Below are 57,671 nucleotides of genomic sequence, written 5' to 3'. Positions count from 1 at the left end.
CAACGCAGGCCGCCCCGACCGCGCCGGCATGCCCCGTCACGTGATCAAGCGGCACCGGAACGAACTGCGCCGCTCGCTGCGCGGCCTTGAACGCGAGGGCTTCCGCAAGGTCCACCACCTGCGCGGCGAGCAGGAGGTGGCGGACGCCGAGGTGGTCCTCGAACGCCGCTACAACGACCTCAGGCACCTCACAGGACCCTTCGACATCATCGGTGACATACACGGCTGCCGCTCCGAGCTGGACACCCTGCTCGGCACCCTCGGTTACGTGGAAGGACACCACCCCGAGGGGCGTACGGCCGTCTTCGTCGGCGACCTCGTCGACCGCGGCCCCGACAGCCCCGGCGTGCTGCGCCGGGTGATGGGCATGGTCGCGTCCGGCGACGCGCTCTGCGTGCCCGGCAACCACGAGAACAAACTCGGCCGCTGGCTCAAGGGACGCAACGTCCAGCACACCCACGGACTCGCCGAGACGATCGAGCAGCTGGAGCGGGAGGACGACACGTTCCGCGCCGAGGTGCGGCAGTTCATCGACGGCCTGGTCAGCCACTACGTCCTGGACGGCGGCAAGCTGGTCGTCTGCCACGCGGGACTGCCCGAGAAGTACCACGGCCGCACCTCGGGCCGGGTGCGCTCGCACGCGCTGTACGGCGACACCACCGGCGAGACCGACGAGTTCGGCCTGCCCGTGCGCTACCCCTGGGCCGAGGACTACCGGGGCCGCGCGGCCGTCGTCTACGGCCACACCCCCGTGCCGAACACCTCGTGGATCAACAACACCATCTGCCTGGACACCGGCGCGGTCTTCGGCGGGAAGATGACCGCGCTGCGCTGGCCCGAGCGCGAACTGGTCGACGTACCGGCCGAGCGGGTCTGGTACGAACCGGCCAGGCCGCTGGTCACCGAGGCGCCGGGCGGCCGGGAGGGCCGGCCGCTCGACCTCGCCGACGTGCGGGGCAAGCGGATCGTGGAGACCCGCCTCAGCGGGCGGCTCGCGGTAAGGGAGGAGAACGCGGCGGCGGCCCTGGAGGTCATGAGCCGCTTCGCCGTCGACCCCCGCCTGCTCGGCTACCTCCCGCCCACGATGTCGCCCACCGCGACGTCGAACGAGGAGAGGTATCTGGAACACCCGGCCGAGGCCTTCGCGCAGTACCGCTCCGACGGTGTCACCCGCGTCGTGTGCGAGGAGAAGCACATGGGCTCCCGCGCGGTCGCCCTGGTCTGCCGTGACGCGGCCGCCGCCGAGGAGCGCTTCGGCGTGCGCGGACCGACCGGCGCGCTCCACACCCGTACCGGACGGCCCTTCTTCGACGACCCCGCGGTCACCGAGGAGGTCCTGGAGGGGCTGCGTACCGCCGTCACCGCCGCCGGGCTCTGGCAGGAACTCGACACGGACTGGCTGCTGCTGGACGCCGAGCTGATGCCGTGGTCGCTCAAGGCCACGGGGCTGCTCCGTACCCAGTACGCGGCGGTCGGCGCCGCGGCGGGCGCCGCCTTCCCCGCCGTCACCCAGGCGCTGGAGGCGGCCGTGGCCCGGGGCGTCGACGCGGCGGGACTGCTGGCGGCCCAGCGCGAACGGGCCGTCGACGCGGCCGCGTTCACGGAGGCGTACCGCCGCTACTGCTGGACCACGGACGGCCTGGACGGCGCCAGGATCGCCCCGTTCCAGCTGCTCGCGGTCCAGGGGCGCAGCCTCGCGGCCGTCCCGCACGACCAGCAGCTCGCCTGGCTGGACCGGCTGGTGGAGCACGACCCGACGGGCCTGCTCCAGGTCACCCGGCGGCTGGTCGTCGACACGGGCGACGAGGAATCGGTCCGCTCGGGCACCGACTGGTGGCTGGAGATGACCGAACGCGGCGGCGAGGGCATGGTCGTGAAGCCGCTCCAGGCGCTCGCCAGGGACGACAAGGGACGGCTCGTCCAGCCGGGCATCAAGGTGCGCGGCCGGGAGTACCTGCGGATCATCTACGGCCCCGAGTACACCCGGCCGGAGAACCTGGCCCGGCTGCGGAACCGGTTCCTCGGCCACAAGCGGTCGCTGGCGCTGCGGGAGTACGCCCTCGGCCTGGAGGCCCTGGACCGGCTCGCCGAGGGGGAGCCGCTGTGGCGCGTCCACGAGGCGGTCTTCGCGGTGCTGGCGCTGGAGTCGGAACCGGTGGACCCGCGGCTGTGACACGGCCGGGGTGACACGACCGACGCTGTGACATGGCCGGGGTGACACGACCGAGGCTGTGACATGGCCGGGGTGACACGACCGACGCTGTGACATGGCCCGCGATTCGGCGGACGGTGGTGCGTTCTTCGCGTGAACGGCGCGTCGTGCGGTGAGGATGGGGACATGGGATTCCACGTCGACTCCGAAACCGGGCGGCTGCGCCGCGTCATACTGCACCGCCCCGATCTGGAGCTGAAGCGCCTGACCCCGGGCAACAAGGACGCGCTGCTCTTCGACGACGTCCTGTGGGTCCGCAGGGCCCAGGAGGAGCACGACGGTTTCGCGGCGGTGCTGCGCGAGCGCGGGGTGGAGGTGCACCTCTTCGGGGACCTGCTGCGGGAGTCACTGGAGCTGCCGCCCGCCCGGCGGCTCGTCCTGGACCGGGTCTTCGACGAGAAGGAGTACGGTCCGCTCGCCACCGACCACCTCAGGGCGGTCTTCGACGGCCTGCCGACGACGGAGCTGGTGGAGGCGCTGGTCGGCGGGATGACCAAGCGGGAGTTCCTGGAGCGGCACGCGGAGCCGACGTCGGTCCGGTTCCATGTGATGGAGCCGGACGACTTCCTCCTCGACCCGCTGCCCAACCACCTGTTCACCCGGGACACCTCGGCCTGGATCTACGACGGCGTCTCCATCAACGCCATGCGCTGGCCCGCCCGGCAGCGCGAGACCGTGCACTTTGAGGCGATCTACAAACACCATCCGCTCTTCACGGACCCCGCGGCCGGCGCCTTCCACCACTGGTCGGAGGGGCAGGACGACTACCCGTCCACCATCGAGGGCGGTGACGTCCTGGTCCTCGGGCACGGGGCCGTCCTGATCGGGATGAGCGAGCGCACCACCCCGCAGGCCGTGGAGATGCTGGCCCGCGGCCTGTTCGCGGCCGGGTCCGCCACCACGATCGTGGCGCTCGACATGCCCAAGCACCGGGCCTTCATGCACCTCGACACGGTGATGACGATGGTCGACGCCGACACCTTCACCCAGTACGCGGGCCTCGGCATGCTGCGCTCGTACACCATCGAACCGGGCAGCGGCGGCAACGAACTCAAGGTCACCGACCACCCGCCGGAGCACATGCACCGGGCGATCGCGGCGGCGCTGGGGCTGGACCGGATCCGGGTGCTGACCGCGGTCCAGGACGTGCACGCGGCGGCGCGCGAGCAGTGGGACGACGGGTGCAACGTGCTCGCCGTCGAGCCGGGCGTGGTGGTGGCCTACGAGCGCAACGTCACCACCAACAGCCATCTGCGCCGGGAGGGCATCGAGGTGATCGAGATCCGCGGCAGCGAGCTGGGGCGGGGGCGGGGCGGGCCCCGCTGCATGAGCTGCCCGATCCAGCGCGACGCCGTTCACTGACGCCGTTCACCGACGCCGTTCACCGAGGCCGCCCGGTGGGTCCGGGACCGTCGTCAAGCACGCTGCTGAATAGCAATACGTCCCCTCGTATATAGTTCCAGCCTCTTCTCGTTTCTCGTTCAGGAGCAGTCCCATGGCGATACACCTCGCAGGCCGCCACTTCATCAAGGAGCTGGACTTCACGGCGGACGAGTTCCGCGGCCTGGTCGCCCTCGCCGCCGAGCTGAAGGCGGCGAAGAAGGCAGGCGCCGAGGTCCAGCGCCTGCGCGGGAAGAACGTCGCGCTGATCTTCGAGAAGTCCTCGACGCGCACCCGGTGCGCCTTCGAGGTGGCGGCGGCCGACCAGGGCGCCTCCACGACGTACATCGACCCGGCCAGCTCACACATCGGGCAGAAGGAGTCGGCGAAGGACACCGCGCGGGTCCTCGGCCGGATGTACGACGCCATCGAGTTCCGCGGGGACGCCCAGGCGACGGTCGAGGAGCTGGCCGCGTACGCGGGCGTCCCCGTCCTGAACGGCCTGACCGACGACTGGCACCCCACCCAGATGCTGGCGGACGTGCTCACGATGACGGAGCACAGCGACAAGCCGCTGAACGAGATCGCCTTCGCCTACCTCGGCGACGCCCGCTTCAACATGGGCAACTCGTACCTCGTCACCGGCGCGCTGCTGGGGATGGACGTACGAATCGTGGCGCCGCGCGAGTACTGGCCGGCCGACGAGATCCTCACCGTCGCGCGGCAGGCCGCGGAGGTCAGCGGGGCCCGGCTCACCCTCACCGAGGACGTCACGGAAGGGCTGCCCGGCGCGGACTTCGTGGCGACGGACGTCTGGGTGTCGATGGGGGAGCCGAAGGAGGTGTGGGACGTACGGATCACGGCCCTGCGGCCGTACGCGGTCACCATGGACGTGCTGCGCGCGACCGGCAACCCCGACGTGAAGTTCCTGCACTGCCTGCCGGCCTTCCACGACCTGGGCACGGACATCGCGCAGGAGATCTACGAGCGGCACGGGCTCACCGAGCTGGAGGTGACGGACGAGGTCTTCGAGTCGGCGCACTCGGTCGTCTTCGACGAGGCGGAGAACCGGCTGCACACGATCAAGGCGGTCCTGGTCGCCACCCTGGCGGACGCGCCCTGAGGGGGCAGCTCGTCCGACCGTCTGACCCGGCGCGGCTCACCGGCCGGAGCAGGACGTTTCCTCGCACGCCTCCAGGCACTCGGCTGTCCGGTGCGGCCCGCACACCTCCTGGACCTGGGCCTCGACCTCGTCCACGGGCAGGGTGAACCAGACCGCCTTGCCCCGCTCGGTGACGCGGTGCCCGCAGTCCGAGCTGAGCGTGCTGATCAGCAGCAGGCCGCGGCCGTTCTCCGCCCACGGGTCGGGCCACGGATCGGGCCCGACGGGGGGCCAGGGGAGCGAGGCGTCGCACGGCGGCGCCGGATCGCGGTCGTGCACCTCCACCTGGCAGCCGGTCGGGAGCAGCTCCACCACCAGTTCGATCCCGTCACCCTCCGTGTGTTTCACCGCGTTGGCGACCAGTTCCGCGGTGAGCAGTTCCGCGACGTCGCTGTCGGCCGGGGCGCGCAGATCCAGAAGTGCCGTACGGATCAGGGCACGGGCCATGGGCACGGCCGCCGCACTGTGCGGCAGCGCGATGCGCCACGAGGTGGAGCCGGTGGGTTCGAACACGACGGTAGGTCCGATCGAGGGACATGTAACACTTCTGGTTTCAGCCTTACGGAGCGTGAGGACGTTCACAAGGGGCCCCGGGCCGCAGCGGGCGGGACCTGCGCCTCTGGTCCGACGGGACCTTTGGCGGACGTCCCGCCGCCGTGCGGGCGGACCGGGCGCCCATACCCGGGCCTACCCGCGCCTTTCGGGGGTACCCGGAGTGCACGATCCATACCGGTGCCGAGGGGAGTTCGCGGACGTGTACGGAACACAGCGGTGGCTGGAACGCAGAAACGCCGAACGCAACCTGGTGCGCGGCAGGATCCCCGGGGACCCGCGCGAACGCGCGGCCCTGCGCCGGCTGGTGACCCACCGGCGGCACAGGCTGGAGAGCCACCCCTGGCTGTTCGCCGCCCTGGTCCCCGCGCTCGCCGTGCCCCCGGCGCTGTGGGCCCTCCAGGGACTGTGGTCCACGGCGCTGCTCATGCTCGTGTTCGGGATCGTCTTCGGCAGCTGGGCGACCTGCGAGCGCCGGCGCAACCGCAGCCGGCTGCGGTTCCTGGACCGGGCGCTGACCGCCGCCGACGCGGCGGCCCCGGCGGGTCTTCACACCCGTCACACCGTTCCCCTCCTGGTCCTCACTCGCCGGACGGGCTGACCCTGGTCCTCACTCGCCGGACGGGCTGACCCTGGCCCTCACTCGCCGGACGGGCTGACGGCCAGTCCCGGTGCGCCCCAGACCGGGAACCAGCGGCTCAGGTCGGACTCCATCCGCAGGTCGTCGCCGATCACGGCCTTGACCTGGAGTTCCCGCTGGCTGTCCCGCTTCTCGGAGCCGCCGGGCAGCGGCGCGAACGGGTAGAACGTGCCGCGCTTGTACAGATAGACCAGCGCCAGAGGCCGCTGCTCGGCGTCCCGGAAGCCGACCAGCGAGCAGAGCAGCTGCGGGCCGAAGCCGCCGTCCTGGAGCAGCGTGTTGACCGTATGGAGGTCGTTCACCAGGGCGGCGAGGTCGTCGGCCGGCTGCCGGGCGAGCAGCCAGGTGTAGCCGTACGCGTCCTGGCTGAACTCCACCGGGTGGCCGCCCTGCCCGGTGTCCCGCGCGGTGTCCGCGTCCAGCAGCTCCCGTACGTCCTCCCTGATCCGGGCGAAGCCCCCGCCCTCGACCCCCGCGAAACACACGGAGCCGAGGCCCGTGGGGGTGAACCCGGCGCCCGCCTGGAGGGTGATCGCGGCGGACGGCAGGGCGAAGAGCTGGTCGAGATCGGGGCGGACCGGCTTGCTGCGGCCGAGGATGGTGTCGAGCAGACCCACGGGACCAACTCCTCCGGACAAAGGACATAAAGAGCAAAGGGCGTGCGGGTGGCGGGCGTACGGCAGTACGGGCCCCGCGCTACCGGGCCAGTTCGGTGGAGATCCGGGCCAGCTGCTCCAGGCGCTGTTCCAGCGTCGGGTGCGACGAGAACAGCCGCCCCAGGCTGGCCTTCGAGGAGAACGCGGGAGCGAAGAAGAAGGCGTTGTACGGCTCCGCCTTCCGCAGGTCCTCCGTCGGGATCCGCGCCATGGTCCCGCTCACCTTCGTGAGGGCGGAGGCGAGGGCCGAGGGACGGCCGGTGAGCAGCGCGGCCGTACGGTCCGCGGACAGCTCGCGGTAGCGGGACAGCATCCGGGTCAGCAGGAAGCCGAGCACGTACACCACCGCGCTGGCCAGCGGGATCAGCATGATCGCCAGCCCGGCGGGGCCCGCGTCACGGCTGCTGCGGCTCACCCCGCTCCACAGCGCGATCCGGGTGATGACACCGGCGAGCACCCCCAGGAACGAGGCGATGGTCATGACGGCCACGTCGCGGTGCGCCACGTGCGACATCTCGTGCGCCAGCACCCCCTCCAGTTCCTCGGGCTCCAGCCTGCGCAGCAGCCCGGTGGTGGCGCACACCAGCGCGGTGCGCTCGCTGCGGCCGGTGGCGAAGGCGTTCGGGATGTCGCTGCGCGAGATGGCCACCCGGGGCTTCGGCATGTCCGCCAGCGCGCAGATCCGGTCGATGGCGCCGTGCAGCTCCGGGGCTTCCTCCGGGGTGACCTCGTGCGCCCCCATGCCGAAGGCGGCTATGCGGTCGCTGAACCAGAACTGTGCGATGAACAGGGCGCCCGCGACGATCAAAATGATGGGCCACGCGCCCTTGAGCAGCGCGATCAGCACACCCACGAGGACCACATAGAGCAGACCGATCAGGAACATGGTCGTCACCATGCGCGTGGTCAGCCCGCGGTCCGGCGAATAGCGGGAGCGGGTACGGGTCATCGTGCGCCTCCAAGGGGCTGTCCTCCCCTCATTCTGCTCCTTCCGCGCCGAAACCGAATAAGGGGCGCATAAGTGGGTGCAAGGGTCGAGCGGGACCGGTGGGCCCGGCGTACGGTGGTTTTCATGAAGCTGGCGTCCTGCGTGCTGTACGTGTTCGACCTCGACGAGTCCGCGAGCTTCTACCGCGACCTGCTGGGTCTTGAGGTCTCCCTGCGGACCACCACGGCGGCCCTGATGGTCGACGGGTCGTCGGGCTGTCAGCTCTATCTGCGGGCCCTCGGATCGAACGCTCCTCACACGCTCGGCGGTATCGGGCTCCAGTGCATGATCTGGACGGCCTCGGACGCCGAGGAGCTGCGGCACTGCGAGGAAGTCCTCAGGAAGCGGGAGGCCCACGTCACCACGGGGCACGCCGAGGGGTTCGACTGGGTGGAAGGGCGTGATCCCAGCGACGTACCGGTGATGGTCAGTTACCCGGGCCCCGACGAGGTGCCCCGGCAGGAGATCATCACCCGCATCTATGCCTGGTGACATGACTGGTGACCGCTTCGTGTGAAGGGCAGGACCATGACCGGAGAAGAATCCCCCGACCTCGGGATCCCCGCGCACATCCAGGCGTGCCTCTTCGACCTCGACGGCGTCCTGACGCCCACCGCGGCCCTGCACGCGACGGCCTGGAAGACCACGTTCGACGGCTTCCTGGAGCGGCGGGACGGGCCCGGCTACCGTCCCTTCGACAAGGTCACCGACTACGACGAGTACGTGGACGGGCTCCCGAGGGCCGACGGGGTCCGCTCCTTCCTCGCCTCGCGCGGGATCGAACTGCCCGAGGGGAGCGCGGACGACCCGCCGGACCGCGACACCGTCCGCAGCCTCGGTGAGCGGAAGAACGACCTCCTCCTCCAGGACATCAGGACCAAGGGCGTCGAGGCGTACCCGGGCTCGGTCCGGTTCGTCCGCGCCGTCAAGGACGCCGGACTCCACCGCGCCGTCGTCTCCTCCAGCGCCAACTGCCGTGACGTGCTCATCGGCGCCGGCATCGAGGACCTGTTCGAGGTACGGATCGACGCGGGGGTCGCCCACGAGCAGCACCTCGCGGGCAAGCCCAAGCCCGACACCTTCCTCGCCGCCGCCCGCGCCCTCGGCGTCGACCCGGAACACGCGGCCGTCTTCGAGGACGCACTGGCCGGCATGGACGCCGGCCGCACCGGCGGCTTCGGCTTTGTCATCGGGGTGAACCGCACCGGCCAGGCGGAAGCACTCGAACGCCACGGCGCGAGCGTGGTCGTGGACGACCTCGCCGACCTGTTGGGAGAGCGGGCGTGATCAGTCATCCGCTGTACGCCGTCGAGCCGTGGTGCCTGCGCGAGACGGCCCTCGACCTGGACGCCCTGCCGCAGAGCGAGTCGCTCTTCGCCCTCTCCAACGGGCACGTCGGCTGGCGCGGGAATCTGGACGAGGGCGAACCGCACGGCCTGCCGGGGACCTACCTGAACGGCGTGTACGAGCTGCGCCCGCTGCCGTACGCGGAAGCCGGCTACGGCTACCCGGAGTCCAGCCAGACCGTCATCAACACCATCAACGGCAAGATCATCCGGCTGCTGGTGGACGACGAGCCCTTCGACCTGCGCTACGGCCGCCTGGGACACCACGAACGGGTCCTCGACCTCCGGTCGGGGCTGCTGCACCGCACGGTCGAGTGGACGTCCCCGGCGGGCCGTACCGTACGGGTACGGTCCACCCGGCTGGTCTCGTTCACCCAGCGGGCCATCGCCGCGATCGCCTTCGAGGTCGAGGCGGTCGACGCCGAGGTCAGCATCGTCCTCCAGTCGGAACTGGTCGCCAACGAACAGCTCCCGGCGGCCGGCGGGGACCCCCGGGCGGCCGCCGCGCTGGAATCCCCGCTCGTACCCGAGGAGCACTACTCGCAGGGACGGCGGCTGCGGCTGGTGCACCGCACCGAGCGGAGCGAGCTGCGGGTGGCCGCGTCCGCCGACCATGTCGTGGAGGGCCCCGGCAAGACCGGCGTCTTCTGCGAGAGCGGCGACAATCTGAGCCGTGTCACCTTCACCGCCGACCTGGGCCCCGGCGAACGGCTGCGGCTGGAGAAGTTCGTGGCGTACGGCTGGTCCGGCAACCGCTCGCTGCCCGCCGTGCACGACCAGGTGGACGGCGCCCTCGCCGCCGCCATGGGGACCGGCTGGGCGGGTCTGGTCGACGAGCAGCACGCCTACCTGGACGACTTCTGGACGCAGGCGGACGTCGAGGTCGAGGGGGACACCGAGATCCAGCAGGCCGTACGGTTCGGGATGTTCCACACGCTCCAGGCCGGGGCCCGCGCGGAGAGCCGGGCCATCCCCGCCAAGGGCCTGACCGGCCCCGGCTACGACGGCCACAGCTTCTGGGACACCGAGAGCTTTGTCCTCCCGTCGCTGACCTACACCGCCCCCAAGGCCGTCGACCAGGCCCTCAGGTGGCGGTTCTCCACCCTCCCGGCCGCCCGGGAACGGGCAGCCCAACTGGGTCTGAAAGGCGCGGCGTTCCCCTGGCGGACCATCAACGGCGGTGAGTGCTCGGGCTACTGGCCGGCCGGGACCGCGGCCTTCCACATCAACGCCGACATCGCCGACGCCGTCGCCCGCTACTCCGCCGCCTCCCACGACGAGATGTTCGACCGGGAGGTCGGGGTGGAACTGCTGGTCGAGACCGCCCGGTTGTGGCGCTCGCTCGGCCACCACGACCACACCGGCGTGTTCCACATCGACGGTGTCACGGGACCCGACGAGTACAGCGCCGTCGCGGACGACAACACGTACACGAACCTGATGGCGCAGGAGAACCTGCGCGCCGCCGCGGACGCCTGCGACCGGTATCCGGAGGACGCCGTACGGCTCTCCGTGGACACCGAGGAGAGCGCCTCCTGGCGCGACGCGGCTTCCCGCATGGCCCTCCCGTACAACCGTGAACTGGGCGTCCACGAACAGTCGGCGGGCTTCACCGCCCACCAGATGTGGGACTTCGCCTCGACGGGGGAGGACGACTATCCCCTCCTGCTGCGCTTCCCGTACTTCGACCTCTACCGCAAGCAGGTGGTGAAGCAGGCGGACCTCGTGCTCGCCATGCATGTGCGCGGCGCCGCCTTCACCGCCGAGGAGAAGGCCCGCAACTTCGCCTACTACGAGGCGATCACCGTCCGGGACTCGTCGCTCTCCGCCTGCACGCAGGCCGTCATGGCCGCCGAGACGGGCCATGTCCAGCTGGCCTACGACTACTTGGGGGAGGCCGCGCTGATGGACCTCTCCGACCTGGAACACAACACCCGGGACGGTCTGCACATCGCGTCCCTGGCCGGCACCTGGATCGCGCTCGTCTCCGGCTTCGGCGGGATGCGCCACCACGGCGACACCCTCGCGTTCGCCCCCCGGCTGCCCGAACAGCTCAGCCGCCTCGCCTTCAACGTACAGATCCAGCAACGCCATCTGCGGGTGGAGATCAGCGGGTCGAAGGCGGTGTACTCGATGCCGGAGTCGGACGGCGAGGCCCTGGAGATCAGCCACTACGGCACATCCCTGACGGTCTCGCCCACGTCACCCCAGACGAGGGACGTACCGGAACCGGTGGACCGTCCCCGGCCGCAGCAGCCGGCCGGCCGGCGGCCCGCCCCGCGCGGCGGGCGGCCCGAGCCCAAGCCGGTCACCGACTGACACCGGGCGGCCGTCCGACCCGTACGCCCCCCGACCCGTACGCCCCCCGACGGGCTCAGCGGACGATCGACTTCCAGAGCGGCTCCTGCGCCGGGTCCAGATTCCTCAACTGGGCCAGGACGGCGGGGTCCTGGGCGTCCATCCAGTCCGCCAGCTCACGGAAGGACACACACCGCACCCCCTCCCGCGGGCACACGTCACGCATGACGTTCTCCACGGCGTCCATGTAGATGCCGCCGTTCCATTCCTCGAAGTGGTTGCCGATGAACAGCGGGGCCCTGCTGCCGTTGTAGACCCGCTCGAAGCCGTTCATATAGGCGTCCTGGGCCTGCTGGCGCCAGGCGGCCCACTGCGCCGGATCGCCGTCGGTGCTGCCGTCCGACTGGTTGTAGAGCAGGTTGAAGTCCATGGACAGCACCTGGAAATCCCCCTCGGGGAACGGGAGGAGCTGGAGCGGGAAGTCCCAGACCCCGTTCTTCTTGGCGGGCCAGATCTGGAAGTCCCCGGCCGAACTGGCGTCGTAGCGCCAGCCGGCGGCCGTCTCCGCGGGCAGCAGGGTCTTCTGCCCCTCCAGGCACGGCGCGCGCCCGCCCGTGATCTCCCGGTCCGGGTCGAAGGGCAGGGGCGGCAGATCGGTGAAGCCGGTGTTCGTCTTCCAGTTCTTGACGAAGGAATACGCCTGGCCGATCTCGCTCTTCCACTCCGTGCTGGACCAGTCACCGCCGCCCTTCTCGCCACAGAAGTGCCCGTTGAAGTGCGAGCCGATCTCGTTGCCCTCGGTCCACGCCTTCCCGAGCTGGTCCAGGGTGTCGCGGATGTGCTGGGGGGTCGGGTACGAGATGGCGGACGCGCCCGTCGCGTGCTGCGGCGGCCTGTAGAGCTGCCGCTTGGACTCCGGCAGCAGATAGATACCGGTGAGGAAGAGCGTCATGTGGGCGTCGCTCTCCTTCGCCACCTCGCGGAAGCGGGAGAACAGCTTGTCGTCGCCCTGGAGCGCGCCGTCCCAGGAGAACACCACGAACTGGGGAGGCTTCTCACCGGGTTTGAGGCGCTCGGGCTTCAACTGGCCCGGCTGGGGGCCGGTGTAGGAGGTGGAACCGTCCCCGAGGACCTCGGTCTTCCCGTCCCACTCGTCGGCGTCCCCGGCCTTCTCCCCACTGCCGCCGTCCGGCGCGGGACCGGCGGAGGCACCGGCCCGCGAGGCGTCGTCGCCGCGCCCGGCGGGGGAGTCGGCGGAGCCGCCGCTGACGAGCGGGGCAGCGGCGGCGGCTGCGGCGCAGGCCAGGACCACCCCCAGGACCACCTTGGCGCGGAAGGCGGTGCGGGGGCGCGCCGCGCGCCGGGCGGCGCGGTCACGGCTCCCGGGTCTCCCGGATTTCTCGCGGCTCTCGGGTTTCTCCTCGTTCCCGGGGCTGTCGCTACGGTCGCTACGGTCGGTGCGGCTCACGGCGGCATTCACTTCCTGGGGGATTCGGCACGGCTGCGCGGTGGACGACGTCCCGTCATCCACCGTGTCCGGCAACGGACTTCAGGTAGTCGGACCAGATCAGGCCCGGGTACGTCAGATCGGCGTCCTCGGCCCCGCCGAGGCCCGTGACCGGCAGCGGGGTGACGTTTCTCAGGTCCATCCGGTAGACGACGACGGCCGTCGCCTCCCGGGCGGTGTAGCCGGTGAACCAGCCCGCCGTGTGGTCCTCGGTGGTGCCGACCTTGCCGGCGGTGTCCGGGACCGGCTCCTCGCCGGACGCGGCCGCCCTCCGCTGGTAGGCGGCCCGCAGGGCGTCCGTGACCTGCCCGCTCACCTGGGCGCTGAACGCGCGGTCCGTCTGGTGGGAGGCCAGCTTCACCGGCTCGCCGTTGCGGGACACCCGTACGACCGAGTACGGCTCCGTGTGCACGCCGCCCGCGGCGAAGGTGCCGTACGCGCTCGCCATCCGGATCGCGCTCGGTGTGGAGTTGCCGAGGGAGAAGGCCGGGACGCGCGGCCCCAGGCCGGCGCCGAGCAGCCCCGCGTCCTGGGCGGCCCGCGCCACCCGGTCGAGCCCGACGTCCATCCCCAGCTGGAGGAACGGGGTGTTGGCGGACCGGGCCATCGCGTCGTGCAGACTCAGCCGCCCCCACGACAGGCCGCCGTCGTTCTTCCCCTTCACCACCTTGCCGTTGCGGTCCCAGTAGGGGCCCTCCGGGGTGAGGACGGGCAGATCGTTGTCGGCGTCGTACACGGAATCGGGGGACACGGGCGTACGGGGCGCGTCGCGCTCCCGCCGTATCCCGTCACGCAGCGCGGCGGCGTACACGAACGGCGTGAACGCCGAACCGGCCTGGACCGTCACGGCGTTGGCCTCGTTGAACCCCTGGGTGAGGAAGTCGGGACCGCCGTACACCGCGAGGATCCGCCCGTCGGGCGCGACGGACGCGGCGCCGGTGCGGGCGTACTTGTCCTTCGGCTTCTTCGGGTCGAAGCCCTCGCGAACCTCGCCCACCGCGCTCGCGAGGGCCGTCGTGCGCTGCCGGTCGAACGTCGTGTAGATCTGGTAGCCGCCCAGGTCGAAGGCGGCGTCGGAGATCTTCCCGGCCTTCTGGAGGTACGTCTTCGCCAGCCCGACCAGATAGCCCGGCTGCCCGCTCTCCGTGGACGTGCGGGGCGGGGCCTTGGGCTCGGGGAAGTGCGTGTACGCGGCCCGCTGCTTCGCCGAGAGCACCCCCGTCGTCACCATCCGGTCGAGGATCCAGCCCCACCGGTCCACCGCCCGCGCCCGGCTCTTCGGGCCGAGGGCCGGGTCGTACAGGGAAGCGCCCTTGAGGAGGGAGGCCAGGAACGCCGCCTCGCTCGGGTCGAGTTCGCTCACCTCCTTGCCGTAATAGGCCTGGGCGGCGCGCTGGATGCCGTACGTCCCCCGCCCGAACCAGCTGGTATTGAGGTAGCCCTCCAGGATCTGGTCCTTGCTCAGCCGGTTGTCGACCTTGACCGCGAGCAGCAGCTCGTCGAACTTCCTCGACGCGGTCTGATCCTGCGTCAGATAGGCGTTCTTCACGTACTGCTGGGTGATGGTCGAACCGCCCTGGGTCTCCCCGCCCGTGATCATCCGGCCCACGGCGCGGGCCATCCCCGAGAGGGACACCCCGGGATCCGAGTAGAAGTTCGCGTTCTCGGCGGCCAGTACCGCTCCCCGGACGTGGTCGGGAACCTTCGACAGCGGCATCTCCTGCCGCTGGACCCAGCCGCTGCGCGCCAACTCCGTCCCGTCCGCCCAGTAGTAGACGTTGTCCTGCTGGGTGGCGAAGGAGTTGAGCTTCTCCGGAATCCGCGTCTCGGCGTACGCGTAGGCGACAAAACCGCTGAGACCGGCGAGGGCGAACACGAACAGGGAGAGGGACTGACGCCAGGACGGCAGCCACCGGCGGACCCCGGAACGCCCCGTCCGCGGATAGTCGGGGCGTCGCAGCCGCGCCGCCCGTTCACCGATCCGCCACAGAAGATGCCACGCGCCGGCGGTCGCCGCCCGCCCCGCCGCGGGTCTTCGGCGCGCGCCCCCGCGCCGGCCCTTCCCGTGCTCCGAGATCACGCGGAGGCTCCTTCGCGTCCGCCGGAGCGACCGCGAGATCTGAGTGCCACCTCCCCGCCGGGGAGCGGGGTGCGACAGGCGTGGCGGAGTATGTGCTGCATACCTGCGGGATTCCTCACGGGAGTACGTGGCCGGGCAACCGGCGTACCGGGCCGCCGGGTTGACGCGTGCGGTCGGGCGCGGCCGGGACGACAGGCCCCGGTCGTGATCATAAACAGCCTTCCTGTGCGCCGGCCCTCACCTCACTGACGCGCCGGGCCCGGCCCGATGTTTCACCAGGGCCCCGCGCCGAGAAGGAAGACGCGTGCGCGTGTCCGCGCGTTCCGCGAAGAACCTGTGAATTTCCAGCGGCCGCGCCGCCCGTCCGGTCCGTCTAAAGTGGTCGCCGTGACCGACGCCGACGATGTCCGCCGTATCGCCCTCTCCCTCCCGGAAACGGTGGAGAAGGAGGCGTGGCGCATGCCCACGTTCCGGGTGGCGGGGAAGATGTTCGTCACGGTCCCCGACGACCAGTCGTCGTTCGCGGTGCGCTGCCCGCGGCACGAGCGCACGGAACTGATCGCGGCGGAACCGGAGAAGTTCTGGGTGCCGCCGCACGAGGCGAGTTCGGCGTGGGTACGGGTACGGCTCGGCGCGCTGGACGACGTGGACGAGCTGCGCGACATCCTGGTCGACTCCTGGAAGCAGGCCGCCCCCGACCGCCTGGCGGAATCCTTCCGCCCCTGATCACACGCCGCGCACGCGACCAGGGGCAGAACATCCTATTGTCTTCACGCTTCGTGCTTGTTGATATAAGCGTTAAAAGGGCACTTCAAGCCGATTTCTTATTTTAACTGGTGACAGCGGATCAGTGGCGATGACACGCTCGTCGGGCAGCGCCCCCACCGGCGGGCGCGGAAAAGCCAGTTACGTGAGAAGGAGCCCATGTGACCACCCGCACCAGGCACCTCCGACGGCGGGGGAGCGGACTCGTGGCCGGCGCCGTCCTCGCGTCGGCGGCCGTGTTCGCCACCGGCGTGCCCGCCTCCGCCGCCCCGGCGAAGGCCTCCCACACCGCCGGTACCGTCACCGTCGACCGGCCCGACCACCTGAGCAACCTCTGGTACTACCCGGTGGAGGCCCAGGTTCTGGCGAGCAGCACCACGCCGGGCGCCCTGCGCTACGCGGCGTCCGGCCTGCCCACCGGGCTCGCGATCGAAGCCGCCACCGGGCTGATCACCGGCGAGCCCCGCGTCCTGGGTGACTGGGAGCCCAGGATCACCGTGACGGACGCGGCCGGCGGCACGGGCTCCACGAGCTTCTTCTGGTCGATCGACAACGACTACAACCTGGTCCACGTCGCCGACACCGACCGCGTGATCCCCGACGGCGGCGAGGTCCTGGCGCCGCTGGACTCGGACTTCCGGACCGGAACCGTCCACATCGACGTGGACGTGGTCACCGACCACACCGACCGGGGACAGCTGGCCATCGACCTCATCGACCCCACGGGCTTCGTCTACACCGTGAAGAAGGCCAACCCGAACGACCACGGGGTGGGCCTGCGGAAGAAGTACGAGCTGTGGAGCACCTGGGGCCCCGCCGGTACGTGGAAGCTGCGTATCCGTGACACCAAGGCAGGTTCGGGCACGGGCACGCTCGACCAATGGCGCCTGACCTACCACCAGCTGGTCTGAGAGGAAACGTCCCATGACCACCGACTTCCGCCACGCCCGGCGCGGCGGGACCCTGGCCCTCTGCGCCCTGCTCGCCTCGGGCGCCCTGCTGGCAACCGGCGCCCGGACGGGCACCGCCGTCGCCGGACCAGCCGGACCCGCCGGAACCGCAGCCGCGTCCAGCGCCGCCTGGGTGTACGTCAACGAGACCCGTGAGCAGGTCTGGATCGTCCGGGCGCCGATCGAGCTGCGGATCACCGCGTCGGGCAGCAGCCCCGGCACCCTCCGCTTCAGCGGCTCCGGCCTGCCCGCCGGCGTCACCATCGACGCCGTGACGGGCGTGGTCTCCGGGACGCCCGCCACGAAGACCACGGGCACGGCGACCGTCACGGTCACCGACGCCGCGGGCACCTCCGACTCGGCCGAGTTCGCCTGGTCCGTGGCCGCCGCGACCGGGCCGGACCAGCGCAACGAGGACGACGTGCCGATCCCCGACGGCGGCTGGACCCGGTCCCTCATCCGGTCCACCTACACCGGCCGCGCCGAGCACGGCTTCCGGGTCTGGGTCGACATCAAGCACCCCGTGCGGGGGCAGGTCGTGCTCGCGCTCGTCGACCCGAACGGCGGCTACCACCCCCTCAAGGATTCCGACGAGACCGACGACGGGGAGAACGTGGCCCAGTACTTCACCTTCGCCGCCGGCGACGTGACGGCTCCGGCACGCGGCCTGTGGACCCTGGAGGTCGGGGACGCGCGCGCCGGCGTCTACCGAGGCCACCTCGACCGCTGGAAGGTCGTCTTCAACCCGGCGCCGTGATCACGCCAACAGGAGCCGTCCCCGCAGGCGCGGGAAGCGGGGGCGGGTGGGGCGAGAACGTGGCGGCGGCACCCCTGTTGTTCAGATGTCCCGGAAGATCTCGATCTGCGCGCCCACCGAGTTGAGGCGCTCCGCCAGGTCCTCGTAACCCCGGTTGATGACATAGACGTTGCGCAGGACCGACGTCCCCTCCGCCGCCATCATCGCCAGCAGCACCACCACCGCGGGCCGCAGTGCCGGCGGGCACATCATCTCGGCGGCGCGCCAGCGGGTCGGGCCCTCGACCAGGACCCGGTGCGGGTCGAGGAGTTGGAGCCGGCCGCCCAGGCGGTTGAGGTCCGTGAGGTAGATCGCGCGGTTGTCGTAGACCCAGTCGTGGATCAGCGTCTTGCCCTGGGCCACCGCCGCGATGGCCGCGAAGAACGGCACGTTGTCGATGTTCAGGCCGGGGAACGGCATCGGGTGGATCTTGTCGATCGGCGCCTCCAGCTTGGAGGGCCGTACGGTCAGGTCGACCAGGCGGGTACGGCCGTTGTCGGCCGCGTACTCCGCCGTACGGTCGTGGTCGAGCCCCATCTCCTCCAGCACCGCCAGCTCGATCTCCAGGAACTCGATCGGCACCCGGCGGATCGTCAGCCGCGACTCGGTGACCACCGCCGCCGCGATCAGGCTCATCGCCTCGACCGGGTCCTCGGAGGGGGAGTAGTCGACGTCCACGTCGATGTTCGGTGTGCCGTGCACGGTGAGGGTGGTCGTACCGATGCCGTCGACCCGTACCCCGAGCGCCTCCAGGAAGAAGCACAGGTCCTGGACCATGTAGTTGGAGGAGGCGTTGCGGATGACGGTCGTCCCGTCGTGCCGGGCGGCGGCCAGCAGCGCGTTCTCGGTGACCGTGTCACCGCGCTCGGTCAGGACGATCGGGCGGTCCGGCGCCACCGTACGGTCCACCTGCGCGTGGTAGAGGCCCTCGGTCGCGGCGATGTCGAGACCGAAGCGGCGCAGCGCGATCATGTGCGGCTCGATCGTGCGCGTGCCGAGGTCGCAGCCGCCGGCGTACGGCAGCCGGAAGGTGTCCAGGCGGTGCAGCAGCGGGCCGAGGAACATGATGATGGAGCGGGTACGGCGGGCCGCCTCGGCGTCGATCGCCTCCATGTCCAGCTCGGCGGCCGGCACGATCTCCAGGTCCACGCCGTCGTTGATCCAGCGGGTGCGCACCCCGATGGAGTTCAGCACCTCCAGCAGCCGGAAGACCTCCTCGATCCTGGCCACCCGGCGCAGGACCGTACGGCCCTTGTTGAGCAGTGAACCGCAGAGCAGCGCCACACAGGCGTTCTTGCTCGTCTTGACGTCGATGGCGCCGGACAGGCGGCGCCCGCCGACCACCCGCAGATGCATCGGTCCGGCGTACCCGAGCGACACGATCTCGCTGTCGAGCGCCTCACCGATGCGCGCGATCATCTCAAGGCTGATGTTCTGGTTGCCACGCTCGATGCGGTTCACGGCGCTCTGGCTGGTGGCCAGTGCCTCGGCGAGCTGGGTCTGGGTCCAGCCCCTGTGTTGCCGGGCGACGCGGATGAGCTTGCCGATGCGTGCGAGGTAGTCGTCTGCCATAGAGGCAGGCTATATCAGCTGTGAGATAAGAGAGGGGCCGGGGTGGGCCGTTGGAGTGATGCACCAGGTGCATGTCCGATGGTCGCCGCCCCGGCCCCACCCCGCCACCGGGGTCGGCCGTACGGGTGTCTCCAGGGTCCGCGCTCGCGTCAGTGCCCGCTCTTCTTGGTCTTCGTGGTCTTGCGCCAGCCGAAGGGACCCGGCAGGTCCATCGAGGTGGTCCTGCGCCCGGTGCTGCTCGACGTGTGGCGCGGCCCGTGCTTGCCGCCGCCGGTGGTGACGGACCAGGAGCGGCGGTTGATGTTGAGCCGCACCCCCGGCAGGATCCGGAAACTCTTGCGGAATGTGATCGGCATCGTGCGCCTCCTCTGTCTCTGTCTGGCATGCGGGTGTCCCGTCCGCGCCGATCCATGCCACCCAATGCGTTCCGGCCGCAAGGAGGGTGACATCGCGTCACCCGCCGTCCATCATTTTAACGCTCTTTCATGTGGTAATCACACTGCATATCCCGTGAGGTGGCGCGCCACGCCTGACATGCGTGTCCGTATGGGGCGTTTTAATCCCTTATGTAAGGGTGAGTTGACACCCCGTCGGCACCCTTGACACCCCTGGGGGCGGCTCATAGTCTCCACGCCACGGAATTCACGTTAGATTCACGTTGGATTTCACATCCCACGTGGTCGTGTGCGCCGTTGCGGCGCCAAGGAAGGACGTGCTCGTGTCCGGATCCCCGGCAGCGGACGCACGGACCCCGAGACCCTCCGCCCCACCGTCAGGGCTGCGGCCCTACGCGCTGCGGTGCGACCACCGCACCACCCCCCTCGGTACGGACGAGCCCGCCCCCCTGCTCTCGTGGCGGCTGGCGTCGGACCGGCGCGGCGACGACCCCGTCGCCTACCGGGTCAGGGTCGCCGAGGACCCCCGGGACCTGGCAGGCGGGGGGCGGCCGCTGTGGGACACGGGGCGCGTCGCGGACCCGGACGCCGTCGGAGTGGTCTACGGCGGGCCCGCCCTGGCGCCCCGTACCCGCTACCACTGGCGTGTCACCGTCTGGCCCGGAGGGCCCTCGCCCCTGCGGCCCGCCGAGGCCACCTCGTGGTTCGAGACCGCCATGACCGACCACGGGATGACCGGCCCCCACGCGTGGAGCGCCTCCTGGATCGCCCACGACCCCCGGCCCGTGGACGTCGTGGACGCCCCCACCGAAGGCGTCGTGGCCCTCGACCACCACGGCCTCGCCCCCTGCCCCACCCTGCGCCGGGCCTTCTCCGCGCCGCGCCCGGCCCGCGCCCGCCTCTACGTCAGCGCCCGGGGCCTGTACGAGGTCAGGATCAACGGCGCCCGCGTCGGCGACGCCGAACTCGCCCCCGGCTGGACCGACTACCGCCACCGCGTCCAGTACCAGACGTACGACGTCACCGACCTCGTCCAGGCCGGCGAGAACGTCCTCGCCGCGACCCTCGCCGACGGCTGGTGGAGCGGGTTCGTCGGCTTCGAGCCGCGCAGGGCCGGCGCCCACTACGGCACGTTCCCGCAGCTGATCGCCGAACTGCACCTCACCGGCGCCGACGGCCGTACGACCAAGGTCGTCACCGACCCCGCCTGGCGTACGGCCACCGGCGCGACCCGCCACGCCGACCTGCTCATGGGTGAGTGCCACGACCTGCGGCACGCGGCCGACGGCTGGGACCGGCCCGGCTTCGACGACTCCGGCTGGACGCCCGCCGTCGTCACGGACACCGGCCACCGGCTGCTGGTGGCCTCGCCCGACGAGCCGGTCCGGGCCACCACCACCCTGCTGCCCCGCACGATCACCCGCGTCGCGCCCGGGACGCACCTGGTCGACTTCGGCCAGAACCTCGCGGGGCGCGTACGGCTCCACGTCCCGGCCCTCGCGGCGGGCGCCCGGGTGGTCGTCCGGCACGCCGAAGTGCTCGACGGGACCGACCAGTTGTACACCGCCAACCTCAGGACGGCCGCCGCGACCGACGTCCTCGTCGGCGACGGGCGCGAGAACGTCATGTTCGAGCCGCGCTTCACCTACCACGGCTTCCGCTACGCCGAGATCAGCGGACTCCCCGACCTGGACCCCTCGGACGTCGTCGCCGTCGTCCTGCACAGCGACACCCCGTGGGCCGGCGCGTTCGACTGCTCGGACCCCGGCATCCGGCGGCTGCACGACTGCGTCTCCTGGGGGCAGCGCTCCAACTTCGTCAGCGTCCCGACGGACTGCCCGCAGCGCGACGAACGCCTCGGCTGGCTCGCCGACGCCCAGGTGTTCCTCCCGACCGCCGCCCTCAACGCCGACGTCGCCGCGTTTTTCACCAAGTGGCTGCGGGACGTGGACGACGCGCGCACCCCCGACGGCGGATTCACCAACGTCGCCCCCCGCCTCGCGGGTGTGGACGACGAGGGGGCGCCCGGCTGGGGAGACGCCGGCGTGATCATCCCGTGGCACCTCTACCGTACGTACGACGACCCGCGCTTCCTCGCCCGCGCCCTGGACGGCATGCGCGCCTGGGTCGACCTGATCCACCGTCACAACCCGGACCTGGTATGGCGGAAGAGGGTCGGACCGCACTTCTCCGACTGGCTCGCCCCCGGCACCCCCACCCCGCGCGACGTCGTCGCCACCGCCCACTTCGCCCACAGCGCCCGGCTCACCTCCCTGGCCGCGGAGGTCCTGGGCGAGCGGGAGACCGCACGGCGGTACGGGGAACTGGCCGACGCCATCAGCGCCGTGTTCGCCGAACAGTTCGTCACCGCCGAGGTCACCGCCAGCGGGACCGCCGACGGGACCGTCGTACGGATCGCGGGGGACACCCAGACCGGCTACCTCGTCGCGCTCGCCTTCGAACTGCTGCCCGGCAGCCTCGCGGACGCCGCCGCCCACCGCCTCGCCGAGCTGGTCGAACAGGCCGGACCCGCCCTCACCACCGGCTTCCTCGGCGTCGCGCTCGCCGCGCCCGTCCTGGACGCACACGGCAGGGCGGACCTCGCGCACGCGCTCCTGCGCCGTACGGAACACCCCTCCTGGCTGTTCCCGCTGCGCCACGGCGCCACGACCATCTGGGAGCGCTGGGACGGCTGGACCCCCGAGGGCGGCTTCCAGGCGGCGTCCATGAACTCCTTCAACCACTACGCGCTGGGCTCCGTGGGCGAATGGCTCTACCGCGGGATCGCCGGACTGGGCCAGCGCCCGGACTCCACCGGCTACCGGCACCTGAGCGTCCGGCCCCACCCCGGCGGGCTCACCCACGCGGGCGCCCGGCACGAATCGGTGCGCGGCGCGGTCGAGGTCCGCTGGTCCCGGGACGGCGACCGCTTCGAGCTGCGGGTCGAGGTGCCGCCGGGCGCCACCGCCGACGTCCGCGTCCCCACCACCGACCCCGCGTCGGTCCGCGAGTCGGACGCGCCGGTCGAGGACGGCCCGCACGTCACACCACTCACCACCGGCCGCGACCACGTCCTGTGCCGCGTCGCCTCCGGTACGTACCGCTTCACCAGCGTGTACGCCGACACGTCCCCGACGGCCCGGCTCCCGCACGCGCTCCGCCAGGACCGGCGCCGCCCGAGCCCGGCGGCGGCCTCGTTCGCCGGCACCCACGAGGAGGACACACCATGAGCACCGGCTCCCGCGCCCGCTCCGCCCGGCGTACGGTCAGCCGCCGGGGATTCCTCCGCATCGGCGGCGGGGCCGCCGCCGCCACCGCCCTCCCCGGCCTCGCGGCCTGTTCGGGCTCCGACTCCGGACGCGTACGGATCGTCGGGGTCACCGACCAGCAGAAGCCCCTCGACGAACTCCTCCCCGTCTACCTCAAGAACCACCCGGACACGGAGTTCTCCACCTCCTACGCCCCCACCGACCAGGTGCAGACCGTCGTACGCACCCAACTCGCCGGCGGCAACGCCCCGGACGTCCATGTCCTGTTCCCCGGCAGCGGCAGCGCGATGTCCATGGTCGAGCTGGCGAAGGGCGGACTGCTCACCGACCTCTCCGACCAGGCGTGGACCAAGGGCATTCCGGCGAGCTTCGACGCGGCGTACCGCAACGACGGGAAGACCTACCTGTACTCGGCGGGCAGCAGCGTCATCGGCGCCGTCTACAACAAGAAGGCGTTCGCGAAGGCCGGGGTGTCCCCGCCCCGTACCTGGAGCGAACTGCTCACCGTCTGCGCCAGGTTGAAGTCCAAGGGCATCGTCCCCCTGGCACTCGGCGCCCAGACCCCCTGGGTCACCCAGCTGATCACCTACGCGCTGGTGCCCCACGCCGTCTACGCGGACAACCCCCGCTTCGACGACGACATGGCGGCCGGGCGGACGACCTTCGCGGACTCGGGCTGGGCCGACGCGATGGGCAAGTACCAGGAACTCCAGCGCCGGGGCTTCTTCAACGACAACCCCAACGGCACCACCTTCGAGCAGCAGACCGCGATGGTCGCCGCCGGGAAGGCCGCCATGGCCGTCCAGGTCTCCGCCGTGCTGGCCATGTACCGCGAGGCCACCCGGACGCCCGGGGACCTCGGCATGTTCCCCTTCCCCGGCGGCGAGGAGCCGGCGAAGGCCTGGATCCCCGCCGGGATCGTCGTCGGCCTCGGCGTCGCCGCCCGGGCCGACAACCAGGAGAAGGCGAAGGCGTTGATCGCTTTCCTCGGCCGGCAGCAGAACATCAACCGGTGGGCCGCCGCCGTCTCGGCGATCCCCCTCACCCGGGACGCCACCACCAGGATCGACCCCATACTGGCCGACTTCCTGCCCATCGTCGACGCCGACCGCGCCGTCCCCTTCATGGACCAGCGCTGGCCCAACGCCGAGGTGCAGCCCGCCCACTTCGCCGCCGTACAGGACCTGCTCGCGGGGGAGACCGACGTCAAAGGAGCGCTCGGCCAGATGGACAAGGCCTACGGGATGGACTCGTGAACTCCCTTCCCGGGACGACCACATCGGACGGGAGCAGGCCGCCGGACCCGGCCGCCACCGGCACGGCCGGCCGTCCCGGCACCCCGGACCCGGCCCGCCGGAAACGGGTCCGCCGCGACCAGACCGTACCGCCGTGGGCCTTTGTCGTCCCCGCCCTCGTCGTGTACGCCGTCGTCGTCCTCTACCCCAGCCTCGCCGGGGTCGTGTACGCCTTCACCGACTGGTCCGGCATCGGCGGCTTCTCCTTCATCGGCCTCGACAACTTCCGCACCCTGCTGGACGACGACCGCGCGCTGGAGTCCGTCGGCAACACACTGATGCTCACCGTCGCGGTGGTGGTCGTCCAGAACGCCATCGGCCTGCTCCTCGCCCTCGGTGTGAACACGAACATCCACTCCCGGTCGCTGCTGCGGGTCATCTTCTTCGCCCCCGCCGTCGTCAGCCCGGTGATGGTCGCGTTCCTCTGGAAGTACGTCTACAACCCGGACAACGGCGCGGGACTCAACGGTGTCCTCGGCGCGATCGGCCTCGGCGGCCTGCGCCAGGACTGGCTCGGCAACCCGTCCCTCGCGCTGTGGTCCGTCGCCGCGATGGTGATCTGGCAGTACGCGGGCTACTCGATGGTCGTCTTCCTCGCCGGACTCCAGGGCGTGCCCGTGGAACTCCACGAAGCGGCACGGATCGACGGCGCGGGGACCTGGCAGCGCTTCCGGTACGTCACCTGGCCGCTGCTCGCCCCGGCGCTGACCATCAACCTGATGCTGTCGACCATCGGTGGACTCAAACTCTTCGACCAGGTGTACGCGGCCACCAACGGCGGACCCGGCACGTCGAGCGAGACGCTGTCGACCGTCCTGTACAAGGAGGCCTTTGTGTACGGGAAGTTCGGCTACAGCACCGCCGTCGCACTCGTCCTCGCGCTGTTCGTCGCCGCCGTCTCCCTGGTCCAACTCCGTTACCTACGCGCCCGGGAGGTGACCGCGTGAGCGCCACCACGCTCGCGGGAAAGCCGGAACGACGGACGGAGGAGGGGCGCAAACGCCGTCCCCGGTACGGGAGTTACGCCCTCGAACTGGGCATGGCCGCCGCCGCGGTCGTCTTCCTCTTCCCGGTGTACGCGCTGCTGACCCTGGCCCTCAAGGACCCCCAGCAGATCGCCGATTCGCCGCTGTCGCTGCCCGCCCCGCCCACCCTGGGCAACTTCGGTGACGCCTGGACGTCCGCGTCCCTCGCCTCCGCCCTGGTGAACAGCGCGATCATCACCGGCTTCAGCCTGCTGCTGCTCATCGTCCTCGGCTCCACGGGCGCCTACTACCTGGCCCGCACGGCGAAGGGGCTCGGCTACGGGCTGTACGTCCTCTTCCTGCTGGGGATCGTCCTGCCCTTCCAGCTCGGGATGATCCCGCTCTACAAGCTGGTCGACAGCCTGGGCTGGCTCGGGACGTACCACGGCATGGTCCTCTTCTACACCGGCATCCAGCTGCCGTTCACGATCTTCCTCTACACCGGGTTCATCCGCGCGCTGCCACCCGACTACGCGCAGGCGGCGCTCATCGACGGCTGCGACCACCGGCAGGCGTTCACCCGGATCGTCTTCCCGCTGCTGCGCCCCATCACCGGGACCGTGATCATCCTGAACGCGGTCTTCGTCTGGAACGACTTCTTCACCCCACTGCTCTACCTGGGCGGCTCGGGGAAGGAGACCGTGCCGGTCGGTGTCTTCTCGTTCGTGGGGCAGTACGTGTCCGACTACGGGCTCGTCTTCGCCGGCCTCGTCCTGGCGGCGCTGCCGATCCTGTTGGTCTTCCTCGTCCTCCAGCGTTATGTGATCAAGGGGTTCGCGGGTGGCCTCAAGGGCTGAGGGCGCGGACGCGGCGCTGCCGGGTGCGGCGCTCGTGTCGGAGCGTCCGCCGGGATCCGCACCGGAAGCTGTCGGCCTTCCGGTGCGGGTCGCGGAGATCCTGGCCGATCCACCGCGCGCCTTCTCGCCCACCGCCATCTGGTGGTGGAGCGGCGAACCGCTCGACCGGGCGCGCCTGCGGGCGCAGCTCGAACGCTTCGCGGAAGGCGGGGTGTTCCAGCTCGTCCTCCTCAACCTGGCCCCGTCCGGGCCGCTGTTCGGCTCCGACGCCGACGACCCGCCGTTCCTCTCCGACGCCTGGTGGACCCTGCTCGAAGGTGTCTGCGACGACGCCCGCGCCCTCGGGGTCAGCCTCTGGTTCTACGACCAACTGGGCTTCTCCGGGGCCGATCTCCAGGCCCGGCTCGTGGACGAACGGCCCGCGTTCGCCGGCCGCCGCCTCGCCCGCGCGAGGGCCGTGGTCGACGGCGGGGGAGAGCTGCGCCTTCCGCCACAAGGAGAGCCGCTCGCGGCCTCCGCGCGACCCGTCGACGAGGAGGGCCGGGCCGTGGGCCCGCCGATCCCCCTGCCCGTCGTCGGCTCCGGCCCAGAATCCGGCGACGGGGTGGTCGTACGGGCCCCCGACGGCCCCGGCCGCTGGCTCCTGACGGTCCATCACCACATCCCGCGGGGATTCGACTACCTCGGCGCGGACGCGTGCGCCGCGCTCCTGGACGCGGTGCACGGCGCCTTCGAACGACGCCTGGGGGAGCGGCTGGGCACGGTCGTGGTCGGCTCGTTCCAGGACGAACTCCCCTCGCTGCCCACCTGGTCCGCCGACTTCGCGGACACGTTCCTGCGGCGGCGCGGCCACGACCTGACCGTCCTCCTGGACGCGCTGTACGACGACGACGGCGGCGGCGGCACCTCGGACCCCGGCGTCCTGAGCACCCGCCGCGACTACCACCTCACCCGCGCCGAACTCGCCGAAGAGGCCTTCTTCCGGCCCCTCGCCGCCTGGCACGAGCGCCACGGCCTGCTCGTCGGCTGCGACCAGCAGGACCCCGCCCGCGCCGGACACCCGCTCGCCGGGGTTGAGTTGTACGCCGACTACGCCCGTACCCACCGCTGGTTCTCCGCCCCCGGCTCCGACCACCACGGCGACGCCCGTATCCACTCCTCCCTCGCCCACCTCTACGGCAGGGCACGCACCTGGATCGAGGCGTTCCACTCCACCGGCTGGGGCGGCACGCTGGAGGAGACGTACGACTGGCTCCTGCCCTGGCTCCGCGCGGGCGCGACCCTCTACAACCCGCACGCCGTCTACTACACGACCAAGGGCGGCTGGTGGGAGTGGGCACCGCCCGGCACCGACTGGCGTCAGCCCTACTGGCACCACCACCGCGTCTTCGCCGACGCCGTGACCCGGCTGTGCGCGGTCCTGAGCCTCGGCAGCCACCTCTGCGACGTGGCGATCCTGCTGCCGACGACCACCGCCCAGGCCGGTTCCGCGCTGGACGGGGTCTCGGCGGAGGCGGTACGCGCCCAGTCGACGTACCTCGAACTGGTCGGCGACATGTCCTGGTTCAGGACCCGTCCCGGCCTCACGGACCGGCTCGGCCTGGACGCGGACGTCGTCGACGACGCCTCGCTGGCCGGCGCCCAGGTCCGGCGTACGCCCCCCGCCCCCGCCGTCGCCCGCCTCCACATGGCGGACGAGGCGTACGCGGCGGTGGTCCTGCCCGCGTGCACGGTGCTGGAGGAGGAGACGGCACGCCGGCTGATCGAATTCGCCACGGCGGGAGGGCGGTTGATCGCGCTCGGCGCCGTTCCTGAGCTGATCCTCGGCCCGGACGGAGCGGCGGCGCTGGAGGAGATGAGGGCGTGCTTCAAGGACGGCCGGGCCACGTTCCTCCCCGCGACGGACGACCTGCGCACCGAACTCTCGGGCCTGCTGCCGGAGTTGCCCCCGACGTTCACCGAACAGCGGGAAGAGGGGGAAGAGCGGGAACAGCCGGAACAGCCGGAACAGCCCGTACCGGTCGGCCCCGAGGCCTTCGTACCCGCCGTACGGGCCACCGTCCCCGTGCTCGGGCGGCGCGTGGACGGGGCCACCGTCGTGTTCCTGACCGCCGGGGCGCCCCGTGCGACACAGGCGGCCGTCGCCGCTCCCGACGAGCGCGGGGCCGCTCTGGGCTGGCTCGACGCCCGGTACGACTTCGACCCGGCCCGCTACGCCCGTACGGCCCGAGTGCGGGTACGGGACGTGGCGGGGCCGGCCGTCCTGCTCGACCCGTTCGGCGGTGCGCCCCGCACCCTGCCGGTCCGGGTGGCCGAGGACGACATCCGGTCCGTGGAGGTCGAGGTGCCCTTTGACACGGGACCGGCGGCGCTGCTCGTCTTCCCGGCGGGTTCGGCGACCACCGGCGGGACGGCCGCCCCGCCCCGGGGGTTGGCCGGGGAGGCCGCCGAGCCCGCCGTGTCCGTGGAGATCCCGCCGGACGCGACGTGGCACATGACACTCGTCCCGACCCTCGACAACACCTGGGGCGACTTCGCCCGCCCGGCCGCCGGACCCTGCCCCGGCCCCACGCCCACGCCCACCCCCACCGCCCCGTCACTGCCTCACGTCACGACGTACCGCACCTTCCGCCACCGCGTGGAAGGTGCGGGCGAGGACGGCGTACGCGACGGATGGGCCAGGTCACGGCGTGAGGACGGGGACAGCAGGGCGGAGGCGACCGTGCACGCCACCTTCGGCCCGCGTGCCGTCCTGGTCGGCGCGGACGGCGACCGTACACCGCTCGTCTGGTCCGACACCCTCGGCATCCACAAGGACCCGATCCACCGTGCCGTGCTCGGCCCCAAGGGCCACGTCCCGGAGGAGTTCCTGCACCTCGGACCGACGGCGGCGGGCACCACGGTCCGCGTCGAGGCCGAACTCCACCTGGACAGCGCCTTCGACGGCCACCTGGCGGTAGGAGCCGCCGCGGCCAAGTCCGTCCGCCTCGACGGCCGGACGGTCGCCCTGGACGACAGCGGCCACCTGGCGCTGGGACGGGTCCGCGCCCGGGCGGGCCCGCACCTCCTCGCACTCACCCTGACGCCTGATCGAGAAACCGACCTGCGGGCGCACGTCGCGCTGGTCCGCGACGCGGACCGCTACCGCCGCCCCGAGTGGATCGCCGCGGACACCGGCCGGGGTGGGGTGGGAACAACCCTCACCCTCACCGCCGTTCCCACCCGGGCGACGATCCAGATCGCCTCCCACGGCTCCTGCGTCCTGCGCGTCAACGGCCAAGTGGTCGGCCGGCAGGGCGGATTCGACCCGTACACCGCCCACACCGTCCCGAGGGTGCGGCGGCACGACATCGCCCCGGCCCTGCGCGTCGGCGACAACACCGTCGTCGTGGAATCGACCGCCGCCGCTTCCCCCGTCCTGGTGGACGCGATCCTCGACCACGGTGACGGCCGGACCACCGGCCTGCACAGTGACGGGAGTTGGTGGTCCGAGCGCGCCGGTTCACGTGTCCCCGTGGTGGTGCGTCGCGAGCAGTCCGGCGACCCGGCCGCGCTGTGCCTGCGCCGCCGCCCGCACCCCCTGCCCGGGGCCGCCTGGCTGGACCCGGACGCCGACGACGGCACGGTCGTACCCCTCCGGTTCGGGGTCCCGGGCGAGCGGGCGGCGGTGGAGTGGCTGTGGTGCGAACTACCGTCCGGGGCAGCGGAGTTGAGCGTCGACGTACACACCCCCGGGACGAGGGTTTTCGCCGATGGCTGTGAGCACCCGGTGGAAGAAGCGGCCCCCGACGCCGACGGCGTACGCACCCTGACGGTAGACCTGACCCAGCAACCTCCCCCCGCCCCGCCATCCGGCCCCAGGACCCTCGCCCTGCGGCTGGAGACCCGGCCCGGCCACCGGGGCGGCGCCGCGCTGGCCGGACCCGTACGCTGCGCGGTCGGCCCAGGCCTGATCCGCACCGGCGACTGGGAGACCCAGGGTCTCGCCGAGTACAGCGGCGGAGTGCGCTACACCCGCGAGGTGACCCTCCTCGCCGGCGGCGCGAGGAAGGGACGGACGGTCCTCGACCTCGGACGGGTCCGGGGCACGGCCGAGGTACGGGTCGACGGTGTGCCCGCGGGCGTACGGATCTGCTCCCCGTACGAGTTCGACGTGACGGACCTGACCGCCCCCGGCCCCCACACCATCGAGATCACGGTCTACGGCACCCTCGCCCCCCACCTGGACGCGACCAGCCCGACCCACTTCGTCTTCCCCGGCCAGCGTGTCACCGGCCTGCTGGGCCCCGTCCGACTCCTCGACAGGCGGCGTTCCGGTCCTTGATCCATCGGGTCAGGCCGCTGAGATAACCGGGTGCGAAGTGAGTCCCGCCATGGGACTGGATGCGATGGTCGGCGCCGGGGAACACCTCAACGGTCAGCGTCGCGCGACGGTGGCGGTCGGTGTGGCAAGCCGTGGCGCCGAACAAGCGGACGCTGTCGGCGACGGGCACCAGTGGATCCGCGCCGCCGAAGATCGCCAGGTGCGGACAGCGCAGGCGCACCGCGTCCCGCACCGGGTCGTGGTCCTGCTTGTGTTTGACGAACTCCCAGAGTCGTTCGTCCATCTCGGCCCAGTAGTAACCCCACCCGGACGGCCTCCCGGCGGAGTCGACAAGTTGTGTCGCCTCTACGAAGCCGGCGTCGCGGCGACCCGCTTCCGCGAGACGGTCGTAGAGCACCAGGGTGCTGTCGATGTCCTGTTGCGTGATTGCGTCGGCCCGCAGGGAGTTGGCCAGCGCGTAACGCTCCTGAACCGCCGGAGTCGTACCCGGACAGCTGTTGGTGACCACCCACGGCACGTCGTCCCGTGCGGTACCGGCGCGCAGGGCGACCCAGCCGCCCTCACTGTGGCCGAACAGTCCCACGGCGCCGGCCCGCACCTCGGGCTGAGCACGGAGGAAGTCCAGCGCGGCGGACGCGTCAGCCGCCAGATCGTCCATGGTCGCCGCGCGCCAGTCCCCGGACGATTCACCGACGCCCCGCTTGTCGTAGGACAGCACAGCGAGGCCGGTGCTCAGAAGGTGTCGGCGGATCGGCGGGAAGTACGTGTCGTTGTGCCGGTCGGACGATCCTGACCCACCGACCAGAACCACGCCCGGAGATGCCCCACCACTCTCCTCAGGGACTCCCAGCGAACCGGCCAGCGTGCCGGCGCCGCCGGGGAACCTGACATCCCGCAGAACCCGATCGGCCGACATGGGGCCAGTATTCACCAGCCGGCCGTCAGCGGCCCGGGCGAGGACGAACTGGTGGGAAACACGTCCAACCCCCTGGACCTCACACGCGGCGGCCGTCGGCCGGCCCCCGCCAGCGTTCCCGCGCGTTCGCGACCCGGAACAGGTAGTCCACGTACGCGCTGTCGTAGAACTCGACAGCCGCCGGGTCCGGGTCCACCACCACCTCCGGTGCCGTCCACGCCGCCACGTCGAGGTCCTGCCCCAGCTCCCCTCCCCGCGCCGCGACCCCGGCCAGGACGGCGCCCCGCGCGCCCGGCTCCGGTGCCCGGGCCACCCGCAGCGGGCGGCCCAGGACGTCGGCGAACAGTCGCAGCCACGCCAGGCTGCGGGTGCCGCCGCCGGCGATGGCGAGCTCGCCGGTGAGCCCCGCCGCGTCCATACAGTGCCGCGCCGCCAGGGCGATCGCCTCGCACATGCCCCGTACCAGATCCGCGCGGGACGCCCGCAGGTCGAGACCGGTGAACTCCGCGCGTGCGGTGGGGTCCACGAACGGGGCGCGCTCACCGGACGGCGAGAGGTACGGCAGCGCGGCCACGCCGTTCGCGCCGCGCGGCGACTCGTCCAGCATCCCCGACACCTGGTCGTGCGTGGCGCCCACCAGCCCCAGCACCCAGTCGAGCGCGACCGTGCCGGTCATCGCGGGCAGCGCCCTCATGTGGCGGTCGGGCCTGGCCGTGGCGAGATGGAACCCCACCGGCTCCGCGTCGAACGCGACGCTCTCCACCACCACCTGGCACGCCAGCGTCGTACCGACGATCAACAGCCCGTCACCCGGTTCGGTCACCCCCGCGCCGATCGCGGTCGCGGGCAGGTCGTACGGCCCTGACGTGACCGGCGTCCCCGCGGGCAGGCCCGGCGTACGGCCGTCGGCCTTCCCGTACGGCAGGGTGGCCGCGATCGGCGGCAGCAGGTCCGCGCGGCTCGTCACCCCCAGGGCCGCGAGCGCCTCGGGGGAGTAGGCGCGGGTGCGCGGGTCGAGGAAGGGGACCGACGCGTCCGAGAGATCGGTCCCGCGCTCGCCCGTCAGCCGCAGATGGAGGACGTCCTTGCAGCACGCGGCGGTCGTGGCGGCGTCCAGGGATTCCGGTTCGTTACGATCCAGCCAGGCCAGGAGCGGTCCCGGGGAGCCCGGGAACAGGACGTTCCCCGTCCGCCGGTACACACGCTCCGCCGTACCGTCCTCCATCCACCCCGCCACCAGGTCACCGGCCCGGCCGTCCATCCACGACATCGCGGGGCGTACGGCCCGTCCCCCGGCGTCCACCAGCCACAGTCCGTCGCCCTGGCCGGTCATGGCGACCAGCTCCGGCGCCCCGCCGTCGGTCACCGCCGCGAGGACGTGGGCGGCGGCCCGCACCACCTCTTCGAGATCCTGCTCGACCCGCTCGCCCCGGCCGCCGAGCGAGATCGGTGTCGACTCCACCCGCAGCGCGGTGCCGTCCTCCGCGAAGGCCGCCGCCTTGGCGACCGAGGTTCCCATGTCCAGTCCGACGAACACCGTGCCTCCTCTGTCGTGACCCGCGGAACTCAAGGCCCGTCCGGAGACGACTCCCTGGCCCCTGGCCCCTGACGACCAGTCAAGCCTCAGACGACGCGGTGGGCGAGAGGCTCGCCGCGCAGGAACCGGCCCACTTCGGCGGCGGCCGTCCTGGCCGCGTTGTGCGCGACCGCCGTGTTGGCGCCCGCCAGGTGAGGGGTCATCACCAGCCGGGGCGCCGACCGCAGCCGCGAGCCGGGCGGTGGCGGCTCCACCGCGAACACGTCGAGCCCGGCCGCCGCCAGCCGCCCCGACTCCAGCGCGTCGCACAGCGCGTCCTCGTCCAGCAGCGCGCCCCGCGCGCAGTTCACCACCACCGCGCCCTCGGGCAGCAGCGCCAGCTCACGGGCGCCGAGCAGCCCCCGGGTCTCCGGGGTGAGCCGGGCGTGCAGGGACACCACGTCGGAGGTACGCAGCAGCTCGTCCAGGTCGGCGACGGGCGTGCCCACCTCGCGAAGCGACTCCGGGTCCGCGTACGGGTCGTACACCCGCACGTGCGCGCCGAACGCGCCCAGCGCCCGCGCCACCCGGCTGCCCACCGCGCCGCAGCCGATGAGCCCGACCCGCGCGCCGTCCAGACCGGGCCCGCAGTTGTCGTACGTGTAGAACTCACCCGCCCACCGCCCGGCGGCGAGCGCCGCGGACGTCTCCGGGATACGGCGCATCGTGGCGAGCAGCAGGCCGACCGTGTACTCGGCGGTGGCGGCCGCGTTGCGTCCTGGGGTGTTGCAGACCTGGACACCGCGTTCCTTCGCCGCGTCGAGGTTGACGTTCACGGGCCCGCCCCGGCCGACGACCACCAGCCGCAGTTCGGGGGCGCCTTCGAGGACCTTCCTGGTCACCGGGGCCATCTGGGTGACGCAGATCCGTACGCCGTCGAGCGCGGCGAGGAGCGTGGCCTCGTCGCCGGACGCCTCGACGACCTCGGAGACCGGGCCGAACGGGGTCAGGGGCCAGGGCAGGAGCAGTTCGCCGATCGTATGACTGTCACCGATCTCGGCGGTCAGTTCCCGGGCGAACAGGTCGGGGGCGACAAAATGGTCGCCGGCGGCGAGGATCTTCATCGTGGACTCTCCCTGGTCGTGGCGGTCCCGTCGGGATGGGTCGGTCCCGTCAGGACGGGGGCGGGTCGGGGCTCAAGTGACGGCTCAGGTGACGGCTCAGGTGACGGCTCAAGTGACGGGTCAGGTGGGGGCGATCTCGTAGCGGACGCCACTCTCGTCCAGCGAGCGCAGGACGTCCGGCGGGGTGCGGTCGTCGATCAGGACGAGGTCGAACGCGGAGAGCGGCGCCAGCCGGTACAGCGCGGTCCTGCCGATCTTGGAGTGGTCGATCATCAGCACCCTACGGCCGGAGGCCGCGAGCATCGCGCGTTTGACGGCGACTATGCGCTGTTCCTGATGGAAGGCGTGGTCGCCGAACACCGACGACGTGGACACAAAACACAGGTCGACGCGCAGCGCCTCGACGGCCTCGACGCACGGCACGCCGAGGAAGGAGTCGTGCAGCGGGTCGTAGTCGCCGCCCAGGGCCATCAGGTGCACACCGCGCTCCCCGGAGAGGAGGTTCAGCGCCTCCAGGAAGTTGGTGACGACGGTGAGCGGTTCGAACCGGGGGAGGAGCTTCGCCAGTTCCAGCGCGGTGGTCGAGTCGTCGATCATCACCGACATGCCGGGCTCGACCAGGGTGGCGGCCTTCGCGGCGAGGGCCTCCTTCTCCGGCCGCATGGACTTCTTGCGGTAGGCCACATTGCTCTCGAACACCCCGGAGGGCTGGGCGGTGACACCCCCGCGGAACTTGCGCAGGACCCCTTCCCGTTCCAGCTCGTCGATGTCGCGGTAGATGGTCATCGGACTCACGCCGAACCGCTCCGCCAGGTCCGCCGCGGACGCCGATCCCTCGGTCAGTACGTGATCGGAGATCTCCCGGCGGCGCTGTGCGGGGCCGAGCTGGCTCTTGTCCTGTGACATTCCCCGGTCCTGTTCCTCACCAATAACATGAAGCTCTGAGGATATAACATAGATTGTTGAGGTCCTCCGTGGTCGCGGTGTGAAAAGCGTCGTGAGAGCACCGGAAACCGGACACCGGAACAGGCAGGAAGGCAGGCAGGGGTGACGGACGCACACCACGAGGACGTGTGGCTCGGACTCGACCTCGGGACGCAGGGCGTCCGCGCCCTGGCCGTCACCGACGACGGGCGGGTGCGGGGCCGGGGCTCCGCCCCCCTCACCGGCCACCGCGACGGGGACCGGCACGAACAACTCCCCGCCGACTGGTGGACGGCCGCGACCGCCGCCCTCCGCCGGACCCTCCGCAAGATGCCCGCCGCCCGGGTGCGGGGGATCGCCGTGTGCAGCACGTCGGGCACCGTCCTGCTCACCGACGCCCACGGCACCCCCCTCACCCCCGCCCTCATGTACGACGACAGCCGGGCGGCGGCCGAGGCGCGGTACGCCCAGGAGACCTGCGCCGACGTCTGGCGGGACCTGGGGATCCGTATCCAGCCGAGCTGGGCCCTCGCCAAACTCCTCTGGCTCACGGGGGCGGACCACGACGGCGCGCGGCCCGGCGGACAATCCGCTGTCCCTGCCCGGCTGCGGGGCGCCCGCGTCTGCCACCAGGCCGACTTCGTCACCGGCCGGCTCGTCGGCCACCGCGTGGCGACCGACTCCAGCCACGCCCTCAAGACCGGGTACGACCTGCACTCCCGTACGTGGCCCACCGCCGTCCACGACCGGCTCGGGCTGTCCGGCCTCGACTTCCCCGCCGTGGTGGCGCCCGGCACCCCGCTCGGTACGGTGGGCCGCGAGGCGGCCGAGGAGACGGGGCTCGCCGAGGGCACGCCGGTCCTCGCCGGGATGACGGACGGCTGCGCCGCCCAACTGGGCTCCGGGGCCTGGGAGGTCGGGCAGTGGAACTCCGTCCTCGGTACGACCCTCGTCCTCAAGGGCGTCACCGCCTCCCCGCTCCACGATCCCGCCGGTGTCGTCTACAACCACCGCTCCCCGGACGGGAACTGGCTGCCCGGCGGCGCATCCAGCGTCGGGGCCGGCGTCCTGACCCGGACGTTCCCCGGGGCCGACCTGGGGCAGCTCGACCTGCGCGCCGCGGCGCGGGAGCCGGCGAGCGCGGTCGCGTACCCCCTGGTCTCCCGTGGCGAACGCTTCCCCTTCCTGGCCGCCGACGCCGAGGCCTTCGTGCTCGGCCGGCCGGCCGACGAGGCCGACCACCACGCGGCGCTGCTCCAGGGCGTCGCCCTGGCCGAACGGCTCTGCCTCGCCTACGTACGGATGCTCGGCGCGTCGGTCGAGGGCCCGGTGACCTTCACCGGCGGCGCCACCCGCAGCGCCTACTGGAACCAGCTGCGCGCGGACGTCCTCGGCCGCCCCGCCGCGATCCCCGAACACACCGATCCCGCACTCGGCATGGCGGTGCTGGCGGCGTACGGGGTACGGGGCGGTGGCCAGGTCGCGCGGGGCATGGTCCGTATCCACACGACGCTGGAACCACGCCAGGACCACCACGAACGCTTCACGGCCCCGTTCGTGACGCTGGTGGACGAACTGGAACGCCGAGGCTGGCTCCCGCAGGAAACGGCGACGTACGCGAGGACAGAAGGATGACCACCCCGACCACCCCGACGCCCCCGGCCGCCGCCCCCACCACGCTCTTCCTGTCCCGCCACGGCGAAACGGTCTGGCACGCGGAGAACCGCTACGCCGGGATCAGCGACATCGACCTGACACCCCTGGGGGCCGAGCAGGCGGAGTCCCTGGGCCGCTGGGCCGCCGGCGCCAGCCTCGACGCGATCGTCACGTCCCCCCTGTCCCGCGCCCGCCGCACGGCGGCCCCGGCGGCCCGCACGACCGGACTGCGAGCAGTGGTCGAAGCAGCCCTCACCGAACTCGACTTCGGAATCGCGGAGGGCCGGACGCTCACCGAACTGGAAGCGTCCCACCCCCACGAGGTCGAGGCCTTCCGCCGCGACCCGGCCGCGAACCCGCTACCGGGCGGAGAGGCCCCCGAGGCCGCCGCCGTCCGAGGCGCGACAGCACTCCTCCGCCTCCCCACCACCCACCCCGGCGGCCGGATCCTGGTCGTGGCCCACAACACGCTCTTCCGCCTGGTCCTCTGCCACCTGCTGTCCATCCCGAAGACGAACTACCGCCGAACCCTCCCGGGCCTCCGCAACTGCGCCGTCACCGAACTACGCGTAACGGCCGACCAGACGTCCTTGATCTCCTACAACCTCCCCACATGACCACCCGCGCCTCGACCGCCCTGGTCCACCCGGACGACGCGCCACTCCCCGCTCCGCTCGGCCACCAGGAACCGCGTGAAGTCAAAGGGGTTCGCGGGCAGTTCGACGGGGATCAGCGGGTCCTTCCTCCTGTCCTTCTTCATGGGGTTGACGTGCTCGTCGGTCAGCTCCGCCGCGGCTATGGAGTCGCGCTCCTCCCTGGTCAGGGCGCGTGCCAGTGAGGCGACGGCGGCAGGGCAGTCGGCCACGCCCTGACGGCCGGCCAGAGCGGTGGCGGCGGGCCGGGTCAACACCGCAGACGCCGCCGAGCCGTCCCCTCGTCCGAGCGCGTGCATCAGACCGGTGGCGGTCCGAGCGACCGCGTCCTGCTCGGCCCGGTCCTCCCGACCGGAGGGAAGGACCACGAAGACGTAAGTGAGCCCGAGGATGACTGTCACCGCGGCTAAGGGCAGGTAGGTCGACGGGGAGATTCTCATGGCCAGGGGCGTAGAGCGTCCGCCCGCCACCGGTGCTCCGAAAGAAGATGAAGACATCCGCCGACATCCGCCGACGCTCCGACCGAATGGCAGCCGCCGTCAGCTCGGCGCAACCTCCGCCGAAAAGTGCTGCTGGGCCGCGAAACGTACCTATGGTTTGGGCATGTCATCTCTTGGTGTCGGTTCGGACCCGCGTTCCGGCGATGTGCCGCCTGAGCGCCGGATGCCTTCCACGGTGGATCGCGTGATCATGGGGTTGTCGTGGTGGTGGGTGGCTGCTCCCCTCATCTTGCTGACTCCTGTCATCGCTCTTGCGATGGGGTTTCCTGAGGTGCGGGAGGAGTTCGGCAGGATATTCGGGCTGGTTGCTCTGGGTAGTGCGGTGGTCGCGCCCGCGGTGGGGTTCGTGGTGACGCTCATCGGGCGTCGCCGGCGGGCTCGCCGGCGCTTCGCCGTCATGGGAGCGGTGTCCAGCGTGCCGGTCCTTTTCTTCTGGGTCTTCGGTGTACTGCTCGCTGAGTGTCCTGATGGCTATCACTGTTAGGCCGCCTGACGCTTGTCGTCCTGCGCGCGGCGTCGGCGGGCCGTCTTGCGGCAGTGCCTGGAACAAGGTCGGGACGAGGAGGGCTCGCTTGTGCCGGTTCCTCATTGCTCAGGCCACTTCCTGGAGCCGGAGGAGATGGAACAAGGCGGGGAGCGGCCCGGACATCGACGACCACTGCCGAGTCGTCCGTGCGGCGTACGAAGGAGTCCTGAGCGTGCCGACGCTCCCACTCCAGCCGCGACAGCTCGACGTACGGCTCCGCAGATCCACCCCGACCGGAACGGTCACCCGGCACCCCCAGTGCGTCGCCTCGTACGACTAGGTTCGCCGGCAAGGAAGCCGAAACGGCTGGGTTCGCTGTCAAACGACTCGGTTGCATGACAGCGGAGAACAGCCGTCGTCAGCGGGTCCGGACATGACCCCGCCGCGCTCATGTACTAGAGTTATCTCGACATCGAGATATATGCCGAAGGCGTACCGGAGTCGCCCGACCGGTGAGGGTTACCTTAGTAAGTCTTACCTTAGCGGATCGGCGAGGGGTCGTGGCGGCATCACGCGGCGGTTGCCGCACCTGAGGTACGGCGCGGTAGAACGCGCACATTGATGAAGGAGACTGTCGTGTCGGCGAACAGCTTCGACGCCCGCAGCACGCTGCGCGTGGGTGACGAGTCGTACGAGATCTTCAAGCTGGACAAGGTCGAGGGCTCCGAGCGCCTCCCGTACAGCCTGAAGGTGCTGCTGGAGAACCTGCTCCGCACCGAGGACGGCGCGAACATCACCGCCGACCACATCCGCTCCGTGGGGGGCTGGGACTCCCAGGCCCAGCCGAGCCAGGAGATCCAGTTCACGCCGGCCCGCGTGATCATGCAGGACTTCACCGGGGTGCCCTGCGTGGTCGACCTCGCCACCATGCGTGAGGCCGTCAAGGAGCTGGGCGGTGACCCGGCGAAGATCAACCCGCTGGCCCCGGCCGAGCTGGTCATCGACCACTCCGTGATCGCCGACAAGTTCGGTACGCCGGACTCGTTCGCGCAGAACGTGGAGCTGGAGTACGGCCGCAACAAGGAGCGCTACCAGTTCCTGCGCTGGGGCCAGACCGCCTTCGACGAGTTCAAGGTCGTCCCGCCCGGCACCGGCATCGTCCACCAGGTCAACATCGAGCACCTGGCCCGTACGGTCATGGTCCGCAACGGCCAGGCGTACCCCGACACCCTCGTCGGCACCGACTCGCACACCACCATGGTCAACGGCCTCGGTGTGCTGGGCTGGGGCGTCGGCGGGATCGAGGCCGAGGCGGCCATGCTCGGCCAGCCCGTCTCGATGCTCATCCCGCGCGTCGTCGGCTTCAAGCTGACCGGCGAGCTGACCCCGGGCACCACCGCCACGGACCTCGTCCTCACCATCACCGAGATGCTGCGCAAGCACGGCGTCGTCGGCAAGTTCGTGGAGTTCTACGGGGAGGGCGTCGCCGCCACCTCGCTGGCCAACCGCGCCACCATCGGCAACATGTCGCCGGAGTTCGGCTCCACCGCCGCGATCTTCCCGATCGACGACGAGACCATCAAGTACCTGAAGCTCACCGGCCGTTCCGACCAGCAGGTCGCGCTGGTCGAGGCGTACGCCAAGGAGCAGGGCCTCTGGCTGGACCCGGCCGCCGAGCCCGACTTCTCCGAGCGGCTGGAGCTCGACCTCTCCACGGTCGTCCCCTCCATCGCCGGCCCCAAGCGCCCGCAGGACCGCATCGTCCTCGCCGACGCCAAGGCCCAGTTCGCCCACGACGTGAAGAACTACGTCACGGACGACGAGGAGGCGGGCAAGGAGTCCTTCCCGGCCTCGGACTCCCCGGCCAGCAGCAACGGCGTGCCCACCAAGCCGACCCTGGTCACCACCCCGGACGGCTCGACGTACGAGATCGACCACGGCGCGGTCACCGTCGCCGCGATCACCTCCTGCACCAACACGTCCAACCCGTACGTGATGGTCGCCGCCGCGCTCGTCGCCAAGAAGGCCGTCGAGAAGGGCCTGACCCGCAAGCCGTGGGTCAAGACCACCCTCGCCCCCGGCTCCAAGGTCGTCACCGACTACTTCGACAAGGCCGGCCTCACGCCGTACCTCGACAAGCTCGGCTTCAACCTGGTCGGTTACGGCTGCACGACCTGCATCGGCAACTCGGGCCCGCTGGACGAGGAGATCTCGAAGGCGGTCAACGAGGCCGACCTCGCGGTCGCGGCCGTGCTCTCCGGCAACCGCAACTTCGAGGGTCGCATCAACCCCGACGTGAAGATGAACTACCTGGCCTCCCCGCCGCTGGTCGTCGCCTACGCCATCGCGGGCTCCATGAAGGTGGACATCACGCGGGACGCGATCGGCACCGACCAGGACGGCAAGCCGGTCCACCTGGAAGACATCTGGCCCACCGAGGCCGAGGTCAACGAGGTCGTCGCCTCCGCGATCGGCCAGGACATGTTCACCGACTCGTACAAGGACGTCTTCGCGGGCGACGAGCAGTGGAAGGCGCTGTCCATCCCCACCGGCAACACCTTCGAGTGGGACCCGCAGTCCACCTACGTCCGCAAGCCCCCCTACTTCGACGGCATGACGATGGAGACGACCCCGGTCGCCGACATCGCGGGCGCGCGGGTGCTCGCCAAGCTGGGCGACTCGGTCACCACCGACCACATCTCCCCGGCCGGCGCGATCAAGGCCGACACCCCGGCCGGCAAGTACCTCACGGAACACAGCGTCGAGCGCCGCGACTTCAACTCGTACGGCTCCCGCCGCGGCAACCACGAGGTCATGATCCGCGGCACGTTCGCCAACATCCGCCTGCGCAACCAGATCGCGCCGGGCACCGAGGGCGGCTACACCCGCGACTTCACCGCCGAGGGCGGCCCGGTCTCCTTCATCTACGACGCCTCCCAGAACTACCAGGCCGCCGGCGTCCCGCTGGTCGTCCTGGCGGGCAAGGAGTACGGCTCGGGCTCGTCCCGCGACTGGGCCGCGAAGGGCACCGCGCTGCTCGGTGTGAAGGCCGTCATCGCCGAGTCGTACGAGCGCATCCACCGCTCGAACCTGATCGGCATGGGCGTCCTCCCGCTCCAGTACCCGGAAGGCGCCTCCGCGTCGACCCTCGGGCTGACCGGTGAGGAGACCTTCTCCTTCACCGGCGTGACGGAGCTGAACAACGGAACCACCCCGCGCACGGTCAAGGTCACCACGGACACGGGCGTCGAGTTCGACGCGGTCGTCCGTATCGACACCCCCGGCGAGGCGGACTACTACCGCAACGGCGGCATCATGCAGTACGTGCTCCGCAGCCTGATCCGCAAGTAGGACCCAGCAGGCCAGGTAGGACCCAGAAGGCAGGGCCCCGGCGTGAAGCCGGGGCCCTGCCGTGTCCTTGGGCCGAGTCCTCAGGCCCTGTCCTCAGGCCTGTCCTCACGCCCCAGTGGTCAGCACCATGCGGAAGCGCGCCTCGCCCGCCAGCATCCTCGCGTAGGCCGTGCTCACCTCTTCCAGGGGCAGCTGCTCCGTCCACGGCCGGATCCCCGTCCTGACCGCGAAGCGGAACATCTCCTCGCGGTCCAGCGTCGTCCCCGAGATCAGGCCGTAGATCTTCTTCGTACCGCCGATCAGCTCCCAGCCGCTGATCCGCAGATCCTCCGCGGAGATCCCGACGAGGACGAGCTCGCCCCGGCGGCCCAGACCGCCCAGGGCCGACGTCGTGGCCGCCGCGTCGGTGACCGTCGAGACGACAACCTTGGCGCCGCCGTAGCCGCCGCCGTACTCCGTCAGCGTCTCCGCGACGTCCTGTTCCGTACTGTCGATGTAGTGGTCGGCGCCCAGATCGACCGCGAGCCGGGCCTTCTCCCTGCCTCGCGCGACCGCCACCGTCTCGAAGCCCATCCGGGCCGCGATCCGCACCGCCAGGTGTCCCACTCCGCCGAGTCCCTGCACCGCGACAAGGTCGCCCGGCCTGGCCGCGCTGTTGCGCAGCGCGTTGAAGGCGCTCAGGCCCGCGCACGCCAGCGCCGCCGCGTCCGCCGACGCCAGCCCGTCGGGGATCATGGAGAGGGCGCTCACCGGGAGCACCACCGTGTCGGCGAAACCGCCGGGGTACGAGATGCCCGGGGTCTTCGCCTCCACACAGTTCACCGTGTCCCCCGAGCGGCACGCCTCGCAGTGCCCACAGGTGCCCGCGATGTAGCCGCACGCGACGCGCTGCCCCTTCCGTACGCCGGTGACTCCGTCACCCACCGCCTCGATCCGCCCGGCGATCTCGTGGCCCGGTGTGAGGGGGAACGCCGTCCCCGGCAGCCACCCCTCGATGATCGACACGTCCGAATGGCAGATCCCGCACGCCTCCACGGCGACCCGGACCTCGCCGGGGCCGGGCTCGGGTACGGCGGTCTCGGTGACGCTGAACGGGCCGCCCGGCTCCGACACGAGCACCACACGGTTCACATCCCGACCGGTGAGGGTCATCGCCAGTCCCCTCTGCGTGGAAGCACACCACTTCCACTGTGCGCCGGACGGGAGCCGCCCGCCACCCGAGCGCTCGCCGCACGAATGGCCGCCACCCGAGCGCTCGCCGCACGAACGGCCGCCCCCGAACGCCGGACGGGCCACCGGCGTGTGCCGATGACCCGTCCTCGCTCGAAAGTTCCGTCCTCCGGTGCGTCAGCGCAGCAGTTCCACCTCCGCCAGTGCCGCCTGACCGTCCGTCACCAGCCGGTAGTGCGTGTACGACCCCGGACGCGGCACCGTGAACGCCCGCGTCTGCTTGTCCCACGCGAAGGTCTCACCCGTCCGCGTGTCCAGGGTCTTCCACGTCGTGCCGTCGGCCGAGCCCTCCAGCCGCCAGCCGGCCGGAGCCGTCGCGGCCTTGGCCGACGTCAGCGTGTACTGCACCGCCCGCGTGGACGACGCCACCGGCAGGTCCACCGACTCGACAGGGGCCTCCGTGCGGGAGGAGTTGTCGAAGAGCGGGCCCGACGCGGTCAGCGCGTCCGTGCGCGGCGCCGGCACCTTGTCGTCCTTCGTGATCGAGACCGGGGCCGCCTTCGCGCCCGTCCCCCACGTGGAGGGCTTTGACCCCATGGCGAACTCCAGCACTCCGCCCTTCTCCAGCACGTCGTGCGGCAGGGAGGTGGAGTTCCAGGTCTTGCCGTTGACCTTCAGGCCCTGGACGTAGATGTTCTTCGCGCTGTTCTTCGGCGCCTTGACGACCAGGTCGCGGCCGTTCTCCAGGTGCACCGTCGTCTTCGTGAAGAGCGGCGAGCCGATCGCGTACTCCCCACTGCCCATCACCAGCGGGTAGAAGCCGAGGGAGGAGAAGAGGTACCAGGCCGACTGCTCGCCGTTGTCCTCGTCGCCGTGGTAACCCTGGCCGATCTCACTGCCGGTGTAGAGCCGGGAGAGGACCTCGCGGACCTTCTCCTGCGTCTTCCACGGCTGCGAGGCCGCGTTGTACATGTACGTGACGTGGTGGGCGACCTGGTTGGAGTGGCCGTACATGCCCATCCGGACGTCGCGCGCCTCCGTCATCTCGTGGATGACCCCGCCGTACGAGCCGACGAACTCGGCCCCGGCCGTCTCCGGCGTCGAGAAGTACGTGTCGAGCTTCTCGCCGAGTCCGGCCCGGCCGCCGTACAGGTTGGCCAGACCGCGGCTGTCCTGCGGCGCGGTGAAGGCGTAGCCCCAGCCGTTCGTCTCGGTGTAGTCGTACCCCCAGATCCGCGGGTCGTAGGTGGCCGACGGCACCCGCCAGTCGCCCTTGAGGTTACGGCCCTGGAAGAAGCCGGCCTGGGTGTCGAAGAGCGAGACGTAGTTCTGGGCGCGGTTGAGGAAGTACTCGGACTCCTCCTTGTAGCGCGCCTTCTTCGTCTTCTTGTAGAGCGCCTGGCCCATCTCCGCCAGGCCGTAGTCGTTGAGGTAGCCCTCCAGCGACCAGGAGAGGCCCTCATGGGTCTCCGTGGAGGCGTAGCCGAGGAACGGCGACGTCTCCATGCCCTTGCGGCCCACACCCGACATGGGGGGCGCCACGGTCGCGTTCTTGAGCGCCGCCTCGTACGCCGTCTCCGCGTCGAAGTCGACGCCCTTGACGTACGCGTCGGCGAAGGCCACGTCCGAGCTGGTGCCGGTCATCAGGTCGGCGTACCCGGGGGAGGACCAGCGGGAGATCCAGCCGCCGTCCTTGTACTGCTGGACGAACCCGTCGACGAGCTTCCCCGCCTTCTTCGGGGTGAGGAAGGAGTACGCGGGCCATGTCGTCCGGTAGGTGTCCCAGAAGCCATTGTTGACGTACACCTCACCGTCCACGATCTTCGCGCCGGTCTGCGTCGGCGTGTCGGGCCCGGTCTGCGGCGAGAAGGGGCTGGCGTACTGCTGCTTCGGCCGGGACTTCGTGCCGGTGTTCTCGAAACCCGAGTTCGGGTACAGGTAGAGCCGGTAGAGGCTGGAGTACAGGGACGTCAGCTGGTCGTGGTCCGCGCCCTCCACCTCGATCCGGCCCAGCAGGGAGTCCCACGCCTTCTGGGCGCCGCTCTCGACCTTCTCGAAGCGGGTGCCGGCGGGGATCTCGTCGGCGAGGTTCTTCTTCGCCTGGTCGACGCTGATCAGCGACGTCGCGAGCCGCAGTCCGACGGTACGGTCCGCTCCCGCGTCGAAGCGCAGGTAGCCGGTGACGTCGTCCCGTCCGCCGCCGGTGAGCTTGCCGCTCGCCGTGACGGGGGCGTCGAAGACGCCGTATACGAAAAGCCGGGTGGCGCCGGTCGACAGACCGCTCTTGACGTCCGAGAAGCCGGTGAAGGAGTCGGTCGCCGGATCGAGGGTCAGCCCACCCGCGTTCGAAATGTTGTCGAACACGATGCTGGCGTCGTCACCGGGGTAGGTGAACCGCATCATCGCCGCGTGGTCGGTCGGGGTCATCTCGGCCTTGAGGCCGTTCTCGAACGTGACTCCGTAGTAGTGCGGCTTCGCGGTCTCGTTCTCGTGCCGGAAGGGCAGCGCCCGCTCGGCGCGGTCCGGGTCCGGGACGCCGGCCGCGACGGACGGCATCAGCTGGAAGGTCTGCCGGTCGCCCATCCAGGGGCTCGGCTCGTGGCTGGCGCTGAACGCCTGGAGCGTGGGCAGGTTGTCGGCGTTGTTCGCGCGGGCGTATTCGTACAGCCAGCTGTCGGAACCGGCGTTGGTCACCGGCGTCCAGAAGTTGAAGCCGTTGGGCACGGCGGTCGCCGGGAAGGTGTTGCCGCGCGAGAACGAACCGCTGGAGTTGGTCCCGCGGACCGTGGACGCGTAGTCCGACACGTGCGCGAGCCGCTTCTCCGGAGCCTTGGGCGCCAGGGTGATGTCGTCGATCCAGCCCTGGAACTTCCCGGGGCCCTTGGGGGCGTCGTACGCCACCAGGACGCGGTCCACGGTCTTGCCGGCGGCGACCGAGCCGATCCGGGCGTCGACCTGGTTCCACTGGTTGACGTACAGGCGCTTGGCGGCGCCCTGGCCCTGCGGGGTCAGCAGCCCGCCGTGCGAGTCGAGCGCCTTGAGGTCGCTGAGGTACGTGCCGTCCGTGAAGGCCAGGTCCACCGCGACGTTGGTCGCCGGGTAGTTGAGGTCGGTCTCCGGGAGGGACGGGTAGATCCGGTACGAGAGCGCGGTGTCGCGCCGTACCGCCGTGTTGACGTCGAAGACCTTGTTGTACGAGTACGCGCGCCCCTCGGGCTGGTGCGTACCGGCGTACTTCAGCGCCCGGGTGCCGGTGAACCCGGCGCCGGACTTGGCGGTCGGCGAACCGGACGGGCCGCGGTCGACCTGGGTACGCATCTCCGCGGGCGCCGGCGGGGTGGTGTCCCCGTCGGAGAACTGGACGTCCGCCAGCTGGGTGATGTCGGAACCGCCGTTGTTCGCGGCGATGTTCAGCCGGTAATGCGCGTACGCGGTGGGATTGTCGAATTCATACGATTTAGTCTGAAAGCGCTCCGCGAAGGTCTCACCGGTGCGGGAGTCGAGGTCCTTCCACTCCTTCCCGTCGGCCGAGCCCTGGAGCGTCCAGTCCTCGGGATCGCGCTCCGCGTGGTCGTTCGCCGAGGTCAGGGCGTAGGTGACCACCTTGACCGGCTCCGCCAGGTCGAATTCGAGCCAGGCGGTCGATTCAAAGGCGAGCCACTTCGTACCGGGTGTGACGTCGACCAGGTTCTCCTTGGTCTCGCCCCCGCCCGTGTTCTCGGCGCTGGCGCGGACTTCGGTCACCTGGTCGGTGACATTGCCGGGGATACCGGCGTTGAAGCCGCCGTCGACCCCTGATGCCCGTTTCTCACCACCGGGTCCGACTTCTACGGTGTTGCGCCAGTCCGGCTGGGATTCGTCCGCCTCGAAAGAGGAGGTGAATTCCCTTTCCGCCGGAGTCGGCCGGGCGGTCTGTGCGGTGGCGGCGGACGGAGCCGTCAGGACGAGCAGCGACGCGGTCGCCACGAGGGCGGCCGCGTGCCATTGTCTGCGCCGGGGGTCAGATCTCTCCTGCATACCGAGTTTCCTCCTGCGAAACCAAGCTGGACAACGTTGTCAAACAAGACACGCGCGGTCCAGTAGGAGGCAACTCCGGGATGGTGTCAAGGGTGTTGAAGGTGTGTCGGGGACGGGAGTGGCTGAGACTCGGTCATTTCGAAGAAGCCGTCGTGGTCGAATGAGGACACCACCGGCTCACATATCCGCGAGGTCTCAACTAGGGAAAGACTGCCGCCCAAACCTGCTTTCGATCTTGCTCCCCCGGCGGCAAGTGGACTATACCTGTCGGACACCGGCCCGCGAGGTTTCAAGCGGCGGGCGGATCAGGGGGAACCGGGGACGGCGGGGAGGGCTCTGCCCGCATCCGACCGGCCATTCAGGCCGTTCTCTCTGTATTCGAGCACCACAATCCTGCACGACCCAGCTTCATTTGACCGCGGTGGCGGGGCCCTTCGCCTCAGACGAGAAGGACGGGCGACCGGTACACCGCCTGAGTCCTGGAGAAGGCGAGGACTTGAGCATGGGATCCACCTCCGCTCAGCACACCAACGAGGGCCTCGGCCGTCGAGACGTGATCAAGCGATCCGCAGCGATCGGCCTGATCACCGTCCCGACGATGGGCTTCCTGGCTTCGTGCGCGAGCAGCGACAGCGGGACCGACAAGAAGGTCGAGAAGGGCAAGACGTCCGCCCAGAACCCGCTCGGGGTGAACGAGACGGCGCCGCTCGACTTCGTCCTGTTCGACGGAGGGTTCGGTACGGAGTACGCGAAGGACTCGGTCGCGCTGTTCGAGAAGGCGTACCCGAAGGCGAAGGTCAAGTTCTCTTCGACGCAGAAGATCCAGTCCGAGCTGTCGCCCCGGTTCAACGGCGGTACCCCGCCGGACCTGATCGACAACTCGGGCGCCGAGCAGATGGACATGGGCGTCCTGGTCGGCAAGAAGCAGCTGACCGACCTCACGCCGCTGCTCGACGCGCCGTCGATCGACGACCCGGCGAAGAAGGTCCGCGACACCCTGCGGCCCGGCATCGTCGAGATGGGCCAGTACGACGGCGAGCCCGTCTGGATCATGAACTACGCCTACACCGTGTACGGCGTGTGGTACTCGCAGACCGCGCTCGACAACCTCGACGCGGAGTACCCCCAGGACTGGGACGCGATGCTGGCCCTCTGCGCGAAGGCCAAGAAGAAGGGCATCGCGGGCTGGACGTACGCGGGCAAGTACCCGTACTACATCCCGTTCTCGCTCTACCCGTTCATCGGCAAGATCGGTGGCCGCGAGGTCCTCGACGCGATCGACAACCTCGAGCCCAACGCCTGGAAGAACCCGGCCGTGAAGTCCGCCTTCGAGGCGTACTACGAGCTGTTCAAGAAGGGCTACATCCTCAAGGGCACCCCCGGTATCGACCACATCCAGTCGCAGACCGCGTGGACCGAGGGCAAGGCGCTGTTCATCCCGAACGGCTCCTGGGTCGAGAACGAGGCGGCGAAGACCACGCCGAAGGACTTCCAGATGAAGGTGGCCGCGCCGTCCAGCCTGGACAGCTCGGACAAGCTGCCGTTCGGCACCATCTGGGCGGGCGGCGGTGAGCCGTTCATCGTGCCGGCGAAGGCCCCGAACCCGCAGGGTGGCATGGAGCAGCTGCGCGTCATGCTGAGCGAGGCCGCGTCGAAGAACTTCACCACCAAGGTGAAGTCCCTGAGCGCGTACAACGGCGGCACGGACGGGCTGACCCTCTCGACCGCGATGCAGTCGGGTGTCGACGCGCTGAAGCTCGCGGGTGACAACGTGCTCAACCCGCGGCTTCAGGACTGGTACGTGGCTCTCCAGAAGGAGAAGATCGGTACCGGTGTCCTCGGTGAGCTGATGGCCGGCCGCATCACGCCGGCCGAGGCCGTCAAGAAGGCCCAGGGCTTCGCGGACGAAGCCGCCAAGGACACCTCGATCAAGCACTACAAGCACCAGTAGGAGCGGACGTGACCGGAAGCCCCACCGGGGCTTCCGGTTCCCCAAGGCAGTACGGCGGCACCCGCCGAGGATTCGGGGTCGGGAGACATGCAACACGGCAAGTACCGGTTCATCGTGGGATTTTTGGTGGTCCCCTTGGCGATGTACACCATTTTCGTCATTTGGCCATTCATTCAGTCCATCTACTATTCGTTCACGGACTGGACCGGTCTGAGCCCCGACTTCAAGATGGTCGGCTTCGGGAACTATTCCCGTCTGCTGGACGACGACACCTTCTGGAAGTCGTTGCAGCACAGCGTTCTCCTCGCGCTGCTGCTGCCCGTCGTCGTGCTGGGTCTCGCGCTGTTCTTCTCGTTCATGCTGAACGTGGGAGGACGCCGTAAAAAGGGAGCGGCGATCGCCGGGGTCCGCGGCTCGGGCTTCTACAAGATCGTCTACTTCTTCCCGCAGGTGCTCTCGATCGCGATCGTCGCGCTGCTCTTCCAGTTCGCGTACAACCCGAACAGCGGTCTGATCAACTCCGCCCTCGGCGGGGTGGGCCTGGGCAGTGTCCAGCCGGAGTGGCTGGGCGACCCGGACCTCGCGCTGTGGTGCGTGATGGCCGTGCTGGTCTGGAGCCAGGTCGGCTTCTTCGTCGTCCTGTTCTCCGCGGGCATGGCCTCCATCCCCAAGGACTTCTACGAGGCGGCGCTGCTGGACGGCGCCAGCCGGATCACCACCTTCTTCCGCATCACCCTGCCGCTGCTGTGGGACACCGTGCAGTCGGGCTGGGTCTACATGGGCATCCTCGCCCTGGGTGCGGAGTCCTTCGCCGTCGTCCAGATCATCACCGTCGGCCCCGGCGGGCCGGACGGTTCCACCAGTGTGCTGACGTTGCTCGTCTACCAGAAGGCGTTCCGTGACGGTCAGGCCGGATACGCGACCACGATCGGTGTCGCCCTTCTCATCGTCACGCTGATCTTCTCCGCCGTCGTGATGCGGCTGGGTCGGCGTGAGCGGCTGGAGTTCTGATGAAGACCACTGACACCCCTCCTCCTCCCGCCGAGACCGTCGAGGCGCGGCCGGTCGTCAAGAAGCAGGCGGCGCCCGCCGGCAAGGACCGCAGCGGTGGCGTCCTCAACGTCTTCTCGCACGGCGTCCTGGTCATCTGGTCCGTCCTGGTGGTGCTGCCGCTGCTCTGGGCGGTGATGACGTCCTTCAAGGACGACAAGTCGATCCTGACCTCGCCGTGGGCGCTGCCGGACAAGCTGCACTTCGAGAACTGGTCGCGCGCCTGGACCCAGGCCCACATGAGCGACTACTTCCTCAACACCATCCTGGTGGTGGCCGGTTCGCTCGTCGGCACGCTGCTGCTCGGCTCGATGGCCGCGTACGTCCTGGCGCGTTTCGAGTTCCCGGGCAACCGCTTCATCTACTTCCTGTTCGTGGGAGGGATGAGCTTCCCCGTCATCCTGGCGCTCGTGCCGCTGTTCTACGTCATGAACAACCTGGGCCTGCTGAACACCATCCACGGCCTGATCCTGGTGTACATCGCCTACTCACTGCCGTTCACGGTGTTCTTCCTGACGTCGTTCTTCAAGACGCTGCCCACGTCGGTCGCGGAGGCGGCGATCATCGACGGGGCCTCGCACACGCGGACGTTCTTCCAGGTGATGCTGCCGATGGCCAAGCCAGGCCTGATCAGCGTCGGCATCTTCAACTTCCTCGGCCAGTGGAACCAGTACCTCCTGCCCACGGTGCTCAACACCGACCCGGACAAGAAGGTGCTCACCCAGGGGCTCGTACAGCTCGCGAGCAGCCAGGGCTACAAGGGGGACTGGTCCGGTCTCTTCGCCGGCCTCGTGATGGCGATGCTCCCGGTGCTCGGGGCGTACATCATCTTCCAGCGCCAGGTGGTGGCGGGGCTGACGGCGGGCGCGCTCAAGTAGCGCTCGCATGTGGCGCTCGCGCGTGGCGGTCACGCTCAAGTAACGGTTCCGCGCGCGGAGATAACGGTTCCGCATCCGTACAGCATCCGTACCCGTGACGCGGTGGAAGGGCCCCGGCAGACGCCGGGGCCCTTTCCGCTGCCCCCGTACAGGCGCGTCCCACGTGAGGGATATGTCTCCTTCGGTGTCCGAATATCGCCGCTGGAACCGGCCACGGGGCCGGGAAACGCAAAGGAGGAACGCTCCCCGGCGGATGGGGCCCCAAGGTCACGCGGCCCAGGCGCCGCATGATCCGACGGCGGATCAGAGGTGGTCGGACCCGGTCACTCCGTGAACTCGGCCAGGGTCCGGCCCCGTTCAAGGTCTTGACGGGGGACCGCCCGAAAGGCTGAGCTTAGGCTTCACAAGTTGGAGATACGTCGGGGTCTCATTGGCGCGGCCCCGGCCGGGGGACGGTCGTCGTGCCGTCCGCCAAGGGCGGGAGTGGATGAGTCGTGGAGACTCCAGGGTCGCAGTCGTCGCTGCACCGGGCCAACCTCGAAAGGGTCGTACGTGCGGTACGCATGGCGGGCGCGCTCACCCAGGCGGAGATCGCCAGGAGTACGGGCCTGTCGGCGGCGACGGTCTCCAACATCGTCCGGGAGCTGAAGGAAGGCGGCACCGTCGAGGTGACGCCCACCTCCGCGGGCGGCCGCCGGGCCCGCAGCGTCTCGCTCAGCGGGGACGCCGGCATCGTCATCGGAGTGGACTTCGGCCACACCCATCTACGGGTGGCCGTGGGGAATCTGGCGCATCAGGTGCTCGCGGAGGAGTCCGAGCCGCTGGACGTGGACGCCTCCTCGGCGCAGGGTTTCGGCCGGGCCGAGGAACTGGTCGAGCGGCTGATCGTGACCACCGGCGTCAACCGCCAGAAGGTGATCGGCGTGGGGCTCGGCGTGCCCGGGCCCATCGACGTCGAGTCGGGCACGCTCGGCTCCACCTCGATCCTGCCGGGCTGGACCGGGATCAACCCCAGCGAGGAGCTGGCCGCGCGCCTGGGGGTGCCGGTGTACGTCGACAACGACGCCAACCTCGGCGCGCTCGGCGAGCTGGTGTGGGGGAGCGGACGCGGGGTCAGGGACCTGGCGTACATCAAGGTCGCCAGCGGGGTCGGCGCGGGGCTGGTCATAGACGGCCAGATCTACCGGGGGCCCGGCGGTACGGCGGGGGAGATCGGGCACATCACGCTGGACGAGTCGGGGCCGGTCTGCCGCTGCGGCAACCGGGGCTGCCTGGAGACCTTCACGGCGGCCCGCTACGTGCTGCCCCTCCTCCAGTCGAGCCACGGCGCCGACCTCACCATGGAGCGGGTGGTCCAGCTCGCCAGGGACGGCGACCCGGGCTGCCGCCGGGTGGTGGGCGACGTGGGCCGCCACATCGGCAGCGGGGTGGCCAATCTGTGCAACCTCCTGAACCCCAGCCGGGTGGTACTCGGCGGTGATTTGGCGGAGGCTGGGGAGCTGGTGCTCGGGCCGATAAGGGAGTCGGTCTCCCGGTACGCGATCCCGAGCGCGGCGCGACAGCTCTCGGTGCTCCCCGGGGCGCTCGGCAGCCGGGCGGAAGTACTGGGCGCACTGGCCCTGGTGTTGAGCGAAATGGGCGATTCGTCCCTAATTGAGAACGCTCTGCCGGTCGCTACGCCTGCCTTCACTTAGATAACAAATGGCACCGTTGTCATCTCGTTAAGGATTTACTCCTTGACGTCGGCCCCAGGGGCGAGTTGACTTCCAGCCACCTCGGCCGCAACGACGCGGCCTCGTCAGGGAGGTTTCTGAAGTGAACGCGAACATGCGTCGTGCCGCCGTGGCTGCCGCAGCCACCGCGATGGCTGTTTCTCTCGCCGCCTGTGGTAGTGCCAAGGAGTCCGGCGACAAGGCGGACGCCCCCAAGACTGTCAAGACAGACGCGATCAAGGTCGGGCTGCTCCTTCCGGAGAACCAGACCGCGCGGTACGAGAAGCTCGACCGGCCGCTGATCGAGAAGAAGATCTCGGAGCTGACCAACGGCAAGGGCAAGATCGTCTACGCCAACGCCAAGCAGGACGCCTCGCTGCAGAACCAGCAGGTCGACACGATGATCACCAACAAGGTCAACGTGCTGATCGTGGACGCGGTGGACTCCAAGGCCATCGCGGGTTCGGTGCAGAAGGCCAAGGACGCCGGTATACCCATCGTCGCCTACGACCGTCTGGCGGAAGGCCCGATCGACGCCTACACCTCCTTCGACAACGAAGAGGTCGGCAGGGTCCAGGGCAAGGCGCTCCTGGACGAGCTGGGCGCCAACGCGTCCAAGGGCGACATCGTCATGATGAACGGTGCCATCACCGACCCGAACGCCGCCCTGTTCAAGAAGGGCGCCCACTCGGTGCTCGACGGCAAGGTGAAGATCGGCAAGGAGTACGACACCAAGGAGTGGAAGCCGGAGAACGCCAACGCCAACATGGAGGCGGCGATCTCGGCCCTCGGCAAGGACAAGATCGTCGGCGTCTACTCGGCCAACGACGGCATGGCCGGCGGTATCATCACCGCCCTCCAGAGTGCCAACCTCAAGAAGCTCCCCCCGGTCACCGGCCAGGACGCCGAGCTCGCGGGCGTGCAGCGCATCGTCTCGGGCACGCAGTTCATGAGCGTCTACAAGCCGTACGGCCAGGAGGCGGACATCGCCGCGCAGATGGCGGTCGCGCTGGCCAAGGGCGAGAAGCTCGACTCGATCACCAAGACCACGGTCGACAGCCCCACCACCAAGGGCGTGCCGTCGGTGCTGGTCCCGGTCGTCTCGCTGACCAAGGCCAACATCAACGACACCGTCGTCAAGGACGGCCTGTACTCGGTCCAGGAGATCTGCACCGCGCAGTTCAAGGCCGCCTGTGACGCCGCCGGCGTGAAGTAGGTCCTCACCGGGTCCGCCCGGTGACCTGCTTCCGGTGAAAGCCTGTCCGGCACCTCGCTCTTCATTCAGCCCCGCAGGCGGGGCGAGGTGCCGGACGGAACGCTTCACCAGGCCGCCGGCCTCGCGGCCCTTTTTGTCTGTTCTCTTCTGCTCGACCACCGCGCCTCCCCCCAGGCGCGGCATCCCCGCCGGTCAGGCGGCGAAGGAGATGGTTCACGTGACCGCTACGCCCGTGTTGGCGTTGCGAGGGGTCTCCAAGCGATTCGGTGCCGTCCAGGCGCTCACCGATGTTGAGCTTGAGGTCCACGCCGGTGAAGTGCTCGCCCTGGTGGGCGACAACGGAGCCGGTAAATCGACGCTGGTGAAGACCATTGCCGGTGTCCACCCCATCGATGACGGTGTCATCGAGTGGGAAGGCAACCCCGTCTCGATCGGACGCCCCCACGACGCCCAGCGTCTCGGCGTCGCGACCGTCTACCAGGATCTCTCGCTGGCCGACAACATCGACGTCGTCGGGAACCTCTTCCTCGGCCGTGAGCTCCGTCGCTGGGGCGTGCTCGACGAGGTCGAGATGGAGCGCCGCTCGCGCGAGCTCCTCGACACGCTGTCGATCCGGATACCCAGCGTCCGTATCCCCATCGCCTCCCTCTCCGGCGGGCAGCGCCAGACCGTGGCGATCGCCCGCTCCATGCTCGGCGAGCCCAAGCTCGTGATCCTCGACGAGCCGACCGCCGCGCTGGGCGTCGAGCAGACGGCCCAGGTGCTCGACCTGGTCGAGCGGCTGCGGGACCGCGGCCTCGCCGTGCTCCTCATCAGCCACAACATGGCGGACGTCAAGGCCGTCGCCGACAAGGTGGCCGTGCTCCGGCTGGGCACCAACAACGGTGTCTTCGACGTCAAGACCACGTCGCAGGAAGAGATCATCGCCGCCATCACCGGTGCCACGGACAACGCCGTGACCCGGCGGGCGTCGCGCAATGTGGAGGTTCAGAAGTGACTATCGACAAGGCCTCCACAACGGCCTCGGACGGCACGAGTCCGGCCGGGCAGACCGCGGTCGGGACACCTGGCGCGGCGGCCGGCGCGGTCGCCGTGGTGGACCCGCGGCTGCTCGTACGGGAACAGGGCTTCGGCGGGTACATCTCGGAGTTCAAGCGCAAGATCCGCGCCGGTGACCTGGGCTCCCTGCCGGTCATCGTCGGACTGATCATCATCTGCGTGGTCTTCCAGAGCCTGAACTCGGCGTTCCTCTCCGCCGGCAACCTCTCCGACATATCCGTGGCCATGGTCGGCACAGGCATGATCGCGGTCGGTATCGTCTTCGTCCTGCTGCTCGGCGAGATCGACCTGTCGGTCGGCTCGGTGAGTGGTGTGTCGGGCGCGATCGTCGCGGTGATGAGCGTCACCCACGGCGTCAACGAGTGGCTGGCCGTCCTGACCGCGATCGTCAGCGGTGCGGTGATCGGCGCGATCCACGGCTTCTTCTTCGCCCGCATCGGGGCCCCGGCGTTCGCCGTCACCCTGGCCGGTCTGCTCTTCTGGCTGGGCTTCATGCTCCAGCTGCTCGGCGACAACGGCACCATCAACATCGACCGGAACGGCGTGGTCGGCAAGCTGACCTCGTACTACTTCTCGGACGTCGCGGTCGCCTACGGTGTCGCGATCGCCGCGGTGGTCGTCTTCTTCGCCACGTCGTTCTTCGAGAACCGGCGCCGTGAGGCGGCCGGCGTGCCGTCGCGTCCGTTCAGCGAGACCGTGGCCCGCACCGTCGTACTCGCGATCGTGGCCTTCGTCGCCGCGTTCATGTTCAACCAGTCTAAGGGCCTTCCCCTCGCCCTGCTCATCTTCCTCATCGTCCTCGTCGTGACCGACTTCGTGCTCCGCCGTACCGTCTACGGCCGGAAGATCTTCGCGCTCGGTGGCAGCGTCGAGGCCTCCCGCCGTGCCGGTATCAACGTCACCATGGTCCGGATCTCGGTCTACGCGATCGCCGGTGGCTTCGCCGCCATCGGTGGTCTGTTCCTGGCCTCCAAGGTCGCCGCCGCCAACCAGGGCGCCGGTACCGGCGACCTGCTGATGAACGCCATCGCGGCGGCCGTCATCGGTGGCACCAGCCTCTTCGGCGGCCGGGGACGCACCTGGAACGCGCTTCTCGGTGTCATGGTCATCACGTCGATCCAGTACGGCCTGGCCCTCGAAGGCATCGCCACGCCCGTGGTGTACATGATCACGGGTGGCGTGCTTCTGCTCACGGTCGTCATCGACTCGGTCACCCGGAAGACGCAGAAGACGGCGGGTCGCGCCTGACCGCGGTTCCCGCGGGCCCGTGCCCGGCACCCGGACCCCGGGTGCCGGGCACAGCCGTGTTCCGGGTGCCGCAGATATGACGTACATACAGCCGATCGGGTGACATACAACGCAGAGCCCGCCCACGGAGTGCGCGAGCGGAACATTAGACTCGGCGGATCGGCAAGCTCGACCAGCTCAAACCCAAGGAGGCACGGGTGGCGTTGCTGACCCACATCAGGGGACCGCGCGATCTGGACCGGCTCGGCCCGGAGCAGCTGGACCAGTTGGCCGGAGAGATCCGGTCCTTTCTCGTGGACGCGGTCTCCAAGACCGGTGGCCACCTCGGACCCAACCTCGGTGTGGTCGAGCTGACCATCGCCCTGCACCGCGTGTTCGAGTCCCCGAAGGACCGTGTCCTCTTCGACACGGGCCACCAGTCCTACGTGCACAAGCTGCTCACCGGGCGCCAGGACTTCTCCCGGCTCAAGAGCAAGGGCGGGCTCTCCGGCTACCCCTCCCGCGCGGAGTCCGACCACGACGTCATCGAGAACTCCCACGCCTCCACCGTGCTGGGCTGGGCGGACGGACTCGCCAAGGCCAACCAGGTGCTGAGGAAGGACGACCACGTCGTCGCCGTCATCGGTGACGGCGCGCTCACCGGCGGCATGGCCTGGGAGGCGCTGAACAACATCGCCGCCGCCAAGGACCGCCCGCTCGTCATCGTGGTCAACGACAACGAGCGCTCGTACGCGCCGACCATCGGCGGCCTCGCGAACCACCTCGCGACCCTGCGGACCACCGACGGGTACGAACGGTTCCTGGCCCGCGGCAAGGACCTCCTGGAGCGCACCCCGGTCGTCGGCCGGCCGCTCTACGAGACCCTGCACGGCGCGAAGAAGGGCCTCAAGGACTTCATCGCCCCCCAGGGCATGTTCGAGGACCTCGGCCTCAAGTACGTCGGCCCGATCGACGGACACGACATCGAGGCGCTGGAGTCCGCGCTCCTGCGGGCGAAGCGTTTCGGCGGCCCCGTCATCGTGCACTGCCTGACCGAGAAGGGCCGCGGCTACAAGCCGGCCGAGCAGGACGAGGCCGACCGCTTCCACGGCATCGGCCCCATCCACCCCGACACCGGCCTGCCCATCGCCGCCGCCGGGATGGACTGGACCTCGGTGTTCGGCGAGGAGATGGTCAAACTCGGCACGGAACGCCCGGACATCGTCGCCATCACCGCCGCGATGCTCCAGCCGGTCGGCCTCGCCGCGTTCGCCAAGACCTTCCCCGACCGGGTGTACGACGTCGGCATCGCCGAGCAGCACGGGGCGACCTCCGCGGCGGGCCTGGCCACCGGCGGGCTGCACCCCGTCTTCGCCGTCTACGCGACCTTCCTCAACCGCGCCTTCGACCAGGTGCTCATGGACGTCGCGCTGCACCGCTGCGGAGTGACGTTCGTCCTGGACCGGGCGGGTATCACCGGTACCGACGGCGCCTCGCACAATGGCATGTGGGACATGTCGATCCTCCAGTGTGTCCCCGGCCTGCGCATCGCCGCGCCCCGCGACGCCGACCAGGTCCGCTCCCAGCTGCGCGAGGCCGTCGCCGTGGACGACGCGCCGACCGTGGTCCGCTTCTCCAAGGGCGCGGTCGGCCCGGCGGTGGCCGCCGTCGCCCGGGTCGGCGGGATCGACATCCTGCGCAGGACCGACGAGGGCACGGCCGACGTGCTGCTGGTCTCCGTCGGCGCGCTCGCCCCGATGTGCCTGGAGATCGCCGATCTCCTCGACAAGCAGGGCATCACGACGACGGTGGTCGACCCGCGCTGGGTCAAGCCCGTCGACGAGGCCCTCGTCCCGCTCGCCGAGCAGCACCGCGTGGTGGTCACGGTCGAGGACAACAGCCGCGTCGGCGGCGTCGGTTCGGCGATCGCCCAGGCACTGCGCGACGCCGGGGTCGACGTACCGCTGCGGGACTTCGGCATCCCGCCGCGCTTCCTGGACCACGCGTCCCGCAAGGAGGTCCTCGCCGAGATCGGGCTGACCGCCCCGGACATCGCCCGCCAGGTCACCGGCCTGGTCGCGAAGTTGGACGGCCGGCTGGTGGACTCGCCCACCGAGGTCGCCCGCGACTGAACGGCCCGCGCGGCCGAGCGGCCGGACCCGGCCCGCGAGGGCCGGGCGCGCGCCGGATCCGACGGTTCCAGGGCCGGTCGGACCGCCCCATCGAGGCGGTCCGACCCGCCCGGGCGGGGGGAAAACGCCCGGCCGGGGGGTACC

Annotated in this window: 41 protein-coding genes (1 of these 41 only partly in view); 27 read left to right on the top strand and 14 right to left on the bottom strand. The window is 70.4% G+C overall.

The window, feature by feature from the left end; translation table 11 throughout:
• The 3 genes from ACIO1C_RS16785 to argF form a co-directional block, all read left to right on the top strand.
• Window positions 1–2,173 carry the 3' portion of a polynucleotide kinase-phosphatase gene (locus ACIO1C_RS16785; RefSeq protein ID WP_401863831.1) on the top strand. 392 nt of this gene lie to the left of the window's left edge, so 2,173 of the gene's 2,565 nt are visible here — the last part of the coding sequence; its start codon lies off the left edge, out of view; the stop codon is at window positions 2,171–2,173.
• Window positions 2,174–2,338: 165 nt separating this feature from the next.
• Window positions 2,339–3,574 carry an arginine deiminase gene (locus ACIO1C_RS16780; protein ID WP_401863828.1) on the top strand — a complete coding sequence of 412 codons (1,236 nt, stop codon included), beginning with the start codon at window positions 2,339–2,341 and terminating at the stop codon, window positions 3,572–3,574.
• A gap of 133 nt (window positions 3,575–3,707) precedes the next feature.
• Window positions 3,708–4,715 carry an ornithine carbamoyltransferase gene (argF, locus tag ACIO1C_RS16775; protein ID WP_401863826.1) on the top strand — a complete coding sequence of 336 codons (1,008 nt, stop codon included), beginning with the start codon at window positions 3,708–3,710 and terminating at the stop codon, window positions 4,713–4,715.
• 36 nt (window positions 4,716–4,751) lie between these two features.
• On the opposite strand, the gene ACIO1C_RS16770 is transcribed toward argF, so the two are convergent.
• Window positions 4,752–5,267: an ATP-binding protein gene (locus tag ACIO1C_RS16770; RefSeq protein ID WP_401863823.1), complete on the bottom strand. Its 516-nt coding sequence runs from the start codon at window positions 5,265–5,267 to the stop codon at window positions 4,752–4,754.
• Window positions 5,268–5,508: 241 nt separating this feature from the next.
• Here ACIO1C_RS16770 and ACIO1C_RS16765 point away from each other — a divergent pair, with 241 nt between their 5' ends.
• Window positions 5,509–5,907 carry a hypothetical protein gene (locus ACIO1C_RS16765; protein WP_401863820.1) on the top strand — a complete coding sequence of 133 codons (399 nt, stop codon included), beginning with the start codon at window positions 5,509–5,511 and terminating at the stop codon, window positions 5,905–5,907.
• A 38-nt stretch (window positions 5,908–5,945) separates the two neighbouring features.
• Here ACIO1C_RS16765 and ACIO1C_RS16760 read toward each other — a convergent pair whose 3' ends face one another.
• Window positions 5,946–6,563, bottom strand: coding sequence for a hypothetical protein (locus ACIO1C_RS16760; RefSeq protein ID WP_401863817.1), 618 nt, complete (start codon window positions 6,561–6,563; stop codon window positions 5,946–5,948).
• Between the two features lie 79 nt (window positions 6,564–6,642).
• A complete protein-coding gene (htpX, locus tag ACIO1C_RS16755) occupies window positions 6,643–7,551 on the bottom strand; it encodes a zinc metalloprotease HtpX (RefSeq protein WP_401863815.1) in 909 nt (302 codons plus the stop codon).
• Window positions 7,552–7,674: 123 nt separating this feature from the next.
• Here htpX and ACIO1C_RS16750 point away from each other — a divergent pair, with 123 nt between their 5' ends.
• Genes ACIO1C_RS16750 through ACIO1C_RS16740 form a run of 3 tightly spaced genes read left to right on the top strand, consistent with a single transcriptional unit; the run spans window position 7,675 to window position 11,255 of the window.
• Window positions 7,675–8,082, top strand: a complete 408-nt coding sequence (locus tag ACIO1C_RS16750) for a VOC family protein (RefSeq protein ID WP_401863812.1) — start codon at window positions 7,675–7,677, stop codon at window positions 8,080–8,082.
• Window positions 8,083–8,118: 36 nt separating this feature from the next.
• The gene (locus tag ACIO1C_RS16745) at window positions 8,119–8,877 is read left to right on the top strand and encodes an HAD family hydrolase (RefSeq protein ID WP_401863809.1); all 759 of its coding nucleotides are present in this window, start codon (window positions 8,119–8,121) and stop codon (window positions 8,875–8,877) included.
• Window positions 8,874–11,255, top strand: coding sequence for a glycoside hydrolase family 65 protein (locus ACIO1C_RS16740; RefSeq protein ID WP_401863807.1), 2,382 nt, complete (start codon window positions 8,874–8,876; stop codon window positions 11,253–11,255). Before ACIO1C_RS16745 ends, ACIO1C_RS16740 begins: the two co-directional genes overlap by 4 nt.
• A gap of 55 nt (window positions 11,256–11,310) precedes the next feature.
• Here ACIO1C_RS16740 and ACIO1C_RS16735 read toward each other — a convergent pair whose 3' ends face one another.
• The gene (locus ACIO1C_RS16735) at window positions 11,311–12,702 is read right to left on the bottom strand and encodes a hypothetical protein (RefSeq protein WP_401863804.1); all 1,392 of its coding nucleotides are present in this window, start codon (window positions 12,700–12,702) and stop codon (window positions 11,311–11,313) included.
• A 55-nt stretch (window positions 12,703–12,757) separates the two neighbouring features.
• Entirely contained in the window at window positions 12,758–14,821 is a 2,064-nt protein-coding gene (locus ACIO1C_RS16730; RefSeq protein ID WP_401863802.1) for a transglycosylase domain-containing protein, read from the bottom strand.
• Between the two features lie 387 nt (window positions 14,822–15,208).
• Here ACIO1C_RS16730 and ACIO1C_RS16725 point away from each other — a divergent pair, with 387 nt between their 5' ends.
• The 3 genes from ACIO1C_RS16725 (at window position 15,209) to ACIO1C_RS16715 (ending at window position 17,293) form a co-directional block, all read left to right on the top strand.
• Window positions 15,209–15,547: an MmcQ/YjbR family DNA-binding protein gene (locus tag ACIO1C_RS16725; protein ID WP_401863799.1), complete on the top strand. Its 339-nt coding sequence runs from the start codon at window positions 15,209–15,211 to the stop codon at window positions 15,545–15,547.
• Between the two features lie 200 nt (window positions 15,548–15,747).
• Window positions 15,748–16,497: a proprotein convertase P-domain-containing protein gene (locus tag ACIO1C_RS16720; protein ID WP_401863796.1), complete on the top strand. Its 750-nt coding sequence runs from the start codon at window positions 15,748–15,750 to the stop codon at window positions 16,495–16,497.
• A 13-nt stretch (window positions 16,498–16,510) separates the two neighbouring features.
• Complete coding sequence (locus tag ACIO1C_RS16715) at window positions 16,511–17,293, top strand: putative Ig domain-containing protein (protein ID WP_401863793.1); 783 nt, start codon at window positions 16,511–16,513, stop codon at window positions 17,291–17,293.
• Between the two features lie 81 nt (window positions 17,294–17,374).
• Here ACIO1C_RS16715 and ACIO1C_RS16710 read toward each other — a convergent pair whose 3' ends face one another.
• Together ACIO1C_RS16710 and ACIO1C_RS16705 are read right to left on the bottom strand one after the other, a co-directional pair.
• Window positions 17,375–18,904, bottom strand: coding sequence for a helix-turn-helix domain-containing protein (locus tag ACIO1C_RS16710; protein ID WP_401863791.1), 1,530 nt, complete (start codon window positions 18,902–18,904; stop codon window positions 17,375–17,377).
• A gap of 149 nt (window positions 18,905–19,053) precedes the next feature.
• On the bottom strand, window positions 19,054–19,260 hold the full coding sequence (locus ACIO1C_RS16705; RefSeq protein ID WP_401863788.1) for a DUF4236 domain-containing protein: 207 nt from the start codon (window positions 19,258–19,260) through the stop codon (window positions 19,054–19,056).
• 362 nt (window positions 19,261–19,622) lie between these two features.
• Here ACIO1C_RS16705 and ACIO1C_RS16700 point away from each other — a divergent pair, with 362 nt between their 5' ends.
• Genes ACIO1C_RS16700 through ACIO1C_RS16680 form a run of 5 tightly spaced genes read left to right on the top strand, consistent with a single transcriptional unit; the run spans window position 19,623 to window position 30,009 of the window.
• Window positions 19,623–22,529: a family 78 glycoside hydrolase catalytic domain gene (locus tag ACIO1C_RS16700; RefSeq protein ID WP_401863786.1), complete on the top strand. Its 2,907-nt coding sequence runs from the start codon at window positions 19,623–19,625 to the stop codon at window positions 22,527–22,529.
• Window positions 22,526–23,824, top strand: a complete 1,299-nt coding sequence (locus ACIO1C_RS16695) for an extracellular solute-binding protein (protein WP_401863783.1) — start codon at window positions 22,526–22,528, stop codon at window positions 23,822–23,824. The genes ACIO1C_RS16700 and ACIO1C_RS16695 overlap by 4 nt, the downstream gene beginning before the upstream one ends.
• Complete coding sequence (locus ACIO1C_RS16690; RefSeq protein ID WP_401863780.1) at window positions 23,821–24,810, top strand: carbohydrate ABC transporter permease; 990 nt, start codon at window positions 23,821–23,823, stop codon at window positions 24,808–24,810. Before ACIO1C_RS16695 ends, ACIO1C_RS16690 begins: the two co-directional genes overlap by 4 nt.
• Window positions 24,807–25,685, top strand: coding sequence for a carbohydrate ABC transporter permease (locus tag ACIO1C_RS16685; RefSeq protein WP_401863778.1), 879 nt, complete (start codon window positions 24,807–24,809; stop codon window positions 25,683–25,685). The genes ACIO1C_RS16690 and ACIO1C_RS16685 overlap by 4 nt, the downstream gene beginning before the upstream one ends.
• Entirely contained in the window at window positions 25,669–30,009 is a 4,341-nt protein-coding gene (locus tag ACIO1C_RS16680) for a hypothetical protein (protein WP_401863776.1), read from the top strand. Before ACIO1C_RS16685 ends, ACIO1C_RS16680 begins: the two co-directional genes overlap by 17 nt.
• Here the strand turns inward: ACIO1C_RS16680 and ACIO1C_RS16675 are convergent.
• The 4 genes from ACIO1C_RS16675 to ACIO1C_RS16660 all read right to left on the bottom strand — a co-directional run bounded on the left by ACIO1C_RS16675 (window position 29,954) and on the right by ACIO1C_RS16660 (window position 34,471).
• Entirely contained in the window at window positions 29,954–30,925 is a 972-nt protein-coding gene (locus ACIO1C_RS16675; protein WP_401863773.1) for an alpha/beta hydrolase family protein, read from the bottom strand. The genes ACIO1C_RS16680 and ACIO1C_RS16675 overlap by 56 nt on opposite strands.
• A gap of 79 nt (window positions 30,926–31,004) precedes the next feature.
• Window positions 31,005–32,462, bottom strand: coding sequence for an FGGY family carbohydrate kinase (locus ACIO1C_RS16670; protein WP_401863771.1), 1,458 nt, complete (start codon window positions 32,460–32,462; stop codon window positions 31,005–31,007).
• A gap of 86 nt (window positions 32,463–32,548) precedes the next feature.
• Window positions 32,549–33,565: a 2-hydroxyacid dehydrogenase gene (locus ACIO1C_RS16665; protein WP_401863768.1), complete on the bottom strand. Its 1,017-nt coding sequence runs from the start codon at window positions 33,563–33,565 to the stop codon at window positions 32,549–32,551.
• Between the two features lie 120 nt (window positions 33,566–33,685).
• Complete coding sequence (locus ACIO1C_RS16660) at window positions 33,686–34,471, bottom strand: DeoR/GlpR family DNA-binding transcription regulator (RefSeq protein WP_401863765.1); 786 nt, start codon at window positions 34,469–34,471, stop codon at window positions 33,686–33,688.
• A 141-nt stretch (window positions 34,472–34,612) separates the two neighbouring features.
• On the opposite strand from ACIO1C_RS16660, the gene ACIO1C_RS16655 reads away from it, so the two are divergent.
• Entirely contained in the window at window positions 34,613–36,124 is a 1,512-nt protein-coding gene (locus tag ACIO1C_RS16655) for an FGGY-family carbohydrate kinase (RefSeq protein WP_401863762.1), read from the top strand.
• Complete coding sequence (locus ACIO1C_RS16650; RefSeq protein ID WP_401863759.1) at window positions 36,121–36,762, top strand: histidine phosphatase family protein; 642 nt, start codon at window positions 36,121–36,123, stop codon at window positions 36,760–36,762. The genes ACIO1C_RS16655 and ACIO1C_RS16650 overlap by 4 nt, the downstream gene beginning before the upstream one ends.
• Here ACIO1C_RS16650 and ACIO1C_RS16645 read toward each other — a convergent pair.
• Window positions 36,744–37,199 (bottom strand): hypothetical protein, encoded by a 456-nt coding sequence (locus ACIO1C_RS16645; protein WP_401863757.1) that lies wholly within the window; start codon window positions 37,197–37,199, stop codon window positions 36,744–36,746. The genes ACIO1C_RS16650 and ACIO1C_RS16645 overlap by 19 nt on opposite strands.
• A gap of 37 nt (window positions 37,200–37,236) precedes the next feature.
• Between ACIO1C_RS16645 and ACIO1C_RS16640 the strand changes: the two genes are divergently transcribed.
• A complete protein-coding gene (locus tag ACIO1C_RS16640; RefSeq protein WP_401863755.1) occupies window positions 37,237–37,782 on the top strand; it encodes a hypothetical protein in 546 nt (181 codons plus the stop codon).
• A 618-nt stretch (window positions 37,783–38,400) separates the two neighbouring features.
• A complete protein-coding gene (gene acnA, locus ACIO1C_RS16635) occupies window positions 38,401–41,115 on the top strand; it encodes an aconitate hydratase AcnA (protein ID WP_401863753.1) in 2,715 nt (904 codons plus the stop codon).
• 105 nt (window positions 41,116–41,220) lie between these two features.
• Here the strand turns inward: acnA and ACIO1C_RS16630 are convergent, their stop codons facing one another.
• Together ACIO1C_RS16630 and ACIO1C_RS16625 are read right to left on the bottom strand one after the other, a co-directional pair.
• Window positions 41,221–42,267: an alcohol dehydrogenase catalytic domain-containing protein gene (locus ACIO1C_RS16630; protein WP_401863750.1), complete on the bottom strand. Its 1,047-nt coding sequence runs from the start codon at window positions 42,265–42,267 to the stop codon at window positions 41,221–41,223.
• A 195-nt stretch (window positions 42,268–42,462) separates the two neighbouring features.
• Window positions 42,463–46,302 carry a GH92 family glycosyl hydrolase gene (locus ACIO1C_RS16625; protein WP_401863748.1) on the bottom strand — a complete coding sequence of 1,280 codons (3,840 nt, stop codon included), beginning with the start codon at window positions 46,300–46,302 and terminating at the stop codon, window positions 42,463–42,465.
• A 502-nt stretch (window positions 46,303–46,804) separates the two neighbouring features.
• Here ACIO1C_RS16625 and ngcE point away from each other — a divergent pair.
• The 8 genes from ngcE to dxs all read left to right on the top strand — a co-directional run bounded on the left by ngcE (window position 46,805) and on the right by dxs (window position 57,527).
• Window positions 46,805–48,253, top strand: a complete 1,449-nt coding sequence (gene ngcE / locus ACIO1C_RS16620) for an N-acetylglucosamine/diacetylchitobiose ABC transporter substrate-binding protein (protein ID WP_401863745.1) — start codon at window positions 46,805–46,807, stop codon at window positions 48,251–48,253.
• 87 nt (window positions 48,254–48,340) lie between these two features.
• Entirely contained in the window at window positions 48,341–49,264 is a 924-nt protein-coding gene (locus tag ACIO1C_RS16615; protein ID WP_401863743.1) for a carbohydrate ABC transporter permease, read from the top strand.
• Window positions 49,264–50,181, top strand: a complete 918-nt coding sequence (locus tag ACIO1C_RS16610; RefSeq protein WP_327233855.1) for a carbohydrate ABC transporter permease — start codon at window positions 49,264–49,266, stop codon at window positions 50,179–50,181. Before ACIO1C_RS16615 ends, ACIO1C_RS16610 begins: the two co-directional genes overlap by 1 nt.
• Window positions 50,182–50,675: 494 nt before the next feature.
• Window positions 50,676–51,875: an ROK family protein gene (locus ACIO1C_RS16605; RefSeq protein ID WP_401863740.1), complete on the top strand. Its 1,200-nt coding sequence runs from the start codon at window positions 50,676–50,678 to the stop codon at window positions 51,873–51,875.
• Between the two features lie 133 nt (window positions 51,876–52,008).
• Window positions 52,009–53,109: a substrate-binding domain-containing protein gene (locus ACIO1C_RS16600; RefSeq protein WP_401864149.1), complete on the top strand. Its 1,101-nt coding sequence runs from the start codon at window positions 52,009–52,011 to the stop codon at window positions 53,107–53,109.
• A gap of 208 nt (window positions 53,110–53,317) precedes the next feature.
• A complete protein-coding gene (locus ACIO1C_RS16595) occupies window positions 53,318–54,106 on the top strand; it encodes an ATP-binding cassette domain-containing protein (protein WP_327233853.1) in 789 nt (262 codons plus the stop codon).
• Window positions 54,103–55,416: a sugar ABC transporter permease gene (locus ACIO1C_RS16590; protein ID WP_401863737.1), complete on the top strand. Its 1,314-nt coding sequence runs from the start codon at window positions 54,103–54,105 to the stop codon at window positions 55,414–55,416. Before ACIO1C_RS16595 ends, ACIO1C_RS16590 begins: the two co-directional genes overlap by 4 nt.
• Before the next feature lie 197 nt (window positions 55,417–55,613).
• Complete coding sequence (gene dxs / locus ACIO1C_RS16585) at window positions 55,614–57,527, top strand: 1-deoxy-D-xylulose-5-phosphate synthase (RefSeq protein WP_401863734.1); 1,914 nt, start codon at window positions 55,614–55,616, stop codon at window positions 57,525–57,527.
• Window positions 57,528–57,671: the final 144 nt, after the last annotated feature.

The sequence above is a fragment of the Streptomyces sp. NPDC087420 genome (genome assembly GCF_044744165.1).
Classification (GTDB): Bacteria; Actinomycetota; Actinomycetes; order Streptomycetales; family Streptomycetaceae; genus Streptomyces.
Note: the sequence above shows the minus strand (reverse complement) of the source record. Positions and strands in the feature narration are given on the sequence as shown.

Coding starts and splice junctions, on each gene's coding strand:
- ACIO1C_RS16750 (WP_401863812.1), top strand. CDS start 7,675: ATGAAGCTGGCGTCCTGCGTGCTGTACGTGTTCGACCTCGACGAGTCC.
- ACIO1C_RS16610 (WP_327233855.1), top strand. CDS start 49,264: ATGAAGACCACTGACACCCCTCCTCCTCCCGCCGAGACCGTCGAGGCG.
- ACIO1C_RS16780 (WP_401863828.1), top strand. CDS start 2,339: ATGGGATTCCACGTCGACTCCGAAACCGGGCGGCTGCGCCGCGTCATA.
- ACIO1C_RS16615 (WP_401863743.1), top strand. CDS start 48,341: ATGCAACACGGCAAGTACCGGTTCATCGTGGGATTTTTGGTGGTCCCC.
- ACIO1C_RS16715 (WP_401863793.1), top strand. CDS start 16,511: ATGACCACCGACTTCCGCCACGCCCGGCGCGGCGGGACCCTGGCCCTC.
- ACIO1C_RS16675 (WP_401863773.1), bottom strand. CDS start 30,925: ATGTCGGCCGATCGGGTTCTGCGGGATGTCAGGTTCCCCGGCGGCGCC.
- ACIO1C_RS16660 (WP_401863765.1), bottom strand. CDS start 34,471: ATGTCACAGGACAAGAGCCAGCTCGGCCCCGCACAGCGCCGCCGGGAG.
- ACIO1C_RS16600 (WP_401864149.1), top strand. CDS start 52,009: ATGCGTCGTGCCGCCGTGGCTGCCGCAGCCACCGCGATGGCTGTTTCT.
- ACIO1C_RS16745 (WP_401863809.1), top strand. CDS start 8,119: ATGACCGGAGAAGAATCCCCCGACCTCGGGATCCCCGCGCACATCCAG.
- ACIO1C_RS16630 (WP_401863750.1), bottom strand. CDS start 42,267: ATGACCCTCACCGGTCGGGATGTGAACCGTGTGGTGCTCGTGTCGGAG.
- ACIO1C_RS16665 (WP_401863768.1), bottom strand. CDS start 33,565: ATGAAGATCCTCGCCGCCGGCGACCATTTTGTCGCCCCCGACCTGTTC.
- ACIO1C_RS16650 (WP_401863759.1), top strand. CDS start 36,121: ATGACCACCCCGACCACCCCGACGCCCCCGGCCGCCGCCCCCACCACG.
- ACIO1C_RS16595 (WP_327233853.1), top strand. CDS start 53,318: ATGGTTCACGTGACCGCTACGCCCGTGTTGGCGTTGCGAGGGGTCTCC.
- ACIO1C_RS16710 (WP_401863791.1), bottom strand. CDS start 18,904: ATGGCAGACGACTACCTCGCACGCATCGGCAAGCTCATCCGCGTCGCC.
- ACIO1C_RS16695 (WP_401863783.1), top strand. CDS start 22,526: ATGAGCACCGGCTCCCGCGCCCGCTCCGCCCGGCGTACGGTCAGCCGC.
- argF (WP_401863826.1), top strand. CDS start 3,708: ATGGCGATACACCTCGCAGGCCGCCACTTCATCAAGGAGCTGGACTTC.
- ngcE (WP_401863745.1), top strand. CDS start 46,805: ATGGGATCCACCTCCGCTCAGCACACCAACGAGGGCCTCGGCCGTCGA.
- htpX (WP_401863815.1), bottom strand. CDS start 7,551: ATGACCCGTACCCGCTCCCGCTATTCGCCGGACCGCGGGCTGACCACG.
- ACIO1C_RS16705 (WP_401863788.1), bottom strand. CDS start 19,260: ATGCCGATCACATTCCGCAAGAGTTTCCGGATCCTGCCGGGGGTGCGG.
- ACIO1C_RS16640 (WP_401863755.1), top strand. CDS start 37,237: ATGGCCAGGGGCGTAGAGCGTCCGCCCGCCACCGGTGCTCCGAAAGAA.
- ACIO1C_RS16625 (WP_401863748.1), bottom strand. CDS start 46,302: ATGCAGGAGAGATCTGACCCCCGGCGCAGACAATGGCACGCGGCCGCC.